The 57,671-nt window shown below is 71.2% G+C and carries 50 protein-coding genes, 1 tRNA gene and 2 pseudogenes (1 of these 53 only partly in view); 26 read left to right on the top strand and 27 right to left on the bottom strand.

All coding sequences use genetic code 11. The features are described 5' to 3' along the window. The 4 genes and pseudogenes from V1634_RS11495 to V1634_RS11480 form a co-directional block, all read right to left on the bottom strand. A pseudogene (locus V1634_RS11495) lies at positions 1-732 on the bottom strand (adenylate/guanylate cyclase domain-containing protein) (its annotated part extends 840 nt beyond the left edge of the window); the annotation flags it as partial. Next, positions 729-1,529: an MBL fold metallo-hydrolase gene (locus tag V1634_RS11490; RefSeq protein ID WP_331207744.1), complete on the bottom strand. Its 801-nt coding sequence runs from the start codon at positions 1,527-1,529 to the stop codon at positions 729-731. The pseudogene V1634_RS11495 and the gene V1634_RS11490, both read right to left, overlap by 4 nt. Positions 1,530-1,813: 284 nt before the next feature. Continuing rightward, positions 1,814-2,275: a RidA family protein gene (locus V1634_RS11485; protein WP_331207743.1), complete on the bottom strand. Its 462-nt coding sequence runs from the start codon at positions 2,273-2,275 to the stop codon at positions 1,814-1,816. Then, entirely contained in the window at positions 2,272-2,427 is a 156-nt protein-coding gene (locus tag V1634_RS11480) for a DUF4177 domain-containing protein (protein ID WP_107257345.1), read from the bottom strand. Before V1634_RS11480 ends, V1634_RS11485 begins: the two co-directional genes overlap by 4 nt. Positions 2,428-3,279: 852 nt before the next feature. On the opposite strand from V1634_RS11480, the gene V1634_RS11475 reads away from it, so the two are divergent. The 3 genes from V1634_RS11475 (at position 3,280) to V1634_RS11465 (ending at position 6,242) form a co-directional block, all read left to right on the top strand. Then, positions 3,280-3,930, top strand: coding sequence for an Rv0361 family membrane protein (locus tag V1634_RS11475; protein ID WP_331207742.1), 651 nt, complete (start codon positions 3,280-3,282; stop codon positions 3,928-3,930). Positions 3,931-4,002: 72 nt separating this feature from the next. Then, the gene (locus V1634_RS11470) at positions 4,003-4,962 is read left to right on the top strand and encodes an ArsA-related P-loop ATPase (RefSeq protein WP_331207876.1); all 960 of its coding nucleotides are present in this window, start codon (positions 4,003-4,005) and stop codon (positions 4,960-4,962) included. A gap of 131 nt (positions 4,963-5,093) precedes the next feature. Beyond that, positions 5,094-6,242, top strand: coding sequence for an ArsA family ATPase (locus V1634_RS11465; protein WP_407951756.1), 1,149 nt, complete (start codon positions 5,094-5,096; stop codon positions 6,240-6,242). Here V1634_RS11465 and V1634_RS11460 read toward each other — a convergent pair. Beyond that, entirely contained in the window at positions 6,229-6,525 is a 297-nt protein-coding gene (locus V1634_RS11460) for a WhiB family transcriptional regulator (RefSeq protein ID WP_101369108.1), read from the bottom strand. The two genes, V1634_RS11465 and V1634_RS11460, sit on opposite strands and share 14 nt — an antisense overlap. A 408-nt stretch (positions 6,526-6,933) precedes the next feature. Here V1634_RS11460 and V1634_RS11455 point away from each other — a divergent pair, with 408 nt between their 5' ends. Further along, the gene (locus tag V1634_RS11455; protein WP_331207875.1) at positions 6,934-9,348 is read left to right on the top strand and encodes a transglycosylase domain-containing protein; all 2,415 of its coding nucleotides are present in this window, start codon (positions 6,934-6,936) and stop codon (positions 9,346-9,348) included. A 67-nt stretch (positions 9,349-9,415) separates the two neighbouring features. Here V1634_RS11455 and V1634_RS11450 read toward each other — a convergent pair whose 3' ends face one another. Further along, complete coding sequence (locus tag V1634_RS11450; RefSeq protein ID WP_331207740.1) at positions 9,416-9,874, bottom strand: GatB/YqeY domain-containing protein; 459 nt, start codon at positions 9,872-9,874, stop codon at positions 9,416-9,418. Positions 9,875-9,899: 25 nt separating this feature from the next. Between V1634_RS11450 and V1634_RS11445 the strand changes: the two genes are divergently transcribed. Both V1634_RS11445 and V1634_RS11440 read left to right on the top strand, forming a co-directional pair. Further along, complete coding sequence (locus V1634_RS11445) at positions 9,900-10,793, top strand: metallophosphoesterase (protein WP_331207739.1); 894 nt, start codon at positions 9,900-9,902, stop codon at positions 10,791-10,793. 99 nt (positions 10,794-10,892) lie between these two features. Next, positions 10,893-10,969, top strand: a tRNA-Pro gene (locus V1634_RS11440). A gap of 601 nt (positions 10,970-11,570) precedes the next feature. Here the strand turns inward: V1634_RS11440 and V1634_RS11435 are convergent. The 6 genes from V1634_RS11435 to V1634_RS11410 are packed head-to-tail and all read right to left on the bottom strand — an operon-like array spanning position 11,571 to position 17,360. Continuing rightward, on the bottom strand, positions 11,571-12,293 hold the full coding sequence (locus V1634_RS11435; RefSeq protein WP_331207738.1) for an HD domain-containing protein: 723 nt from the start codon (positions 12,291-12,293) through the stop codon (positions 11,571-11,573). Further along, entirely contained in the window at positions 12,290-13,219 is a 930-nt protein-coding gene (locus V1634_RS11430) for a radical SAM protein (protein ID WP_331207737.1), read from the bottom strand. Before V1634_RS11430 ends, V1634_RS11435 begins: the two co-directional genes overlap by 4 nt. A gap of 7 nt (positions 13,220-13,226) precedes the next feature. Then, on the bottom strand, positions 13,227-14,714 hold the full coding sequence (locus V1634_RS11425; RefSeq protein ID WP_331207736.1) for a toll/interleukin-1 receptor domain-containing protein: 1,488 nt from the start codon (positions 14,712-14,714) through the stop codon (positions 13,227-13,229). A 12-nt stretch (positions 14,715-14,726) separates the two neighbouring features. Beyond that, the gene (locus V1634_RS11420; protein ID WP_331207735.1) at positions 14,727-15,296 is read right to left on the bottom strand and encodes a class IV adenylate cyclase; all 570 of its coding nucleotides are present in this window, start codon (positions 15,294-15,296) and stop codon (positions 14,727-14,729) included. A gap of 32 nt (positions 15,297-15,328) precedes the next feature. Further along, on the bottom strand, positions 15,329-15,913 hold the full coding sequence (locus V1634_RS11415) for an ATP-binding protein (protein ID WP_331207734.1): 585 nt from the start codon (positions 15,911-15,913) through the stop codon (positions 15,329-15,331). A 4-nt stretch (positions 15,914-15,917) separates the two neighbouring features. Next, positions 15,918-17,360: a B12-binding domain-containing radical SAM protein gene (locus V1634_RS11410; RefSeq protein ID WP_331207733.1), complete on the bottom strand. Its 1,443-nt coding sequence runs from the start codon at positions 17,358-17,360 to the stop codon at positions 15,918-15,920. A gap of 709 nt (positions 17,361-18,069) precedes the next feature. On the opposite strand from V1634_RS11410, the gene V1634_RS11405 reads away from it, so the two are divergent. Together V1634_RS11405 and V1634_RS11400 are read left to right on the top strand one after the other, a co-directional pair. Beyond that, complete coding sequence (locus tag V1634_RS11405; RefSeq protein ID WP_331207732.1) at positions 18,070-18,558, top strand: winged helix-turn-helix domain-containing protein; 489 nt, start codon at positions 18,070-18,072, stop codon at positions 18,556-18,558. After that, positions 18,537-19,142: a transposase gene (locus V1634_RS11400; RefSeq protein ID WP_331207731.1), complete on the top strand. Its 606-nt coding sequence runs from the start codon at positions 18,537-18,539 to the stop codon at positions 19,140-19,142. The genes V1634_RS11405 and V1634_RS11400 overlap by 22 nt, the downstream gene beginning before the upstream one ends. A gap of 196 nt (positions 19,143-19,338) precedes the next feature. On the opposite strand, the gene V1634_RS11395 is transcribed toward V1634_RS11400, so the two are convergent. From V1634_RS11395 to V1634_RS11380, 4 genes are all read right to left on the bottom strand, one after another. Beyond that, the gene (locus V1634_RS11395; protein WP_331207730.1) at positions 19,339-20,733 is read right to left on the bottom strand and encodes a hypothetical protein; all 1,395 of its coding nucleotides are present in this window, start codon (positions 20,731-20,733) and stop codon (positions 19,339-19,341) included. 409 nt (positions 20,734-21,142) lie between these two features. After that, on the bottom strand, positions 21,143-21,598 hold the full coding sequence (locus tag V1634_RS11390; RefSeq protein WP_331207729.1) for an SRPBCC family protein: 456 nt from the start codon (positions 21,596-21,598) through the stop codon (positions 21,143-21,145). Positions 21,599-21,653: 55 nt separating this feature from the next. Further along, complete coding sequence (locus tag V1634_RS11385) at positions 21,654-22,235, bottom strand: hypothetical protein (RefSeq protein WP_331207728.1); 582 nt, start codon at positions 22,233-22,235, stop codon at positions 21,654-21,656. 99 nt (positions 22,236-22,334) lie between these two features. Further along, positions 22,335-22,817: a GNAT family N-acetyltransferase gene (locus tag V1634_RS11380; RefSeq protein WP_331207727.1), complete on the bottom strand. Its 483-nt coding sequence runs from the start codon at positions 22,815-22,817 to the stop codon at positions 22,335-22,337. Between the two features lie 150 nt (positions 22,818-22,967). On the opposite strand from V1634_RS11380, the gene V1634_RS11375 reads away from it, so the two are divergent. After that, positions 22,968-23,537: a hypothetical protein gene (locus V1634_RS11375; RefSeq protein WP_331207726.1), complete on the top strand. Its 570-nt coding sequence runs from the start codon at positions 22,968-22,970 to the stop codon at positions 23,535-23,537. Positions 23,538-23,555: 18 nt separating this feature from the next. Here the strand turns inward: V1634_RS11375 and V1634_RS11370 are convergent, their stop codons facing one another. Further along, entirely contained in the window at positions 23,556-24,005 is a 450-nt protein-coding gene (locus V1634_RS11370) for a hypothetical protein (protein WP_101369099.1), read from the bottom strand. Positions 24,006-24,209: 204 nt separating this feature from the next. Here V1634_RS11370 and V1634_RS35445 point away from each other — a divergent pair. From V1634_RS35445 to V1634_RS11350, 4 genes and pseudogenes are all read left to right on the top strand, one after another. Further along, a pseudogene (locus V1634_RS35445) lies at positions 24,210-24,673 on the top strand (DJ-1/PfpI family protein); the annotation flags it as partial. Between the two features lie 153 nt (positions 24,674-24,826). Then, positions 24,827-25,177 (top strand): helix-turn-helix domain-containing protein, encoded by a 351-nt coding sequence (locus V1634_RS35440; RefSeq protein ID WP_407951767.1) that lies wholly within the window; start codon positions 24,827-24,829, stop codon positions 25,175-25,177. A gap of 183 nt (positions 25,178-25,360) precedes the next feature. Next, positions 25,361-25,984, top strand: a complete 624-nt coding sequence (locus V1634_RS11355) for a DJ-1/PfpI family protein (protein WP_331207725.1) — start codon at positions 25,361-25,363, stop codon at positions 25,982-25,984. 128 nt (positions 25,985-26,112) lie between these two features. Continuing rightward, on the top strand, positions 26,113-27,543 hold the full coding sequence (locus V1634_RS11350) for a sensor domain-containing diguanylate cyclase (RefSeq protein ID WP_331207724.1): 1,431 nt from the start codon (positions 26,113-26,115) through the stop codon (positions 27,541-27,543). Between the two features lie 42 nt (positions 27,544-27,585). Here the strand turns inward: V1634_RS11350 and V1634_RS11345 are convergent, their stop codons facing one another. After that, a complete protein-coding gene (locus V1634_RS11345; protein ID WP_331207723.1) occupies positions 27,586-28,650 on the bottom strand; it encodes an aspartate-semialdehyde dehydrogenase in 1,065 nt (354 codons plus the stop codon). 6 nt (positions 28,651-28,656) lie between these two features. Next, positions 28,657-29,922, bottom strand: coding sequence for an aspartate kinase (locus V1634_RS11340; protein WP_331207722.1), 1,266 nt, complete (start codon positions 29,920-29,922; stop codon positions 28,657-28,659). Between the two features lie 213 nt (positions 29,923-30,135). On the opposite strand from V1634_RS11340, the gene V1634_RS11335 reads away from it, so the two are divergent. The 3 genes from V1634_RS11335 (at position 30,136) to leuA (ending at position 33,687) form a co-directional block, all read left to right on the top strand. Then, positions 30,136-30,963 (top strand): hypothetical protein, encoded by an 828-nt coding sequence (locus tag V1634_RS11335; protein WP_331207721.1) that lies wholly within the window; start codon positions 30,136-30,138, stop codon positions 30,961-30,963. Between the two features lie 110 nt (positions 30,964-31,073). Beyond that, positions 31,074-31,619 carry a nitroreductase family protein gene (locus tag V1634_RS11330; protein WP_331207720.1) on the top strand — a complete coding sequence of 182 codons (546 nt, stop codon included), beginning with the start codon at positions 31,074-31,076 and terminating at the stop codon, positions 31,617-31,619. 313 nt (positions 31,620-31,932) lie between these two features. After that, positions 31,933-33,687, top strand: coding sequence for a 2-isopropylmalate synthase (leuA, locus tag V1634_RS11325; RefSeq protein WP_331207719.1), 1,755 nt, complete (start codon positions 31,933-31,935; stop codon positions 33,685-33,687). A gap of 279 nt (positions 33,688-33,966) precedes the next feature. Here the strand turns inward: leuA and V1634_RS11320 are convergent, their stop codons facing one another. Both V1634_RS11320 and V1634_RS11315 read right to left on the bottom strand, forming a co-directional pair. Further along, positions 33,967-34,839 (bottom strand): hypothetical protein, encoded by an 873-nt coding sequence (locus V1634_RS11320; protein ID WP_331207718.1) that lies wholly within the window; start codon positions 34,837-34,839, stop codon positions 33,967-33,969. Between the two features lie 2 nt (positions 34,840-34,841). Then, entirely contained in the window at positions 34,842-35,621 is a 780-nt protein-coding gene (locus tag V1634_RS11315; protein WP_331207717.1) for a hypothetical protein, read from the bottom strand. A gap of 279 nt (positions 35,622-35,900) precedes the next feature. Here V1634_RS11315 and V1634_RS11310 point away from each other — a divergent pair, with 279 nt between their 5' ends. The 6 genes from V1634_RS11310 to V1634_RS11285 all read left to right on the top strand — a co-directional run bounded on the left by V1634_RS11310 (position 35,901) and on the right by V1634_RS11285 (position 40,454). Further along, a complete protein-coding gene (locus V1634_RS11310) occupies positions 35,901-36,482 on the top strand; it encodes a hypothetical protein (protein ID WP_331207716.1) in 582 nt (193 codons plus the stop codon). 119 nt (positions 36,483-36,601) lie between these two features. Further along, positions 36,602-37,621: a GlxA family transcriptional regulator gene (locus tag V1634_RS11305; protein WP_331207715.1), complete on the top strand. Its 1,020-nt coding sequence runs from the start codon at positions 36,602-36,604 to the stop codon at positions 37,619-37,621. Between the two features lie 67 nt (positions 37,622-37,688). Continuing rightward, complete coding sequence (locus V1634_RS11300) at positions 37,689-38,489, top strand: DJ-1/PfpI family protein (protein ID WP_331207714.1); 801 nt, start codon at positions 37,689-37,691, stop codon at positions 38,487-38,489. A gap of 399 nt (positions 38,490-38,888) precedes the next feature. Beyond that, positions 38,889-39,410: an alpha/beta hydrolase gene (locus V1634_RS11295; RefSeq protein WP_331207713.1), complete on the top strand. Its 522-nt coding sequence runs from the start codon at positions 38,889-38,891 to the stop codon at positions 39,408-39,410. Beyond that, positions 39,407-39,907, top strand: coding sequence for a hypothetical protein (locus V1634_RS11290; RefSeq protein WP_331207712.1), 501 nt, complete (start codon positions 39,407-39,409; stop codon positions 39,905-39,907). Before V1634_RS11295 ends, V1634_RS11290 begins: the two co-directional genes overlap by 4 nt. Positions 39,908-39,983: 76 nt before the next feature. Further along, entirely contained in the window at positions 39,984-40,454 is a 471-nt protein-coding gene (locus tag V1634_RS11285; RefSeq protein WP_331207711.1) for a hypothetical protein, read from the top strand. A gap of 185 nt (positions 40,455-40,639) precedes the next feature. Here V1634_RS11285 and V1634_RS11280 read toward each other — a convergent pair whose 3' ends face one another. From V1634_RS11280 to V1634_RS11265, 4 genes are all read right to left on the bottom strand, one after another. Beyond that, positions 40,640-41,641: a hypothetical protein gene (locus V1634_RS11280; RefSeq protein ID WP_331207710.1), complete on the bottom strand. Its 1,002-nt coding sequence runs from the start codon at positions 41,639-41,641 to the stop codon at positions 40,640-40,642. A gap of 1 nt (position 41,642) precedes the next feature. Next, positions 41,643-44,162: an FtsK/SpoIIIE domain-containing protein gene (locus V1634_RS11275; RefSeq protein WP_407951755.1), complete on the bottom strand. Its 2,520-nt coding sequence runs from the start codon at positions 44,160-44,162 to the stop codon at positions 41,643-41,645. 152 nt (positions 44,163-44,314) lie between these two features. Next, complete coding sequence (locus tag V1634_RS11270) at positions 44,315-45,472, bottom strand: glycosyltransferase (RefSeq protein ID WP_331207708.1); 1,158 nt, start codon at positions 45,470-45,472, stop codon at positions 44,315-44,317. Continuing rightward, complete coding sequence (locus tag V1634_RS11265; protein ID WP_407951754.1) at positions 45,469-46,524, bottom strand: glucosyl-3-phosphoglycerate synthase; 1,056 nt, start codon at positions 46,522-46,524, stop codon at positions 45,469-45,471. Before V1634_RS11265 ends, V1634_RS11270 begins: the two co-directional genes overlap by 4 nt. Before the next feature lie 218 nt (positions 46,525-46,742). On the opposite strand from V1634_RS11265, the gene V1634_RS11260 reads away from it, so the two are divergent. From V1634_RS11260 to V1634_RS11250, 3 genes are all read left to right on the top strand, one after another. After that, complete coding sequence (locus tag V1634_RS11260; RefSeq protein WP_331207707.1) at positions 46,743-47,726, top strand: Gfo/Idh/MocA family protein; 984 nt, start codon at positions 46,743-46,745, stop codon at positions 47,724-47,726. After that, positions 47,719-48,813, top strand: a complete 1,095-nt coding sequence (locus V1634_RS11255; protein WP_331207706.1) for a zinc-dependent alcohol dehydrogenase — start codon at positions 47,719-47,721, stop codon at positions 48,811-48,813. Before V1634_RS11260 ends, V1634_RS11255 begins: the two co-directional genes overlap by 8 nt. Positions 48,814-49,348: 535 nt before the next feature. Beyond that, positions 49,349-50,158, top strand: coding sequence for a class I SAM-dependent methyltransferase (locus V1634_RS11250; RefSeq protein WP_331207705.1), 810 nt, complete (start codon positions 49,349-49,351; stop codon positions 50,156-50,158). A 118-nt stretch (positions 50,159-50,276) separates the two neighbouring features. Here the strand turns inward: V1634_RS11250 and V1634_RS11245 are convergent, their stop codons facing one another. Then, the gene (locus tag V1634_RS11245; protein WP_331207704.1) at positions 50,277-51,761 is read right to left on the bottom strand and encodes a glutamate synthase subunit beta; all 1,485 of its coding nucleotides are present in this window, start codon (positions 51,759-51,761) and stop codon (positions 50,277-50,279) included. Further along, complete coding sequence (gltB, locus tag V1634_RS11240) at positions 51,754-56,568, bottom strand: glutamate synthase large subunit (RefSeq protein ID WP_331207703.1); 4,815 nt, start codon at positions 56,566-56,568, stop codon at positions 51,754-51,756. Before gltB ends, V1634_RS11245 begins: the two co-directional genes overlap by 8 nt. 134 nt (positions 56,569-56,702) lie before the next feature. On the opposite strand from gltB, the gene V1634_RS11235 reads away from it, so the two are divergent. Beyond that, a complete protein-coding gene (locus V1634_RS11235; protein WP_331207702.1) occupies positions 56,703-57,578 on the top strand; it encodes a GNAT family N-acetyltransferase in 876 nt (291 codons plus the stop codon). Positions 57,579-57,671: the final 93 nt, after the last annotated feature.

Below are 57,671 nucleotides of genomic sequence, written 5' to 3'. Positions count from 1 at the left end.
GAGCCGGCCGGCGACCCGGCCGATCTCGGTCTCCCGGCCGACGAAGGGTGCCTCGTCACCGAGCCCGGACCGGGTACCGGGAGCGTCGAGCAGGCCCAGCAGCTCGTACGCCTCGACCGGCTCCCGCTTGCCCTTGAGCCGCAGCGGACGGAGCTGTCGCCAGGAGGCGACCCGGCGGGTCGCCGCCGCCGTCCGGGCACCGGCATAGACGGCACCGATCGCCGCGGCGTCGGCCAGCCGGGCAGCGGTGTTCACGGTGTCGCCGATGACGGTGTACTCGATCGACGCCTGGATGCCGGCGACCACGTCACCGGTGTTGAGTCCGACCCGGAGCCCGAGCGGCGCTCCGCCGCCCTGCTCGTCGTCGAGCACCCGGCGCACGGCACGCTGCATGGACAGGGCCGCCCGGACCGCGCGCTCGGCGTCGTCCTCGTGTGCGACGGGAGCGCCGAAGACGGCCATGATCCCGTCGCCGGTGAGCTTGTCGACGTGCCCACCGAAGGTCTTGACCGCACCGGCGAGCGCGGCGAGAACCCGGTCGGTGACCGTGCTGACCCGCTCTGGATCAAGGTCCTCCGACCAGGAGGTAAAATCGGACAGATCGCCGAAGAGCACCGTTACCACCCGGCGCTCCGCCTCCGGAAGGGTCGCGGCAGCCGGCAGCGCGACTCCGCAGTTGTGGCAGAACCGCGCACCGGGTACGGCAACGGTTCCACACACCGGGCAGGTCACGGACTTTCCAACCCACCGGGCCCCGGGCCGGATTCCCGGTTCTCGTGATCGAGATAGGCGAGCTGGGCCCGGACGGACCACTCGGCCGCCGGCCAGAGCGACCGGTCCACGTCCGCGTAGACCGTTGCGACCACCTCGGCGGCGGTGCGTGCCCCCTGGCTGCGCGCCGTGCGGACCTGGTCGAGCCGGGCCTGCCGGTGGGCCAGGTAGAACCGGGCCGCGGCGGCACAGTCGGCCAGCGGCGGGCCGTGCCCGGGCAGCGCCGGCACCCCGGAGAACTCGGTGAGGGTCTCCAGGCTGGCGAGGTAGTCGCCGAGGTCCCCGTCGGGGTGTGCGACGACCGTGGTGCCCCGGCCGAGGATGGTGTCGCCGGTGAGGACGGCCCGCTCGTCGCCCCCTTCGACGAGGAAGCAGACCGAGTCGGCGGTGTGCCCCGGGGTGACCAGTAGCCGGATCCGCAGCCCGGCCCGCTCGACCGTCGACAACCCGTCGCGGGCAGTCAGCGGTTCGGCGCCGGTCAGCTCCAGGAACCGGTCCAGCCCCTCGGTGTGGTCGGGGTGGCCGTGCGTGACCAGCACCCCGGCGACCGGCCCGCGCCCGGCGACGGCGGTCAGGTGACCCTCGTCGAGCGGGCCCGGGTCGACCACGACCACCTCACCGGCGCCCGGGGCACCCAGGACCCAGGTGTTGGTGCCGTCCAGGGTCATCGGCCCGGGGTTGGGGGCACGGACCAGCGTCGCCCAGCTCGGTAGCTGGTCGGCCAGCGCCGCCGCCGGCGCGGTCACATGCCCGGTCATGGCTGAGATGGTACGACCCGCAGGCGACAGCGGCGTGACCTGCCGGTGTCGCACCGGTCGGACGGACCACCCAGGGCATCACCGGGTACGCGCACCGACGCACCGGCGTCCGGTCCGACCCCGCCGTCCCTGAACTCCCCACCCGTCCCGTTTCCACCGCTGCCGCAGCGGTCCACCGGACGGCGGACGGCGGACGGCGGACGGCGGACGCTCCACCGGACGACCGAAAGCTCAGGGCATCCGGAGGCTCGCCGGACGGCCGGGCGCTCCGGGCATCCGGAGGCTCAGGCCACCTCGACGATGACCTCTACCTCGACCGGCGCACCGAGCGGCAGCTCGGCGACGCCGACCGCGCTGCGGGCGTGCCGGCCGGCCTCGCCGAAGACGGTGCCGAAGAGTTCCGAGGCGCCGTTGACCACGCCGGGCTGCCCGGTGAACCCGTCGGCGGAGGCCACGAACCCGGTCACCTTGACGATCTTGACGACGCTCTCCAGCCCCACCAGCGCGTCGATCGCGGCGAGGGCGTTGAGCGCGCACTGCGCGGCCAGGTCCTTCGCCTGCTCGGCCGAGACACCCCCGCCGACCCTGCCGGTGGCCAGCAGCTTGCCGTCGCGCAACGGCAACTGGCCGGAGACGTACACCTGGCGGCCGGACTGGACGGCCGGCACGTACGAGGCCAGCGGCGGCACCACGTCGGGCAGTGCGAGGCCCAGCTCGGCGAGCTTGGCGTGCGGACCAGTCGTCACGGTTTGGCCCGCTTGAGGTACGCGACGAGCTGCTCCGGGTTCGGGCCGGGTATCACCGCCACCAGTTCCCAGCCGTCCTCGCCCCAGTTGTCGAGAATCTGCTTGGTGGCGTGCGTGAGCAGCGGCACCGTGGCGTACTCCCACTTCTGCATCGCTAGAGGTCTCCTCGTCTCGGGCTTGTCGGCGACAGCCTACGGGCTGCGGCCACGCCGGTACGCGTACGCCTCCCGATCCGTGCGGTGAAGCGGTCCCGGTCCCGCCCGTACCGTGCTGCCCCGGTTGGGCGGGGCGGGATACCCTCGCCGGGGCGGGTCGCCACAGCTCTGCCGCCACACCCACCGACCATGCCAGCCCTCCCGACCCGCCGGCCGGCGCCTTGACCACCGCATCGGGGCCCTGCGGGGATTGGGGAGACCATGAGGCAACCGTCCGACGGCGACGAATCCGGCCGTCCGCCGGCCGAGCCCTCGGCACAGGCCGGATCCACCGGATCGACCCCGACGACCGACCGCACCGGACCAACCCCACAGCCCCGGTCGACCGGTGACCCCTCGACGGACTCGCCGGAACCGCCGGCTGGCGGAGCAGCCGGCGCGACATCCCCGACCGAGGTACCGGTGGGGGCCGCACCTCCGTTTGAGGCGACGCCGTCGGGCGACGCCGACGACGGCGAGCTGGTCGAGGCGACCCCTCCGACCAAAGCCGCGCCCCAGCCGCCAGCGGCCGCCGCCGATCCCGACGCCCCGGAGGACGTCCCGGAGCCGCCAACCCAACGGCTCTCCCCCGCGTCCGCGGCCGCTCCGGACCTGCCGGAGACCCCCACCCGACGACTCACCCCGCAGGTCCCGGTCCTCCCGGATCCCCCGGAGACACCGCCGCAGCCGACCGCCGCCCCGACAGCACCAACAGCACCGGCGGGACCACTGCCATACGGGCCACCGCCGACCCCGGCGCCACCCACGTCCGGCCCACCCACGTCCGGCCCACCCATGTCCGGCCCACCCATGTCCGGGCCACCCATGTCCGGGCCGCCGATGTCCGGGCCGCCCGGGTCGGCGGTGCCCGGACACGGTCCGTTCGGACACGGGCAGCCCATTCCGGGGCAGCCCGGTCCGGGCAGCCAGCACCCCGAGCAGGTCGGCCCCGGTTCCGCCGTACCCGGTCATCCGGCACCTCCCGGCTATCCGGTGCCCGGCCCCGCCGCACCGACGAGAAAGCGGCGCGGCCTGGTCATCGCGTCGATCGCGCTGGCCGTGACGCTGCTGCTCTGCCTACTCGGCGGGGTCACCGCCTTCCTCGTGCTCCGGGGCGCGGAGCGGGGCGAGGGAGCCACCGATCCGGTCGTCGCCGTGGACGAGTTCCTGACGGCGGTCTACAGCGAACGGGACGCCGACCGGGCGAGCAGCCTGGTCTGCTCGGCCGCCCGGGACGGCGAGAAGATCGCCGCGAAGATCGAAGAGGTGGCGGAGGCCGCCGGGCGGTACGACACCGCGCGGTTCCGCTGGGCCACCCCCAAGGTCGACGAGCAGACCGGGGGACGGGCCCTGGTGTCGACCAAACTCACCATGACCACCGGCGACGAGCGGTCGGTGGACCAGCAGTTGACCTTCGTGGTGGTACGGGAGACCGGCTGGTGGGTCTGTGACGTGATCTGACCGGCCGGGCTGCCCGGGCTCCGGCCTGGTTAGGCTCGGAGGGTGCGAGCGGGTGAGGAGTCGGGCGACCGGGTGGACGCCGACCGGGCGAGTGCCCGGTGGCCGGCCCGGTTACACGTGATCACCGGTAAGGGCGGGACCGGCAAGACCACGGTCGCCGCCGCGCTGGCCCTGGCGCTGGCCAGCGGCGGTCGCCGTACCCTGCTGGTCGAGGTGGAGAGCCGGCAGGGCATCGCCCAGCTCTTCGGCACCGATCCCCTGCCGTACGAGGAGCGGCCGATCGCCACCCCGCGCGGCGGCGGCGAGGTACGCGCCCTGGCCGTCGACTCCGAGGAGGCGCTCCTCGAGTACCTCGACATGTTCTACAAGCTCGGTGCGGCCGGCCGGGCCCTGCGCAAGCTCGGCGCGATCGACTTCGCCACCACGATCGCACCGGGGCTGCGGGACGTACTCCTCACCGGCAAGGTCAAGGAGGCGACCACCCGGACGGCCGACAAGCGCCGGGTGTACGACGCGGTGGTGCTGGACGCCCCGCCGACCGGTCGGATCGGTCGGTTCCTGAACGTTACCGCCGAAACCGCCCGGCTGGCCAAGGTCGGCCCGATCAAGACCCAGAGCGAGGGGGTGGCGGCGCTGCTCCGCTCCCCGATGACCGCCGTGCACGTGGTCACGCTGCTGGAGGAGATGCCGGTCCAGGAGACGATCGACGCGATCGCGGACCTGAACAGCCTGCGGATCCCGGTCGGGCGGCTGATCCTGAACGCGACCCGTCCGCCGCTGCTGGCCGGCAAGGTCACCCAGGCCGAGCTGCGCCGAGGGCTGGCCGCCGCCGGCCTGCCGACCGACCGGGCGACCGTCGCCGGCCTGCACGCCGAGGCTCGCGACCAGCTCATCCGGCGGGAACTGGAGGAGTCGCTCCGGGCCGACCTGGTCGAGTTGGGGCTACCGCTGGTGGAGCTGCCGCTGCTGACCGAAGGCGTCGACCGTACCGGCCTGGACCTGATCGCCGACACCCTGCTCACCGCCGACTGAGGTGTAAGGAAGGGCCCCTTCTACAACAGAATGCGATAACAGGGGGCCCTTCCTTACACCTCAGCGCCGATTGACTCACACCTGGGCGGCACCACGCCGCCCGCGCGGCACTGTGCCGATACGCTCGGTTGGTGCGTCCCGATCACCCAGCACCGGAGCTGGACATCGACCAGATCCTCGCCGATCCCGGCGTGCGGATCGTGGTCTGCTGCGGCTCGGGCGGGGTGGGCAAGACCACCACTGCCGCCGCCCTCGCGCTCCGGGCCGCCGAGCGGCACGGCCGGCGTACGGTGGTGTTGACCATCGACCCGGCCCGCCGGCTGGCCCAGTCGCTCGGGCTCAGTGAGCTGGACAACACCCCACGGCAGGTCAAGGGGATCGACGTCGAGAGCAGCGGCGGCGAGCTGCACGCCATGATGCTGGACATGAAGCGGACCTTCGACGACGTGGTGCTCGCGCACACCGACCCGGCGAAGGCGGCGGAGATCTTCGCCAACCCGTTCTACCAGGCGATGAGTTCCACCTTCGCCGGTACGCAGGAATACATGGCGATGGAGAAGCTGGGCCAGTTGCACGCCCGGGACGAGTGGGACCTGATCGTGGTCGACACCCCGCCGTCCCGCTCTGCCCTGGACTTCCTCGACGCACCGGCCCGGCTCTCCCGGTTTCTGGACGGGCGGATGCTGCGACTGCTGCTGGCTCCGGCCCGCAGTGGTGGTCGGAGCATGTTCAGCCTGGTCACCGCCTCGTTCGGGATGTTCTCCCGGGTGGTGCAGAAGGTGCTCGGCGCCCAGTTGCTCACTGACCTGTCCGGTTTCGTGGCGGCGCTCGACTCGATGTTCGGCGGCTTCCGGCAGCGCGCCGAGCAGACGTACCGGGTGCTCCAGGCACGGGAGACGGCGTTCCTGCTGGTCGCGGTCCCGGAACCGGACGCGGTCCGGGAGGCGGCGTACTTCGCCGGCCGGCTCAGCCAGGAGCGGATGCCGCTGGCCGGCCTGGTGCTCAACCGGGTGCACCGGCCCGTGGTGGAGCGGCCGACCGCCGCCGAGAGCCTGGCCGCGGCGGAGCGGCTGGTGGAGCTGGGCGGGCACGAGGCGACCGTGGAGACCCTGTTGGCGCATGCCGCGCTCAGTCAGCAGGCGGCGCGGGAGCGGCGGGTCGCCCGGGTCTTCACCGACGCCTTTCCGGCGGTACCGACGGTGGCGGTGACGGCGCAGCCCGCCGACGTACACGACGTCGACGGGCTGCGCACGATCGGTGCCGCGATCAGCCGGCGTTGACCAGGACCTTGTCCTTGTTCTTCAAGGCCGCCTCGAACATCTTGCGCCAGCTCGCCACCTGCGGGTGACGACGCAGCAGCGCCCGGCGTTCCCGCTCGGTCATGCCACCCCACACGCCGAACTCGATGCGGTTGTCGAGCGCGTCGGCCAGGCACTCGTACCGCACCGGGCAGCTGCGGCAGATCCGCTTCGCCACGTTCTGTTCGGCGCCCTGCACGAACAGCGCGTCAGGATCCCCGTTCTGACACGCCGCCAACGTGGGCCAATCTGTGATCATGCCCATCTGCTCCTGTCCCCCCTTGCAGTCCCGCTACCGACCAGAGCCGGTCAGCCGGCGATAACCCCCCGGCCACCCGTGGCGCCCTCCCCCGGGCACCACGGACGACATGCGTTTCTCTCGCTCGACCATCATGCTCTGTAGTCAACTGATTACGCAACGTTGTCAGCCAAATCCGTCAACCCGGACATTTCCTGGCCCTTCGTCCGGCAATCCGGCCCTGACTACCCGGCGGCGATCAGCGAAAACGCTGCGGAGACTTCCCGGAGGGAGGAGACTCGGCAGCAAGGAGCCCGCAACCGCGCACCAGGGGTCGTGCGTTTAACACAACGAGGCCAGCGCCCGCAGGAAATGGGGAAAGTACGCAGGGCGCGACCTCTGTGTCGATTCACGTACCCTGTCGAGGTGACCTGGATGCGGAAGCGTGACCACAATGTCTTCACCAACGCCGCGTCGCTGCTGATCTGTGGGCTGCTGGCCGGCGTGGTGGTTGCCGCGGCCGCGTTCCCCGCAGTGGCGATGTCCGGGCTGGCCGCCAAGGCCGGCGCGGAGACGTTCGACAAGCTGCCCACCGAACTGACCGTCAAGAAGGCGCCGCAGATCAGCTACCTCTACGCCTCTGACGGCAAGACCCCGCTCGCCACCATGTACGACGAGAACCGTCGCGACGTACCGCTCAAGGACGTCGCACCCGTCGTCGGGCAGGCGCTGGTCGCCGCCGAGGACAAGCGCTTCTACGAGCACAACGGCGTCGACGTCAACGGCGTCGCCCGGGCGTTCGTGGCGAACAACCAGGCCGGGGTCACCACCCAGGGTGCCTCCACGCTCACCATGCAGTACGTCCGGCTCACCATCGCCTACTCGGCGACGCACCCGCAGGACGTCGTGGCGGCCACTGAGGACACCAGCGCTCGGAAGCTGCGCGAGATGCGGTACGCCCTGCAACTCGACGCGGACCTGAGCAAGGACGAGATCCTGGAGGGCTACCTCAACATCGCCCCGTTCGGCAACGGCGCGTACGGCATCTTCGCCGCCAGCCAGGTGTACTTCGGCAAGCACCCGAAGAACCTGAAGCTCGAAGAGGCGGCGATGCTGGCCGGGATGGTCAAGGCACCGTCGGACAACGACCCGACCACCAAGGCCGGCTACCCGGCCGCGGTCGAGCGGCGCAACTGGGTCCTCGACCAGATGGTCGAGACCAAGGCGATCACGGCGGAGGAGGCCGAGAAGGCCAAGGCCGTCAAGCTGGTGGTCAAGGACAAGCGCACCCCGAACGGCTGCGTCGACGTCGGCAAGAACGACTGGGGCTTCTTCTGCGACTTCTTCTACCGCTGGTGGATGGATCAGGAGACCTTCGGCCGCACCAAGTACGACCGGGAGCGGCGGCTCAAGAGCGGCGGCTACACCGTGGTCACCACCCTCGACGCCAAGACGCAGGACGCGGCCAAGAAGGCCGTCGAGCGCAACGTCAAGACGGGCAAGAAGGAAGCCATGATGGTGGCGGCGGTCGAGCCCGGCACCGGGCGGGTCCGTGCGCTGGCGGTGAACCGCAACTACAAGCTCGACGACCCGAACAAGCCGCAGAACAAGATCAGCACGAACCCGGCGAAGAAGAGAAAGAAGATCCGGGGTACCTACCCGAACACCACCAACCCGCTGCTGACCGGCGGTGGTGACATCACGGGTTACCAGGCCGGCTCGACCTTCAAGATCTTCACCGTGGTGGCGGCGCTGGAGAACGGCTACCCGCTGGAGACCACCATCAACGCCAAGGATGTCGCGCAGACGAAGTACATCGTCGAGGCGGGCTCCCCGGCCGCCTGTGCGGGCACCAACAAGTACTGCCCGAAGAACGCCAGCAAGAGCATGGCCGGCGTGCACAACATGTGGAGCGCCTTCGGGTCGTCGGTGAACACCTACTTCGTGCCGCTCCAGGAGCGGGTCGGCGCCGCCAAGGTGGTCGACGCGGCGAAGCGGATGGGCATCACGTTCCGGGCCAGCAACGACGCGAACTTCGCCGCCACCAAGCAGGCGGCGAACGGCTGGGGTGCCTTCACCCTCGGTGTCTCCCAGACGACCCCGCTGGAGCTGGCCAACGCGTACGCCACGCTGGCCGCCGACGGAAAGTACTGCAAGCCGATCCCGGTGCAGTTGATCCGGGACCAGGAGGGCAACAAGCTCGACATCGCCAACCCGCAGTGCTCGCAGACGATCAAGACCGAGGTGGCCCGGGCGGCCGTGGACGCGGCGCGCTGCCCGGTCGGCGACAACTCGTCCACCTCGCGCTGCAAGGGACGTACCGCCGGGAACGTCCGGGGCATCGTCGGCAAGCCGGTGGCCGGCAAGAGCGGCACCACCGACGGCGAGAAGACCGCCTCGCTGGTCGTGATGACCAAGCAGCTCGCGGTCGCCGGCATCCTCGCCGACCCGGACTGGGCCGAGACCACCCAGGACATGGGCCACAACGAGCCCGGCGGCGTCAACCACGCCGTCTACCAGACGCTCCGGGACGCGATGAAGGGGAAACCCGCGGTCCAGTTCACCCCGCCAGGCGGCAAGATCGTCAATGGTGACCAGCGGAGCATCCCGAACGTCAAGTGCCAGCCGGTCCAGTCCGCCCTCTCCCGGGTCAGGGGTGCGGGCTTCGAGGCCGAGCTGGGCGGCCAGGTCGACTCGACCTGCCCCGCCGGCACCGCGGCCGGCACCAGCCCCGAGGGTCGGACGATCAAGGGCGGGGCGGTGACCATCGAGGTCAGCAACGGCAAGGCCCCGGCCGGCGCGAACGCTCCGGCCGGACCCGGCGGCCCCCGGCCACCCGGCCGCCGCTGAGCCGACAGCGTCACGACGACGGGCGGGCATCCCCCACCAGGGATGCCCGCCCGTCACGCGTTAGCCGTCAGCCGGCGCCGAGCTGCCGGCGTACCTCGGCGGCCACCCGACCGCCCTCGGCCCGGCCCGCCACCGCGGCCTGGGCCGCCTTCATCGCCGGGCCCATCTGACCGCGCTCGGAGAACCCACCGGCGGCCAGCGCCCCCGCGACCAGCTCCGCCAGCTCCTCGTCGGCGAGCTGCTTCGGCAGGTACCGGTCGAGCACCTCGCCCTCGGCACGCTCCCGCTCCGCCTGCTCGGTCCGGCCGGCGTCACCGAAGGCGGCAGCCGCCTCCCGGCGCTTCTTGGCCTCCTTGGTCAGCACCGCCAGCACCTCGGGATCGGAGAGTTCCCGCTTCTCCTTGCCGGCGACCTCGGCGGTGCCGATCGCCGCCAACGCCATCCGCAGCGTCGAGGTGGTCAGCTCGTCCCGAGCCTTCAGCGCGGTACGCATGTCCGTGGTCAGGAGGTCCTTCAAGGTGCCCATGGACGGTCAAACTACCCTGAGCGGCATGCAGAAGCGCACAGTATTCCGGTTGGCCGCCGGTACGGTCGTCGCGGGCGGTGGCGCCCTGGCGTACGCCTCGCTCGTCGAGCGCAACATGTTCACACTGCGCCGGTACGACGTACCGGTGCTCGCCACCGACGCCGAGCCGCTGCGCATCCTGCACCTGTCGGACCTGCACATGATGCCCGACCAGCGCCGCAAGCAGGCCTGGGTGGCCTCGCTGGCCGCGACCGACCCGGATCTGGTGGTGGTGACCGGGGACAACCTGGCACACCCCGACGCGGTACCCGGAGCACTGCGGGCGCTGCAACCGATGCTCGACTACCCCGGTGCCTTCGTCTTCGGCTCCAACGACTACCGGGGACCGGTCTGGAAAAACCCGTTCAGTTATCTGCTGCCGGACCGGGAGTACGTGCAGGGCGTCGAGCTGCCCGCCGAGGATCTCCGGGAGGTACTGGCCGGCGCCGGCTGGCACGACCTGAACAACGCCCGTACGTCGATCAAGGCCGGCGGCCGGCAGATCGAGCTGGTCGGCGTCGACGACCCGCACATCGAACGGGACGACTACGCCTCGGTCGCCGGCCAGGTACCGGCGGAGGCCGACCTCGCCATCGGAGTCACCCACTCGCCCGAGCCCCGGGTACTCGACGAGATGGCCGCCGACGGCTTCACCCTGCTGCTCGCCGGTCACACCCACGGCGGTCAGGTCCGGGTCCCGCTGGTCGGCGCGCTGACCACCAACTGCGGCCTGCCCCGGTCGATGGCCCGGGGTCTGCACCGCTGGCCCGAAACGGACGCCTGGCTGCACGTCTCCGCCGGTCTCGGCACCCACCCCACCGCCCCGGTACGGTTCGCCTGCCGGCCGGAGGCGTCGCTGTTGACCCTGATCCCGCGCTGACCTGCGGCCGGTTCGCCAGGCCGGTGCGACCGGGACGCACCGGGCGGGATACCGAATTTGCCCGGCGGGGCGGGTGGGCTACTATTGCTCGGCACGCCTCGGGGTGTGGCGCAGCTTGGTAGCGCGCTTCGTTCGGGACGAAGAGGTCGTCGGTTCGAATCCGGCCACCCCGACCAGAGTAAGTGCAGGTCAGGCCCGGTATCACGACAAGTGATACCGGGCCTGACTCGTCTCTTGGGTAACTCTGGGAGAGATCCGAGAGGGAATCTTGAAGATTTCCTTGCCAGCGGCCTACCCCCGGGCACTCAAGAGGTGGGCCAATCCGACACGGCAGAGCCGGTAGCCTGCTCTCGGCATCGAGTTTCCTCAGGTACCAGGGAGGGCGGCGGGTCAAATAGCCACGTGGCCTGGCCGGTACGGCGCCGGTGCGCGACAAGGCTTCCCGGTCGTACCGCCACGGACGTCACCAAGATCCACGACAGCGGCCATGACCTTGGCGCGGGTCGGCTCAGCTGTGGCGTCGGCGCGGTCCAGGGCAGTCGACACGGGCCCGGGCGACACTCCGGCACGGCAGGCACCCCCCAACCAACTAGCTCACCTGGCTGGACACCTCGTAGTCGAAACCTCCGGCGCAGGTGCACGACGGGACAGTGGCAGCACCATTGTTGGTATGGGCGTGAGAACCTCACACGTTCGCCGGAGGTCTCTGGCTTGTGCAAGTCGACACACCGTCAACGACGCTCATGGGTCAGTGCAGCTAGCCGCGCCGGCTGTTGGTCAAGTGATTCGGTCGGCATGGGGTCCAGGCAGCTCCGCGTCGCGGCCGTCCCACTCCATTTCGAACTCGCACAGGAAATCCAACATCACCTGATGTCGACGCCGGCCGAGCGCGCGCCCGGTCGGCGTGATCAGCCTGTCCCGCAGCAATAAAAGCTTTTCGTGGAAGTGGTTGGTCGTGGTGCCCAAGGTGCGGCGGTACGACTCGACGGAATCGTGCAGCACCGGCGGCTGCTCCGGATCGTGGATCGGCCGGCGGACGTATCCGCCATAGGCGAACGTCCGGGCGATTCCGACCGCACCCATTGCGTCGAGGCGGTCGGCGTCCCGGACGCAGGCGCCCTCCGGCGAGAGTGGTTCGTCCGGAAGCAGCGCTCCCTTGAAGGAGATGTGCGCGACTATGTCAGACACGGCGCCCACCACCGCCTCGTCGACGTTGACAGACCGCAGCCATTCGGCGGCGACGCGCGGTCCGTCATCGTCGCTACCGGTGAACTTAGCATCGGCGATGTCATGCAGCAGTGCCGCGAGTTCGACCACTTCCGCGTCCGCGCCCTCCGCCTGGGCGATGTGACACGCGAGCTTACGTACCCGGAGCGCATGCCACCAGTCGTGCCCGGTCGGTTCACCACCGAGCCGCGAACGCACGAACTCAGACGTCAGGCGGGCGACCTCGGAATGGGAACCGGGAATCATGACCACATCGGGCATTTGGCCGATCACATCGGCACCCTACCCCCGCTCGCCGGCCCGGGCGGCTCCTGCCCGTCAGTGGCGCCGGGCGCGGCGCGGTACGCCCTGCCCCGAACATGAGCCCGCAGGATTCGCCCAGGCGCGACCACGTAGTCGTCGGCCTCCGCCCGCTCCTGTTCCCGGCCCCAACGGGTACAGCGGCTGGCAAGCACCCGCCGGCCACCCCAGTCGAACTCGTGCGACCGGTAGGGCCGGTCGGTCCGCTCGACGAGGCCCCGCTCCCACCCGAGCCATCGCCGGATCCAGCCCTGCACCTCGGTCGGGTTCGGCGACCAGTCGTCGGCGACTAGGGCGATGGTGTCCCAAGTGGCCGAGTGGGCGTCGGCCGCAGCGAGTTCCGCCGTGAGGAAGGCCTTGACGGCGGACTCGTCGTCGAGGCGAGGCACGACCAAGTTGAATTGGACGGAGATTCCGGCCGACCGCAATAGGGCGGCATTTTCGAGTACCAGGTTGAGCGGTTGCCGGCTCTGAGCGGTGCGGCTGGCGAAGATCCCGCTCCGGAATGACGGCAGGTTGGCGGCGACGTGGTCGAGACCGGCGTCCCGCAATGTGTCGATCCTGGATTCGGACAGGAGCGTGAGATTGCTGAACAACGTCAGATCCCGGGCGTCGACCTCTCGGCTGAGACGAAGCAGTTGGAGGAGCGTCGACCAGCGCAGCGTCGGTTCTCCCCCGGAGATCTTCACCCGCGGACGGTTAGGAACGGCCGCGTCCGCCAGCAGGGCTCGTACCCGGTCCCAGTTCCAGGTTTCTCTGGGACGGCTACCCATGTCACCCTGGAACTCGTTGTGGCAGAAGACGCATCTCAGGTTGCAGGTGTCGGTCAGCAAGAAACGCAGAGCCCGCCGCCCGACCAGTCGCTTCGGCTCGGGCACCGCCTGCTCGTATCGGCCCATGGCGGAGTCACTCGTCATGGCGGCGGCTTGTCCGTAGTTTGCGAACCACGAGATCGGCGAACTGCTCCGGTCTGAATTGAGCGCCGCCGACATATCCCAGGGTCGGATTGAGCCCAAGGAGTTCGACGTTCTCGACGATGTACGGCAACAGGTACGCCCCCTTCTGCGCCTGCATCCGGGAGAGGACTGCCTTCCATTCCCAGTTCCCGGCCCACTTGGATGCGACAAAGGCCTTGGAGATGACCGCTACGACGAATCGGCTCCGTCGGAAGTAGGTGTCCTGGAGGTACTGCGCTAGGTCCTCGCCGAGCAGTACGTGTTGGTAATCGCGGTCATAGAAGACCCGGTAGCCGGCAGACTTGATCCTTTCACTGATCTCGACCGCGATCTCCCGGTCCGCGCCAGAGAACGAGATAGCCACGTCAAAGTCGTAGGTCTGTGACTCGAGGTCCCGGCACCGCTGTAGCCAGTCGGGAACGTCGATGCCCGCGCTGACCAGGTCTTGGGCGAGACGGTAGGTCGCGAGCAGGGCGAGCGCGGATGCCCAGGAGACGCCGGTCCCCACCTGGCCGGTAGGCCCGTGCCAGGCCTTGACTGCGGGGTCGAAGGTCGTCACGAGTTCGTATCCCAGCCGTACGGGCAACGGCGCGAGTGGCGAGGTGCCCCGGACGGCGAGATAGAGCAGAGGCCTCCAGATCATCGCGTGCCACGTCGGTTGGGGGTAGACGACGACCGACCGGTTCTGCACCCGCATCGCGGCCCCTGCTGGCCAAAGACGGTCCAACACGGTCACCCGCAACTCGGCCAGCTTGTCCGCGTCGTGGTACCGCGCCGGATGGAGCCGTGAGATCACCTCCAGCGCGCGGAGCGCGAGCAGTTGCTCCTCCGGGGAGTCCCGGTCCTCCTCGATGGTCTCGGCCAGGTATCCACGCGCCCGCAGCAGCGCGGACCGTATGGGCTTGTCCTCGACCACGGTCAGCGTCGAGAGCCGGGCGAGAGAGAGAGCTGGATAGAAGGCGAACAGGGCTCTCGGTTCGTCGCCCGGCCGCAGCGGCCAGGCGCCCGTGTCCGAGTCCTGCGCACCGACCAGCCGGTTGACCAGCGCCGTGATCTTCACTTCGAGCAGGTCGGTGAGGCGGGGCCGGATCAGCAGCCCGAGCAGGATCTGGGCCTGCCCCCACGACGTCGGTGGCGCGTCGGAATGCGCATCGTGCCCGCGAATCATCCCGTCGTCGTCGACCAACTCCTCGACCTCCCGAACCAGTGGGTGCAGCACCCGGTCCGGGACCGCCGGCATGCCAGCCAGCCCCATCAGTAGGGCGCCGGCGGAGGCCGACGAGTGCTGGTTGCGACCGAACTCGTGCGCCTCGAAGCGCCCATCGGTCAGCCGTGACCGCGCCAACAGATACTCAACGAGGTCGAGCGGCTCATGTCCCAGCAACTGCTGGAAGTACCGGTCCGGATCGCGGTTCGCCGGCATTCTCGGATCGCTCATCGACGCCGCCGATCACTGCACCGTTTTGATCATCTGCTCGTGCTCCAGCCTGAAGTCCGGCTCGGATTCCAGTCTGTTGAGCAGGATCTCGCCGTACGGCCGAGCTGTGTCGCGCCCCAGCAGGCCAAGATCTGCCCGCACTCGTTCCAGTTCCCGATGGGCGTCGCGGTCGTCGGGGCCGTCTGCCTCCACTTCAATCTCGACGAACTGGCCCAGACCCTTGACATCGTCGAGCGAGAGGGTCACCGGCCCGTCCGTCGCGACACGCCGGACCCGGTCGAGCAGGAGTCCTACCTGTAGCCCTGCCAGTCGGAGTATCTCGGCGGTGACACCGAAGTCCGCGACGTCCGTGCCGATTTCTTTCCAAGCCGACCAGTCAGGGTTCGTGGGCGCCTTGTACTCCATCCGCGTCCGTCCCGGCGTCTGCCGCAGCCGGATCACCCAGCCGTGCGTCTGCATGGACGTGGCCCCCGACGGACCGAGCGTCAGGTCACAGACTCGCATTGGCGGCGACCAGTCGAACTTTTCCACGCACCGGGCAAACTCGTCACCGGATAGACGGAACCGAAACTCCAACTCCACTATGAATCCTCCTTGAGTGTCCCATTACTCCGCTAGCTAATCTCTGGCGGCACGTCAGTACCCTGCTGGCCTAGGGCCTTGAGGACGATTTCGACGCGCCCAGGAAGTTCCGCCTCGGTCACCTCGACGTGGGCGATGCCCCATTGGTCGAGCAGGCGACGGATGCGAGCGTCGATCCTGGCATGGAACTCACCGTCGGACGACCTGCGCCCATCCTCCTCGAAGGGGATCATCCCCATGGGCAGCACGAAGTGCAGGTCGTAGTTGTGGGCCAGTCGTCGGCAGGGCTCCACGAGCAACGACTCGATGTACGCACCGCGGCCGGCCGCGTCACGTTCGAGCCAGTAGGCTGCGACGTCAACGAACGAGCGGTCGGTGAGAAAGGAGTCGACGTCGACCTCGCGACCGACCTTTCGAGCAAAGTAGGCAAGTTCATAAAACGCGGTCTGGTCCTGCGTCATTGAGTCCAAGCCGGTGAAACCGAACTCGCTGAGGATCTCCTTTCCCTCGCTCGGCAGATAGCGCGGCGCCAAACACCGAAACGATTCAACTTTCATCAGAGCCGCAGCGAGGGTCGACTTTCCCGTCGAACTCGATCCGGTGAAGGCCACGCGCATTTCGTCATCCCCTCCCCTGAAATTCCCGTCCGGTTCCTCCGGCACGTGCCGACCCCTGCGGCGCCGCGTATGCAGTGGCCGGCGTCTCCAGTTGCGGAAGACCACTGGCGTCGATCGCCCACGGAAACTTCTCACCTAACCGTCGAAGCCGGTCGATCACCTGCCGCCGGAACTGCGCGCGCCCAGGCCAGATGCTGCTACCCCAGTACGTGCCGGTCTCGGCCCATTGCCGCTGAGTCCTCGTCCCGAGGGCGTGGTCCTCCGCCGCGAGCTGGTCGAATAGCGGCGTCGCCGGGTACGGGGTGAAGAAGTGGTGACGCTGCCGGTTCTGTCGGAGTGCGCCGATGATATCGAGCAGCTCGAACGTCTGTTCGCTGTCCTCGGCTGTCTCCCCTGGAATGTCGTGCATGAAGCTTGCCAGCGTCGTGATGCCTGCTTGGTCGAGAAGCACGCACGCGTCGATCGCGTCCTGCGCGGTCGATCCCTTCCGCAGCAACGTGAGCATGCGGTCGGAACCGGACTCCAGCCCTAGAAAGACGCTGTCGAAACCCGCTTCCCGCAGGCGCCGCAGATCCGTCAGTTCGGCGAGTCTCAGCACGTCCCGCGCCCGCATGTCACACAAGATGGAGCACCGTAGACCACGCCGCAGTATCTCGGAAGCGATATCGGCGACTCGCTGTGGACTGGAGGAGAAGTTGGGATCGTGCAGGCTCAACACCCGGGGCCGGTACGTACGAACGAGTTGCTCGAACTGGTCGACTACCCGACGAGGGTCTCTCCCCCGCCATCTCCGCAGGCTCTGGGTCGGCTCCACGCAAAACGAGCACCCGTGCGGGCAGCCATAACTTGTTATCGTGTGCAGGACCCGCCCGTTCTCGGCAAGATACGCCTCCACGTCAAGGAGTGTGTAGTCCAACGGCGGGATGTCGCGCATGCTGCCGAGCTTGCGCTGCGGATTGACCCACAATTCACCGTTGCGCCGGCGGACGAGACTTGGAATGCTGTCGAGCAACTTTTCGCGACACCCTGACGCGGTTGTCCGTAATGCTTCGGCCAACCGGACAGCCGCCTCCTCGCCCACACCTCTGACGATGTAGTCCGCCAACCCTTCGCCGAAAATTGCCCGGTAGTTGTGGGTGGCGTGGTAGCCACCCCAGACGATGGGTAGTTCCGGCGCGACGTCGCGCGCCAGCGTCACCGCGTCCAACGCCGCGCTCAACGATGGTCCAGTCAGCGCGGAGATGCCGAAAAAGAGGCACCGCGACAACTCTCCCCGGAGAGTAGCGGGCCAGTCCTCGTCGACCTGAGCGTCAACGATCGTGACGGTCAGGCCGTGGGCCCGCAGGACCGTGGCGACGGCCAGCGTGGAGAGCGGGAAAAAAGTCTTTGCGTATCCCTCTCGGCCGCGAATGTCGGAGAAGAGCACGACCCGTTCGCCGGACATCATGAAGCCCCGCCACCCTACTACCCGAGAATAGATCTTCGAACGCCCCGGCCACATCCGCCGTGCCGTCGCAGCCCTGACCCCTAGTCGTACACTCCGCTGCGGCAGTCCCCCCGGTCCGCAGTAGCAGGATGCCACACTGCGGGATAGGTGTCGATCCGCGTTGCGGTCAAGAGCACCATCCGAAATGCCCTGACGCGGAGCGGAGAATACGAACTACTTCCCTGCACCGTCGGCGACGGCTGGTTGATCGTCCCCATCCACCGCCTGATCAGACCCACCTGCCTGCGCCGCCGGGAGTGGAAGTCAACCGATTCGCTACTGGTGATGATATTGAACATCGGCAAGTCCCGCCTGCGACAGGGGTACTTCTGCCCGATCACTGATCGCCGCCGGTCAATGTAGATGCGTTCCGGGCAGGGTGAGGAGCCATCTGTGACGGAGGTGGGGGTGGTCACCCGCGTCCCCCGGTCGCCGCAATCCGAGTGAACGCCGCGGTGAGCCGCGTGGCCCAGGCCCACCTGGTCGGGATGTGTAGCCAGCGAAGACGAGGCAACGATCTTGAAGAGGACCGGTTCGTCGCTCCTCGCCAGACCAACGCCGTGCCTGTACAAACACACAGCTCTCAGGTCGACAACTACAGAGGTTGAAAGGCTGAGGTCCGTCGGCGTGTCTACATGATCGATGCCGATGGGTTCGGTAGGCCAGAGGTATGAGGTATCCGGCTGGTGGTGGCATGAACGCGGCAGCCCGGGTCCGGCGGGAGAAGGTCCGGATTCAGGCCGCGACCATGTTCACCGAGTCCAAAACGACCAGGCAGATAGCGTCTGAGCTGCGAGTTTCCGAGAAATCTGTCCGCCAGTGGCGGCGGCGGTGGGCGGCCGGCGGGATGGCGGCTCTGGCCTCGGCCGGCCCGGGTGGCCCGGACTGCAAACTCTCGGCCGACCAGCAGAAACGGTTGGCTGAGATGCTCGATGACGGACCGGTCGCGCACGGCTGGGACGACGCCCGCTGGACCCTGGCCCGGGTCGCGGAGCTGATCGAACGCCGCTTCGAGGTCACCTACACGCTGCGCGGAGTGTCGTATCTGCTGCACCGCATCGGCTACAGCCAGCAGGTCCCCACCCGCCGAGCGATCGAACGCGACCCGGAAGCGATCGCGACCTGGCATCGGCGGCGGTGGCCGTCGGTAAGAGGTTAGCGGCAGCCAAGGGCGCCTGGATCTGCTTCCAGGACGAAGCGGGTCAGGTCCTGCGGCCGCCGGTGGCCAAGACCTGGGCCCGACGCGGGCACACGCCCGTGGTCGGGGTCTCCGGCAAGGGATCCGGCCGGGTCTCGATCGCCGGGTTGGTCTGCCTCAAGCCCGGACGACCGGGCCGGCTGATGTGGCGCACGAGGCTGCACCGCAACCGCAAAGGCGAACGGGGCAGCTTCAGCGAGGACGACTACATCGCCTTCCTCGACCAGGCCCACCAACGCTTGCGCGCACCGATCGTGCTGATCTGGGACAGCCTGAACACCCACATCAGTGTGCGGATGCGTGAACTGATCGCAGCCCGGACATGGCTGACCGTGATCCGGTTACCTGCCTACGCCCCGGACCTCAACCCAGCCGAAGGCGTCTGGCGCTGGATGAAACGCGGCCTGACCAACATCACCGCCCGCGGCGTCGACCACCTCGCCGACATCGTCAAACGCCGACTACGCGCCTGCCAGCAACGCACCGACCTCCTCGCCGGCTTCTTCGCCAACACCGGCATGACCCTCGACCCCGAACCACCGTGACGACCGAACCTCAGCCTTTCAACCTCTGTAGCCCGTACCGAATTCGGGTAGGCCGTGGCCGACTGGCACGTCGGATCTGCGGCAACGCATTCGTGAGGTGATGGCAGCCAGTACGGCGGCGTAGTCCGTCATGGGAAGCGACCCTGCCCATCCGTAGCCGACAGATGGATGTCCACAGGTGCCTTCAGCACGGCAGCTAGCCTCGGCTGATCAGTGATCGGAAGGCGGCCCGGACGTTGGCGTCGGAGGCGGTGACGTACACCTCCGACGGCGGGCCGATGTCGAGAAGGTTGCTGTATCGGGTGTAGGTCAGCACCCTCGGGCAGCTCGATCCGCTGATCTCCACCTTGGCGTTGACCACGAGCTTCCCGGTCCGGAGTTCGTATGCCTGCACCGGGATCGCGATCTTGCGGAAGGCCACGTACGTCGGGAACCGCGAAGAGATCTTGTTTTCGTAGGGGCAGGTCCGGACGGTCGTTCCGTACTCCTTCGGGCTCACGCAGACCACCAGCACCGCGGCGGTCACGTCGGCAGCCCGCCACGCGGCGGGGAGCTTCCTCGTGTACTCCTCGTCGCCGTAGAAGAGGGCGCGGTTCGTCCTCCCCTTTGTGTACGGGGCGGCAGCGCTGTAGGGCGCCGGCTTGGTGCAGTACTCGGGTCGGGTGCTGGTCGGCCCTTCGAGCAGCCGGCGCACGTTCGCCAGCTCGATGGCCAGGCCGGCCCGCTTGACCCCCTCGGTGGCCCGGGCGTTCAGCTCCTGGCCCGGGTACTGGTCGAGAAGCTGTTGATAGCGCGTCCGGGCCGCCTCCCAGTTGCTGCCGGCCATCAGGCTGTCGGCGCAGCCGACGAGCGCGGCCGGCGCGGTCCGCGCGACGACCTCGGCGGACCTGTCCAGTGCGTTGTTGGTCGGCTGACGCTGGCGGAGCCAGTCGGTGACCGCGACCGTCTGGCAGGGGTCTCTGGTCGGCAACCCGCCGAGGAACCTGTCCAGAGCGGTCTCCACCATCTTGTCGTGACCGGGCAGCTCGGCGAGGACCGAGTCGAGCCCGTCGAAGCCAGCCTTCAACCCGTCGGTGTCGCCGGTCAGCCCGGTGCCGAGCTTCTCCTCGGCGGTCCGCAGCCGTTGGCAGGCTTCGGCGCTCCGCTCGCCACGGACGGTCAGCGGGGCGTCGGCCACCCGGTGGCCGAACGACACCCGGTCCAGGGCGGTCAACGCCCGCGCGCAGTCGCCGCCCTGCCGGGCCTCGGTGACGGTCCGCTCGATCCTCGCCGCGTCGAACCGCAGGATCCCCACGGCCAGCAGCACCGGCACCGTCACGGCGAGCGCGACGAGCCGTTGGTCACGCTGTACGGCGCCCTGACCGCGCCCGCCGGCCAGGAACCAGGCGTGCGCGACGAGAGCCAACCACCAGAGGAGTACGACGACCTCGACCCACACCGACCGGGCGCCCCAGACGAGGAAGCCGACGAGCACGGCGCTGACCAGCGTCGCGGCCAGGGCCAGCTTGAGCCGCCCGAGCATCAGGTAGCCGACGCCGACCAGGGAGGCGTTGCCGAGAGCGGCAGCCAGTGGGTCATGGGACGACACCACCGGCTCAGGCTCAGGCTCGGACACGGTCTCCGGCTCGGGCACGGGCTCCGGCTCCGGCTCCGGCACGGGATTCGTCTGATCGTCGCTCATCGAGCCCCCATCGCTTGTCGCCATCGTTCCCACGATCGACGGACAGCACGCGCCGACCGTTCGCTGCCGGAATTCCGTACCGTCCATGATGTACGACCTGCCGCCCGGCCGTCACGCGCTGACGCCACCCGGCCGGCATCTTCGCGACGACCCGGTTACGTCCTTCTCCGTCGTCATGGGCGCACGCGGTCAACCCTGCGCACCGGCCCGGCAGGAAGTGCTGGCTGCGCCGGTCGTCTCCAGCACCCTGCCGGTGATCGGGTCGCCACGGTGCTCTCCACCTACGAGCCGTGGCGCCGGATCGGCCGGGACCGCAGGGTCAGCAAGGGCCGGCGCCGGCCAGCACCGCCGGCAGCCGGCTCGCCAACTCCAGGTGGGCGGCCCGGGCCTGCCGGAACGCGTACCCGAACAGCGGTGCGGGTGCCGACAGCGTGATCTCGACGTCGACGCGTACCAGCCCGTCGATCTCCCGACTCACCCGGGTGTGGTTCCGCAGCGTGGTACGCGGCCACTGCCGGGCCACCAGCTCCAGTTCGTCCGCCTCGAACCGGAGCAGGTCGGCCCGGTAGTTGATCCGGAACCGGAACGGCCCCCAGCGCAGTCGGTCGGTGACCAGATCGGTGCGGAGCGCTCCCGGCCCGGTCGGTCGGGGACGTACCCGAACGATCAACGGATGCAGTTCGCCCTGCCGTCGTACGTCTCCGAGCAGCCGCATCGCGTCGCTCGGCTCGCAGCGCGCGTGTACCCGGTAACGGAAGGAACCGGTACGCGGCACCCTCCGAGTGTAGGGAATTCCGCCGGCCGGCTACACCGGCGCTTCCTCCGGCTGGCTACGCCGCGGAGCCGGCTCGTCGGGCCAGCGGGGCGAGGCCGGCGAGGATGAGCAGGGCGCCGAGCGGCAGCAGGTCGAGGTTGACGGCGATCGGTACGAAGCCGAGGAACACCAGTACCGGACTCCAGACCGGAAGCCGGCGTGGCCGGAGGGTGGCGAGTTGCACCAGCAGCGTGAGGACGCCCAACTGGAACAGCAGCGGACCCGCCGCGTAGAGCGGGTCGGGCAGTGGCGCCTGCTCCCTGATCGGCTCGGAGAGGTCGCCGAGGATCACCCAGAGGAAGGCGGCGACGCCGACCAGACCCGCCACGGTCGCCGTACCGGTCACGATCCGCCGTACCGGTGACGTCGCCGGAACCATCCCGCGCAGGCTGACGGTCACGACACCGAGGAGCAGGAAGGCCACGAAGAACATCGTGTGCCCGATGTCCCAGGCCAGCCCTGGACCGTGGTCGCCGTCGAGGCCGTCGACCAGCCGGAGGAGTCCGTAGAGCAGCAGCAGGACCGGCGCGGCGACGGCGGAAACCCGCAGCCACAGCGTCGACACCACCCGGTTCGGCGACGTGTGCAGCGTAGTCATGCCAGCATCCTCGCCGCCGGACGCCCCGGTGCCATCCGGGCATCTCCCAGAGCCGTCCCGGGTATCAACTCCCTACTGGTACACGGTCGGCGAGGCGGCTCAGCCGGGTAGCACCAGGTGGCTCATGGTGGCCTCGCCGCCCTCCCGGATCGGTTCGGTCCGGCCGTCGGGGCGGAAGCCGTGGCGCTCGTAGAGGCGCCGGGCGTCGGGATTGGCGTCGGCGATCCAGAGTTCGACCAGGGGCCCCCGCTCACCGGCCCAGCCGACGACGTGGTCGAGGACCTGCCGTCCGATGCCCTGTCCGCGCCGGTCCGGCTCCGTCCACATCGCGACCACCATCAACCGGCCAGGTTCGTGGAGCCAGCCGGCACCGATCCCGACGACCTCTTCCCCGGCGTACGCGAGCACGCTCGGTCCGCCCGTGCCGTCGAGCCGGGACCGCCAGGTCTGCTCGGTGAACGCCGCCTCCCGTTCGTACGTCGAGCCGAACGCGTCCGGGTCCTGCCGGAGCGAGCGCAGCCGGATGTCCCGCCACGACACCCAGTCGTCGGGACCGACCGTCACGGTCCGAACGTCAGTCACCCGGGATTCCTCCTCGACATGTCGATGCTGCTGAAACCGCTCCACCAGGTCATCATCGCCATCGGGTCAAACACATTCCGTCCACCGGCCGTCCGCCGATCGTGGCCGTCCCGAGCCTGAACGGTGATCCTTCGCCGGCACGGTGGAGCCATGCGCCCCTTCCGTGCGGTTCTGCTGCTGCCCCTGGTCCTGACGGTCCTCGCCGGCTGCACTCCGGCGGACGAGCCGCTGGCGGCGTTGGCGCTCCGGGACGGTGAGCCGACGGTCCTGCTGGTCGTCTGCGGGTCGGGCGGCGCCTCGATCCACCTGTACGAGGACTCCCCGATGTCCTCCGCCAGCCCGGGCCGGACGCCGACCGGAGGCCCGACTCCGAGCGCCGGTCGGCACACCAGTCCCTCGTCCGGTGCCACCGCCGACCGTCCGAAGTGGTCGATCCGCACCGACCGGGCCGAACGGGTCAACGAGATCACGCTGCTCGACCCGACTCCGCCGGCCGACTGGACCGTCGACGAGTCCACGTTGGCCCGCATCGCGCCCGGCGTCTGGTACGGCATCTCCGCGTACGGGCACCGGGACGCCTTCACCGTCAGGTTCGACACCAGGGCCTTCGCCAAACTCGACGGCGAACACGTGCTGGCTCCGGTCAGCTACCGCGAGCAGGAGGTCATGACCCGGGCCAGGTTCGAACGGAACGCCAGGCGGGCGTGCGAGGACAGTTGACCCGGCGGCGGGCTCCGCTCAGGGCGCGGGGACCGGGTCGTTGTTGAGCTGGGCGGTCACGATCGCGACCAGCCGGTTGCGTGCTTCCAGAAGTTGCCGGGACAGCTCGTCGAGGGCGCGTGGGTCGACGAGTTGGCGTACGTGGGTCTTGTCGTCGAGCAGCTCCCAGCGCCGCACGGACTCGTCGGGTGCCTCGCTGACCCACATCGCGGAGACGACCGCATGCCGCTTGGCGAGCAGTTTCGCCGCGATCTCGACGACCGGCAGGTACGCCTGCCGGTACTCCGGGGTGGCGAACTCGACCGAGCCGCGGGCGGCGCGTACCGGCTCGCCGGGTCTGGCGAGCACCTCGAACGCGTTGCCGCCCGCCTGGTCCGCACCGATCCAGGCCAGGATGAGTTCCAGGTCGCCGGCGGCGATCGTGATGCGGCCGATCGCGGCCACCACCTCGTCGGGCAACCTCGCCATGTCGGGCTCTCCGTCCTCCGGTTTCCCGCCACCATGATCACAAAGACTGTGGCCGATCCTAGCCAAGCACGAAGCGGCGTACGGCGCTCCGGCCCGGCGTGTTGGCCGACCGCCGGGTCGGACCGGCGACGCCGGACGCTGCTGGCGTAATCTGCAATACCTGCGTCATTGACGCCACGACTCCGCCGCGAGCAGCATGAATGCATGCAGCGACGGGTGGTGGCAGTGATTTTCGAGGGCTTCCAGAACCTCGACCTCGCCGGCCCGGCCGACGTGTTCGCGCTGGCGAGTCTGATCGTCGGCGATCACCGGGGCTACCGGCTGGAGGTCGCGGCGGTGCACCCCGGGCCGGTGACGGCGGGCAACGGAGTCACCACCCTGGCACCACTGGCGCTGGATCGGGTCACCGGGCCGGTCGACACCCTGCTCGTGGTAGGCGGGCTCGCCGCACCGGCGCATCTCGCCAACCGGCAACTGGTCGCCGGGATCTCCCGGCTGGCCGGCATCGCCGACCGGGTCAGTTCGGTCTGCAACGGTGCGCTCTGCTCGGCGAGGCCGGACTGCTCGACGGCCGGCGCGCCACCACACACTGGCTGGCGGCTCAGGAGTTGGGCGACCGCTACCCGGCGGTCGAGGTGGACGCCGACCGCATCTACGTCCGGGACGGGCACGTCTGGACCTCGGCCGGAGTCACCGCCGGGATCGACCTCGCGCTCGCGCTGGTGGCCGAGGACCACGGCCACGAGATCGCCCGGCACGTCGCCCGGGGCCTGGTGGTCTATCTACACCGGCCGGGCGGACAGAGCCAGTTCAGCACGGCGATGCGGAGCCGGGTACCCCGCAGCGACCCGCTGCGCGAACTACAGACCTTCATCGACGCCAACCCGGCCGAGGATCTCAGCGTGCCGGCGCTGGCCCGGCGCGCCGGAATGAGCGAACGGCACTTCTCCCGGCTCTTCACCGAGCAGACCGGCGTCTCCCCCGGCCGGTACGTCGAACGCAGCCGGGCGGACGCCGCACGCCGGCTGCTGGAACGCACCGGCCACCCGCTGGACCGGGTGGCCCGGGAGTCCGGCCTCGGCGCCGCCGAGACCCTCTACCGCGTCTTCCGCCGGCACTGGCGGGTCGCGCCCGGCGACTACCGCCGCCGCTTCCGGACCAGACAGACCTGACCACACCCCCCACCCACCGATTCCCCACCCCCTCCGGCAGCCGCCGCCAACCACCGGCACCGGAGTCGATCCCGCACGCCCCGACACGCGCCGGGAGCAGGGCACCTGCCCGGCGAAGGGCGCCTGCCGGAGCAGGTCGAGCAACCGATCCAGTCCGTTCGTTCCGACGAGGAGGAACCGAGCATGCACGTCGCCATTCCGCTCTATCCCCGATACACCGCCCTCGACGTCGTGGGGCCGTACACGGTGCTGGCCTTCGCCCCCGGTGTCACGGTGACCATGGTGGCCGCCGAACCCGGCCCGGTCGTCGACGACCGGGGCACGATGGCGATCACCGCCACCGCGAGCTACGCCGAACTCTCCCGCCCGGACGTGGTCGTCGTACCGGGTGGGCCCGGCACCCGGGCCGCGCTCGCCGACGCCGCCCTGGTCGGCTGGATCGCCCTCGCGCACCAGTACACCCGGTGGACCACCTCGGTCTGCGCCGGCTCCTTCCTGCTCGGCGCGGCCGGGCTGCTGACCGGGCGGCGGGCGACCAGCCACTGGGGCTGGCTCGACCAGCTGCGGGCCTTCGACGCCGAGCCGGTCCGGGAGCGGGTGGTCCGGGACGACCGGATCGTCACCGCAGCGGGCGTCTCGGCCGGTATCGACATGGCCCTGACCCTGCTCGCCGAGGCGACCGACGTGCCGACCGCGCAGGCCGTCCAGCTCGCCATCGAGTACGACCCGGAGCCGCCGTTCGACGCCGGCTCCCCGACGAACGCGCCGGCCCCGCTCCGCGAGGCGGCCCTGGCGTTGATCAACTGATCGGAGGGCCCCATCAACTGACCGAGCGTCCGGGAGGAGAGGCGGGGATCACTCGCACCCAGCAGATTCTCAGCACCCTGAGTAATCTTGGTCGGGCCCTCGAACCCCTTCTCCCCGGATCGGAAACGGTGTCCCTCGACCACTCCCGCGTCGTCCGCGACGTGACCGCCCGGCTGCCCACGGCGTCCACCGCCGTCGAGGCGGGCCAGGTGACGGTCGCCACGTTGGGCCGGCACACACCGGGACGGGTCGCCGTGCTGCTCTGGGTCCGCGATCGACTCCGCTGTGTCGCCGCGACCGGATCGTGGCAGGTCTTCGCCTCGGTACCGGCCGGTGCCGGCACGCCCGGCCGGGTGTACGCCTCCGGCAAGACCGAGACCGTGCCGGACGTGACGAAGGAGCCCGACTACATACCGCTACGTCCCGACGTACGGGCCGAGATCTGTGCCCCGATCCTCGACCGGACGGGACAGCCGATCGGGGTACTGGACCTGGAGTGGCCGACCACCGAGGTCGACCTGGACGCCTGGCGGCACACCGTCGAGCGGGTCGCCGCCTCGCTCGGCACCAGGATCGGGCAGCTCGGCGGGCCACCGGCCGAGACCCGGAGCGAGAAGCTGCTCCGGCACGCCTCCGCGCTGACCGCCGCCGCCACCGAGTCCGACCTGATGACCGCCGCCGTCTCCGCGGCCCGGGACGTCTCCGGGCTCAGCTCGGCGGTCTTCGTCCTGGACGGTCCGGCCGGGCCCCGGGTGGCGACGCCGAACCTGGTACCCGACGATCTCGAGTCCCGGGTGCACGCCGCGCTGGCCGGCGCCGGCCGATCGGTCCTGGAACGGCTCCGGACGCACGCACACGTCTACGGCGCCTCCTACACCCTCGGCGAGGGGCACCACCCGACCACCCCGGACCAGGACGTGCTGATCGCCGCCGGGGTGCGCACCCTGATCTCGGTGCCGCTCGGCCCGACCGAGTTCTGCGGGGTACTGCTGGTCGGCGACACCCGTAGCCTGCGCCCTGATCCGACGACGGTGAACCTTATCGAGCTGCTCGCCGCCCAGTCGTGGATCTGCCTGGAACGGCTGAGCGGGCTGGCCCGGCTGCGCGAGCGGGCCAGCTCGGACCCGCTGACCGGGCTGCGCCACCAGGGTTCGTTCGACGAGCGGATCGCCGAGTCGCATCCGGGCCGGACGGCCCTGCTCGCGGTCGACGTCGACGACTTCAAGACCGTGAACGACACCTACGGTCACCAGGCCGGCGACCGGGTACTGGTCGATCTCGCCCGGGCCCTCCAGGGAGCACTGCGGCACGGCGACGAGCTGTACCGGATCGGCGGTGACGAGTTCGTGGCCGTGGTCGAGGTGCTCCGTCCGGAGGAGGCGGTCGGGATCGCCGAGCGTCTGGTGGAGGCGGCCCGGCGTACCGGCCGGACGGTCAGCATCGGGGTGGCGGTGCAGCAGGACGGCGAGCCGCCCGACCTCACCCTGCGCCGCGCCGACGAGGCGCTCTACGGCGTCAAGCGCGACGGCCGCGACGGCGTCCGCCTAGCCCCCGTCTAACGCCCCGCGCCCCGCCCTCTTCTCGGGACGTGGGCCCCGCGCTCACCGGGCGGCGGCGAACTCGGCGGCGAGGAGTTCTGCGATCTGGGCGGTGTTGAGGGCGGCGCCCTTGCGGAGGTTGTCGCCCGTCACGAAGAGGTCGAGGGCGCGGGGGTCGTCCACCGAGCGGCGGATCCGACCCACCCAGGACGGGTCGGTGCCGACCGCGTCGATCGGCATCGGGAACTCGCCCGCCGCCGGGTCGTCTACCAGGATCACCCCGGGGGCGTTGCGCAGCGCCTCCCGGGCGCTCTCCGCGTCCACCTCGGTCCCGAAGACCGCGTGTACGGCCACCGAGTGCCCGGTGACCACCGGCACCCGTACGCAGGTGGCCGAGACCTTCAGGTCGGGCAGTCCGAGGATCTTGCGCGACTCGTTGCGGAGTTTCAACTCCTCCGACGACCAGCCGCCGTCCCGCAGTGATCCGGCCCAGGGCACCACGTTGAGGGCCATCGGGGCCGGGAACGGGCCGAGGTCGTCGCCGACCGCCTGCCGCACGTTGCCCGGTCGGGAGCCGAGCGCCCGATCACCGGCGATCTTGGAGAGCTGGTCGTGCAGGACGTCCACCCCGACCTGCCCCGCTCCGGAGACCGCCTGGTACGACGAGAGCACCAGCTCGCGCAGCCCGTACTCGCGGTGCAGCGGCGCGACCGCGATGATCATCGTCAGGGTGGTGCAGTTCGCGTTCGCGATGATGCCCTTGGGGCGGTTGCGTACCTGCTCCGGGTTGATCTCCGGTACGACCAGCGGCACGTCCTTGTCGCCCCGGAACGCGGCGGAGTTGTCCACCGCCACCGCACCTCGGGAGACCGCGACCGGTGCCCACTGCGCGGAGACCTCGTCCGGTACGTCGAACATGGCCACGTCCACGCCGTCGAACGCCTCGGCGGTCAGCTCCCGTACGGTCAGCTCCTCGCCTCGGCACATCCGCGTCTGCCCGGCCGAGCGCGCCGAGGCGATCAGCCTGATCTCACCCCAGACGTTCTTCCGGGAGGAGAGCAGGTCGCACATGACAGTGCCGACCGCACCGGTCGCCCCTACCACCGCGAGCGTGGGGAGCGTCGTCATCGTGGGCTACCTCCCGGTCCCGGCGTAGACCACCGCTTCCTCGCTGCCGCCCAGGTCGAACGCCTCGTGTACGGCCCGCACCGCGGCGTCGAGGTCGGTGTCCCGGCAGACGACCGAGACCCGGATCTCGGACGTGGAGATCATCTCGATGTTCACCCCGGCCTCGGCCAGGGCGGCGAAGAAGTTGGCCGCCACGCCCGGGTGCGAGCGCATGCCGGCGCCGATCAGCGACACCTTGCCGACGTGGTCGTCGTAGAGCAGGCCCTTGAACTTGACCTGCTCCTGCACCTTGCTCAGTGCCGCCATCGCGGTCGGGCCGTCGGTCTTGGGCAGGGTGAAGGAGATGTCGGTCCGGCCGGTGCCCTCGGTCGAGACGTTCTGCACGATCATGTCCAGGTTGATCTCGGCCGCCGCGACGGTCTCGAAGATCCGGGCCGCCGCGCCCGGCTCGTCCGGTACGCCGACCGCCGTGATCTTCGCCTCGCTCCGGTCGTGGGCGACCCCGGTGATAAGTGCTTGCTCCACGGGCAGGTCCTCCGTCGATCCGGTCACCATCGTGCCGGTGTTGGTCGAGTATGACGAACGTACCCGGATCGGCAACCCGGCCCTTCGGGCGTACTCCACGCTCCGCAGGTGCAGCACCTTCGCGCCGCAGGCGGCCAGTTCGAGCATCTCCTCGTAGGTGATGGTCCTGATGTGCCGGGCGTTCGACACGATCCGCGGGTCGGCGGTGAAGACCCCGTCGACGTCCGTGTAGATCTCGCAGACGTCCGCGCCGAGCGCCGCCGCCAGGGCCACCGCCGTGGTGTCCGAGCCACCTCGGCCCAGCGTGGTGATGTCCTTGGTGTCCTGGGAGACGCCCTGGAAGCCGGCGACGATCACCACCGCGCCCTCGTTGAGTGCCGCGCGCAGCCGGCCGGGCGTGACGTCGATGATCCGGGCCCGGCCGTGCACCGAGGTGGTCAGCACCCCCGCCTGGGAGCCGGTGTAGGAGCGCGCCTCGTAGCCGAGGTTGTGGATCGCCATCGCCACCAGTGCCATCGAGATGCGTTCACCGGCGGTGAGCAGCATGTCGAGTTCGCGGCCGGGCGGCAACGGGCTCACCTGGTTGGCCAGGTCGAGCAGCTCGTCGGTGGTGTCACCCATCGCGCTGACCACGACCACCACGTCGTCGCCGGCCTTGCGGGCGGCGACTATCCGCTCGGCCACCCGCTTGATCCGCTCGGCGTCGGCGACCGACGATCCGCCGTACTTCTGCACGACCAGTGCCACGACGGTGCTCTCCTTCCCCTGGGCCGGGCGAGGCGCACGGCCCTGAGCGTGCCGACGCCGCCGGGTCGAGACCGGCGGCGCCGTGTGAGACCAACTCAGGGTACCGGCCCGCGTCGCTGCTCCGACCAGGCGTTCCCACCATCCGACCGCCGCGACACGCGAGGGTAGCTGGACTGACCGCCCGTTTCCGGGGTATACCCCGAGAATGGCGAGGTGCATTCCGGCGTAGCCCCCCTGTTCGGCACGCTCCTGCTGGCCGGGTCGGTGTTGCTCGCCGGCTGCGGCACGGCGGATCCGGCACCGGCCGCGACCACCCCCGCCCCGTCGGCGCCCCAGCCGACCGAGGCGCGGGACGAGCTCGCGGCGCTCGCCGCCGCCGCCCAGGACCGCCACCTGACCGCCGTCTACACACTCACCGCGCCCGGCCAGCCGGACCGGTCGATCTCGGTGGTGCGGGCGGCGGACGGCTCCTGGCGGGTGGACGTCCCGGGTGGTGCGCTCGGCGGCAGCGTCGATGTCTCGCTGGCCCAGAACGGCTCCGGGCTCTTCCAGTGCGCGCTCCCCTCGGCCGGGCAGCCGGACTCGGGCTGCGTCCGGGTGGCCGGGCCGGACCAGCCGCTTGATCCCGCCATTGATCCCCGGCTACGGCACCCGTTCACCGACTGGCCGGAGGTGCTCACCGACCGGCAGGCCCCGCTCTCGGTCTCCGTCGCCGCGCTGCCGGGCGCCCAGGGCAGGTGTTTCGCAATCGAGTCGACCTCGGCGTCGGTCAGCCCGCCGCTGGATCCCGGCATCTACTGCTACGCCCCCGACGGCACCCTCACGGCGGCCCGGCTTCCCGCCGGCACCCTGACCCTGGCCGGTACGCCGACCGCCGCGCCGGCCACCGTCGCGTTGCCCGGACCGCTGGTCGACCGGGAGCCGCTCCCGGTCGCCGGACCCCCGCCCGGCGACTCGACCGACAGCGACGGGACGGCAGAGAACGGTGGCGGGACGGGGGAAGAGAACGGTGGCGGCACCGGAGACAACGGCGGGACCTGAGACCTCGCCGGGCGACGGTGGATGATCTTAATTCACGTTATGGGTGCGCTCGGTCACGTCAGGTGACCCCGGTGTAGGGACAGAGTGCCCGATACGGCACACTCGGCACCATGGCCCAGCTCTCGCCGATACTGGCGACCCGGTGGAGTCCGCACGCCTTCGACCCGGTCGCCGACCTCACCGACGCCGAGGTCACGTCCCTGCTGGAGGCGGCCCGCTGGGCCCCGTCCGCCGACAACACCCAACCCTGGCGCTTCCTGCTGGGGCGCCGCGACGACGAGGCGTTCAAGCGGATCCTGACCAACCTCTCCACCGGCAACCAGCGCTGGGCCGGACGGGCCTCGGCGCTGCTGCTCGGCGCGCACGCCACCACCGGGCCGAGCGGCGGGCCACTCCCGCACGCCGCGTACGACCTCGGCCAGGCGGTGGCGCATCTCACGGTCCAGGCCACCGCGCTGCGCCTCTACGTACGGCAGATCTCCGGCTTCGACGCCGCCGGGCTCCGGGCCGACCTGGAACTCTCCGCCGAGGTACGCCCGCACGTGGTGGTCGCGGTCGGCCGGCTCGGTGACCCGTACTCCCTCCCCGAGGACCTGCGGGCCCGGGAGATCGGCCTGCGCCAGCGCCGCCCGCTGGCCGAGCTGATGCTGCGCTGATTCGCCCGGCCCACCCGTCACCACCTGGGCTCTTCTCAAATTGCGGACTACGCTTACCCGATCGCTCGTCGAGCGCTTAAGGTGACTTTGTCATGTGGCAGGCCCTGCTCCTTCGCTGCCGCGACGAGGCTTCCCAGGCCGGCACCTCGTCGCGGAGTTGAAGCGCGCCGTCCTGCATTCCGGCCGGACCCCGTCGCGGCCAGCCTCTTTCCAAGATCCGACGCGAAGATCCGACACCGGATCCAGCTCGAAGATCTGACATCTCGATCTGACACTCGGCGCTCACGCCACATGACCACGGGAGCTTTCCGCCATGGCACAACCTGCCGGCACCACCACCGACGCTGATCCGATAGCCCGGCAGCGGCCCAGCCGCATGCCGTTCCAGCGTTACCAGCCCTACCAGCAGCAGTTCGCGATCGACCTGCCCGACCGGCAGTGGCCGACCCGGCGCATCGAGGCGGCCCCCCGGTGGTGCGCGGTCGATCTGCGCGACGGCAACCAGGCCCTGATCGACCCGATGTCGCCGGAGCGCAAGCGACGGATGTTCCAGCTCCTGGTGCAGATGGGCTACAAGGAGATCGAGGTCGGCTTCCCGTCGGCCAGCCAGACGGACTTCGACTTCGTCCGGCAGCTGATCGAGCAGGACCTGATCCCGGAGGACGTCACGATCCAGGTGCTGACCCAGTGCCGGGAGCACCTGATCGACCGCACCTTCGAGGCGATCCGGGGTGCGAGGCGCGCGATCGTGCACTTCTACAACTCCACCTCGACCCTCCAGCGCCGGGTCGTCTTCGGGCTGGACAGGGCCGGGATCACCGACATCGCCACCTCCGGCGCCCGGCTGTGCCAGAAATACCACGAGATCCACGCCCCGGACACCGACGTCTTCTACGAGTACTCGCCGGAGTCCTACACCGGGACGGAGCTCGACTACGCCCTGGAGGTCTGCGCCGCGGTGATCGAGGTTATCGACCCGACCCCGGACCGGCCGCTGATCATCAACCTGCCGGCGACCGTCGAGATGGCCACCCCGAACGTCTACGCCGACTCGATCGAGTGGATGCACCGCAACCTGCCCCGGCGGGAGAGCGTGATCCTCTCGCTGCACCCGCACAACGACCGGGGTACCGGGGTCGCCGCCGCCGAGCTGGGGCTGCTGGCCGGGGCCGACCGGGTCGAGGGCTGCCTCTTCGGCAACGGCGAGCGCACCGGCAACGTCGACCTGGTCACGCTGGGGCTGAACCTCTTCTCGCAGGGCGTCGACCCGGAGATCGACTTCTCCAACATCGACGAGATCAAGCGGGCCGTCGAGTACTGCAACCAGCTGCCGGTGCACGAGCGGCACCCGTACGCGGGTGACCTGGTCTACACCGCCTTCTCCGGTTCGCACCAGGACGCGATCAACAAGGGCTTCGACGCGCTGGCCGCCGACGCGGAGTCGGCCGGGGTGCCGATCGACCGGTTCGGCTGGGCGGTGCCCTACCTGCCGATCGACCCGAAGGACCTGGGCCGCACCTACGAGGCGGTGATCCGGGTCAACTCGCAGTCCGGCAAGGGCGGCGTGGCGTACATCATGAAGACGGAGCACCAGCTGGACCTGCCCCGGCGGCTCCAGATCGAGTTCTCCGGGGTGGTGCAGCGGGTCACCGACGACGGCGGCGGCGAGGTGGAGCCGGGCCGGATGTGGCGGCTCTTCGCCGAGGAATACCTCGTCGACCAGCAGCGGGAGCCGGCCGTCCAGGTCGAGGGCTACACCATCGGCACCGCCGACGGCAAGGTCGAGATCGACGTCGACGCCCGGTTCGGCGGCGAGAGCCGGTCGCTCTCGGCGACCGGTAACGGCCCGATCGACGCGTACGTCAACGCGTTGCAGGCGTTCGACGTGCAGGTACGCGTCCTCGACTACCACGAGCACGCGATGTCCTCGGGCGGCGACGCCCAGGCCGCCGCGTACGTGGAGTGCGAGGTCGACGGCCGTACGGTCTGGGGCGTCGGACTCGACGCCAACATCGTGACCGCCTCGGTCCGCGCGGTGACCAGCGCCGTCAACCGCGCCCTGCGCTGAGTCGCCCGGCCGCCTGAACCAGGGTCACACCCTGCCCTGAACAGCCGCGTCGTGGGGGGGGCGCCGGGGGGGCCCGCCCCCCCCCCCCCCCCCCCCCCCCCCCCCCCCCCCGCCCCGCCCCCCCCCCCCCCCCGCGCCCGGGGGGCCCCCCCCCCCCCCCGCGGCCCCCCCCCCCCCCCCCGCGCCCCCCCGTCGTCGGGTCGGGACCACGGCTCGGTCAGGACCCCGGCTATCCGGTCAGGACCGTAGTTGCTCGGCTCAGCACCGCGGTTGCTCGGATCAGGACCGTAGCTCGGTGACGGCCGCGGCGAGCATTCCGGAGAGCGACCTACGGGCGAGTTCCTCGCGCAGCGCCGGGTAGTGCGGATAGTGGCTCAGCATCCGGCCGGGGTTGGCCGGATCGGGGTACCCGGCGAAGGCACCCCAGCGCCACAACGCGTACTCGTGCCGGCCCGCCATCGGTCCGCCCCCGTGCTCGACGCACTGGAAGTAGCCGGGGATGAAGAGTTCCGGGTAGACCTGCCACACCTCCTCCTCGTTCGGGATGGGCAGGAAGAACCGGTCGAAGTACTCGTGGCAGAACACCTGGAACGTGGCCTGCATCTTGGTGAAGGCGGCGATCAGGTACTGCTCCAGTTGCGCGGTCTGTAGGTTGCCCTGCGCCCGTGCCGCCAACGCGACCGGTCCGAGCGAGACGAGCAGCACCCCGAGGTCGCGCATCGCCTCGAAGTTGAAGTTCTGTCCGACCACGTCGTAACGGACGTTGATCGCGGTGACGCAGGCGGTGGCGTCCTGCGCGAACCGCTGCTTGAGGCTCATCGGGAAGTCCTGGCTCTCGACGAACTCCAGCATGGCGTGCTCGGTACAGCCCCGGACCTCGGCGACGGTCAACGCGTCCATGTGGTTCTTGATCGCCTGCTCGGAACGGCGGACCTCGCTGATCATCAGCGTCACCGCCTGGTCCAGGGTCAGCCCGCCGCTCTTCGAGTCGTTGTAGAACGAGTACGCCGCGTAGGCGAACTGTGCCACCTGGATGATCGTGCCCGGGTCCACCGCCTGCGCGGGGCGCGGGGCGACCGGCACCGCCAGCCCGGTGACCGCCACCGTGGCGACCAGCCCCCGGGTCGCCGCCCTCCTCAACCTGGCCCTCATCGTCAGACTCCTCCGTCGTTCATCCGTTGCAGGGTCTCCCTGGCCAGTTCCCAGCTCGTACCGGCGCCGGCCGCGGCCTCGACCGTCGCCGTGGTCCACGGCCCCTCCCGCCACTCGCCGTTGACCTGGTAGTCCTGGAAGGTGCGCGTGCCGTGCGGGGTGGAGCACTCGTACACCACGTGGTAGATCGACGGATGCCAGTCCATGTCGCCCTCCCGGGAGACGCACCTCGGCTTGAGCCGGTCGACGATCGCCTGCATCGCCGCCCGGTAGTTCGGCATGTAGGTGGCCGTACCGAGCCCGGCCGCGATCCGCGCCTCCAGTCCGACGGAATAGAGCGAATAGATGGCGAAGCCGAGGTGGTCGGCCTCGGCCGGGGATTCGACGGCATCGAAGACGCTCTTGGCCTGGCGCGCGTGCAGGGCGACCTCCAGCGCGTAGTCCAGCAAGGCGTCCTCGGTGAGCAGGGGCAGGGACGGGACCTCCAGGATCGCGTGCTCGGCCGCGCCGACCCACGGGGCCGCGGCGACCGCGTCCAGATGCGTGAGGATGGCGTCCTCGGCCTCGCCGACCGCCCCGACGAACTCCTGTAGCGCCTGGAAGAGCTGCTGTTCGGTCAGTTCGCCCGCACGGGCGTCCAGGAACAGGCTGAAGGCGATCCGACCCACCTTCCTGATCGCATCGACGCCGACGGTCGCCTGTGCCGACGTGGCCGTACCGGGCAGGGCCACCACCACCGCCAGCGCCGCCACGGCAATGCCGCGTAACAATCTGGCTCTCACCTAGGTCCTCCCTCCGCTGTGGCCGCGACCAGGGCCAGGCCCGTCGATGCGGCACTGATTCCGGAGTCACCCTGCCAAGCACGACTGGACAACGACTGGACGCGACGCCGAAGAGACCGGGGCTCGCCGGTCGCTTTCCGGAGAACCACCTCGGACGTTCGGCCGGACGCCGATGACCGGACGATTCCGGGGCGGGGGTGCCGCACCCTGAGCCGTCGACCAGGACGGCAGATTCTTTCCGCGTTCGGACTGGCCAGCATCGAATCCCGGTCCGTCGTCGTGCACGACCGGTGGGACTACGGGCGGATCCACAAGGCACTGGAAAAGGCACCGGAGGATGCCGTCATCCGGATACAGCAGACCTGGTTTCCCGAGGAGAACTTCGTCGCCGCGCTCTGCGGTCTCTACCTCCAGCAGCACAAGCGGTTCGCCCTGCGCGTACTGCTGATGGACCCGGGCGAGAAACTGGATCCACCGCCTGACCTGCTCGCCGCGCGAGTACGGTTGCGTGGCATCTCGGCCACGGCGAGCGCAGAGAAGATCAGATCCACGATGGCCGATCTGGTGCGGTTGAAGCAGATGGTGCACGACGACCAGAGCGGGACACCGGGATCGGGTCGACGCGTCGGTGAGGTCGATCTGGAGATCCGCCTCTATGACTTCCTGCCCTTCGGGCCCATTTACCAGATCGGTGACGAGGTCATGTTCGTCGGCTTCTACGTGAACCACGGGACATCGTCGGCGGGGCCGATGCTCGAGATCAGGAACAACGGCCGTTCCACCCTGTGGCGCCAGTTCACGCAGAATTTCGACTACGGCTGGCGGGCCTCGCAGGTGCGGCGCCACCATCCGGCACCGTGAACGGGCCGCATTTTCCGCCAGCGTCGTCCGGTGGGCGGTCCGGGTTCCCGGCGATCGTGGCCGGATCTGTGGGACGGCGGTCGTTGTCCGGGGCCGAGACGCCCCCCAATACTCGCCGCATGAGCATTTCATCCGCCCGCCACGACGGCCGTCGGGACGTGGTCGTCGCGGCCGGAGACGGTGCGGTGCTGTTGGACATCGCCGGGCCGTTACAGGTCTTCGCCCTGGCCGCCAAGCTCGGTGCCGGCTACCGGGTCCGGCTGGCGTCACCCGGCGGGCTGCCGGTGCAGACCCGGGAGGGTGTCCAGCTCAGCGCGCACGCGGCCGTGGACACGCTCCCCGGTCCGGTGCACATCCTGATGGTGGCCGGCTGCGATCCCTCGCCGGCCGGCGGTGCGCAGGAACCGCTGGCCCGCGCGGTGCGACGCCTGCACGAGCACTGCGCGGTCGTGGCGTCGGTCTGCGTCGGCGCCTTCGTACTGGCCGAGGCGGGCCTGCTCGACGGCAGGCGGGCCACGACCCACTGGGCCCACTGCCGCGAACTGGCCGAGCGGTACCCGACGGTCACCGTCGAGTCCGACGGCATCTTCGTACGCGACGGCCGGATCTTCACCGCCGCGGGCGTCACCGCCGGCATCGATCTCGCATTGGCGCTGGTCGAGCAGGACCACGGTCCCGCGCTCGCCCGCCAGGTCGCGCACTGGCTGGTGGTCTTCCTGCAACGGCCGGCCGGCCAGTCGCAGCTCTCCGTGCGCGGCCGGACCAGGCATTCGCGGCAGTCTGCGCTGCGGGTGGTGCTCGACGCGGTCGCCGAGCAGCCGGACGCGGACCACTCGCTGGACGCGATGGCCGCCCGCGCCGCGGTCAGCCCGCGCCACCTGTCGCGACTGTTCACCCAGGTGCTCGGCACCAGCCCCGGCCGGTACGTCCAGCAGATCCGGGTCGAGGCCGCCCAGCAACTCCTCGAAGCCGGCGACGATCCCGTCGAGGTGGTGGCCAAGCAGTGCGGCTTCCGTAGCGTCGAGACGATGCGGCGGGCCTTCCACAGTCTCCTGGGCACGTCCCCGAGCGAATACCGCCAGCAGTTCCACCCGGACCTCGGCCGACGGCCGCCCGGCGGAGTACCGCCGGTCAGCTGACCACCCGTCCCGAAGACCCACCCGAGACCCTCCCGAAAACCACCCGAGACAGGAGCGAGGTAGAACCATGCCTGAAAACCCGAACCGGCGACAGATGCTGGCGCTCGGCGCCGTGCTCGCGGCGACCGGCCTCACCCTGGGCGGCGGACGACCAGCCGCCGCCCGACAGGCGGGACCGGCCGGCGGCGCCGAGGAGCCCCTCGACATCGCCTTCATGGTCTTCCCGGGGGTGGTGCCGCTCGACCTGATCGGCCCGCTGGGCGTGCTCGGCGCCACCATCCGCACGGGCGCGCGACCGGCCCGGCTGCACTTCGTCGGCCCCGACCTGGCGCCGATCCCCGGCGGTGACGGGCTGGCGTTCCTGCCCACCGCCACCTTCGACACGCTCCGCCGTCCGGATGTGCTGGTGGTGCCCGGCCCCGGGCAGCCGAGCAGGCTGATGCAGGACCCCGGCATCCTGGACTACATCCGCGCGGTGCATCCGTTCACCCGGATCACGTTCGGGATCTGTACCGGGGTGCTGTTGATGGGCGCCGCCGGCATCCTGCGCGGGCGCGCGGCGACGACGTACTGGGCGTTCGCCGAAGAGCTGCCCCTGTGCGGCGCGCGGTTCAAGCGGCAACGCTGGGTCGTCGACGGCAGGATCGTCACCAGCGCCGGAATCTCCGCCGGGATGGATGCCGCGCTGGTGGTGGCGGCACGCCTGTGGGGTGAGCGGGCCGCCGGAATGGGGCAGGCATTCCTGGAGTACGACCCCGAACCGCCGTTCGACTACGGCGATGTCGACAACCTGCCGGCCGAGGACGAGGAGCTGCTCCGGCGTTCGTTCCTGCCGGAACGGGAGCGTGTCCGCGAGGTGCTCAGCTAGTCGCCGCCGACTCAACAAAAGTAACGTATTGTGCCTGCCCTACTACCCTCCGGCCCGGGGAGGGGTGTCGATGGCTACGGAAGTACGAGTCGACCCGGCACTGCTTGAGGCGAAGGCCGGCGTTACGGCCGACCTGCGGGCGGGCCTGGACCGGGAGTTGACGGATGTGGAGCCGGAGACCACCCAGGTGGTCCGGGAGTTGCCGCGGCTGGCAGACCGGAACTCCGCTGGAGAATCTGCTGCACTGGTGGGAGGACGACCTGGGCGGGCTGCGACAGCGGCTGGACGCGCTGACCGAGGGCCTGCGCCTGTGCGCCCGTGACTACCGGCAGATCGACCGGGCTACCGAGGTAAAACGAGCGGCACAGCAGATCGGCGGCGACGGCGGGCGGGGTCTCGGTGATCGCCTGGCTCGGCTACGACGCCCCGGGATTCGACACCAGCGCGATGGGTGCGGGGCACGCCGAGGTCGGCGCCCCGGCCTTGGACAGAGTCGTCGACGGCCTGAACACCGCACACGATCCTGGACCGAGCCACACCACCGTGATCGGGCACAGCTACGGCAGCGTGGTGGTGGGCGAGGCGGCCAGCCGAGGCGACGGCCTGGCCGTGCACGACACCGTGACGGCCGGCAGCCCCGGCATGTCGGTGGGCACCGCCGAAGAACTCCAACTCGATCTCCGACACGTCTGGGCGGGTGGCGCGGCGAACGATCCGATGACCGGCAGGACGGGCAGCATTCCGGGGGTCCACGACAACGAACCGACCGACCAGGATTTCGGCGCCAACCGCTATCAGGTGGACACGTCTGGGCACAGCGGCTACTGGACGCCGGGCAGTGAGAACCTGAAGAACCAGGGCCGGATCGTGCTCGGCCTCTACGACCAGGTGACTCTCGATCATGGGCAGTCGCCGCGATGAGGGTACGCGCCGCAGTTGTGGCGGTCTCCGCCGTGCTGGCGGTCCTCGCCGGCTGCTCGGGTCCCGACGACAGGAAGGATCCGACGGTGCAGAGCCAGTCGAGAGCGGACGCTGAGGCGGCGACCCGCGCGCACCTCGGTGCTGCCACGGAGGCGATCGGCGAGGGCACCTCGGATCCGGCGCCGTCGGTCGGACCGGCACCCTGCGACGGGTACCGCGACGACGCCGTCTTCCACGTCTCCGGGTTCAGTCACGTGACGCTCCCCGTCGAGCGCCATACCGTGGTGCTGGAACGGCTCCGCGACGAGTGGACCGCGAAGGGGTACGAACTCAAGAATTTCCGGGTCCTGCCCGGGGGCGCCGGTGCCGAGTTGGATCTCGTCAACCCCGCCGACGGCTTCCAGTTCTCCTGGACGACCTCCGGTGACCGGGTCTGGATCGCCCTCATCGTGCTGTCCCCCTGCGTCCGCTCACCGGACGGGAAGTACCCGGGCTAGTCGACGCGGACCCGTTCGATCGACATGCCGTGGCCGGGACGTTCCTCGGCGCGGACAACTGGTCGGGAGGTCGCCGATGGGTTCACCTGGACCACCGAGGCAGGCCGTCGGATGGTTCCGCCGGACGATGTGCCTGCTCACCCTGCACACCGAACCGGAGATGCCACACCTGACGCCGGTCGACCCAACCAACCCGTGCCGTCGACAGCCGCGCTGCGACTGCGGCCGGCGGCGGCTGCCCGCCCGGACGCTGCACGAGTACGGCGAGGCCGGCGACGGGGACCGACTCTGTGAGCAGGTCAAGGTCTGCGGTCGGTGCGGGCACGAGCAGCGCTGGCTCACGCACACAACGGACGCGCGCAGCGTCCATCTGGGAGACGTCCCGGAGCATCGGCGCAAGGGCTACGACGTCTACGACTGCCGCTACGTCGCCCTCTGCCTCGTCTGCGGCGACATCGCGCACCTCGACGAGAGGCACGACTGGCACGAGGACTGGTGGGGCCGGGAGTGCCGGTCCTGCGGCCTGAAGTTCTACGACGACGACTGACCGCCGGGGAGACACCACACCGGCACCGCAGCCGACGAAGCAGCGGACGACTTGGCGCGCAAGGCCGTCGCCGCCGGTACCGGCTATTCGGCGGCGCTCGCCATCACCGTACTGGTGATGCTCACCGCGCTGCCGCGTCGGCGCCGGGCCGCGCCCCGGCACTGACCCCGGCAGGCGGGACAGCCTCACACCAGGTAGTAGGTGAGGAAGGCGAACGGGGCGGCCAGGAAGCAGATCAGGAAACCGAGCCGGGCGTACCGGGCGGGACGGCCGACGATCATCCGGGGCTTGCCCCAGACGCTGAGCGCGAGATAGCCGAGGAAGAAGACCATCGTCGGCAGCCCGGCGCAGCTCCACGAGAAGACCCCGACGGTGCCGGCGTCCAGGCCCTTCGTGCCCTTCACCTCGGCGACGGTGAGCACGATCCAGATGAGCCCGGTGAGCAGCCCGGCGCAGATCAGGTAGACCGTCGTCGCCCGCGCCAGCGGTGACATCGACGGGAAGAGCGGCGCCTGCTGGGCCATCGTCTCGGTCTGCACGATCAGCACGTCGGCGCCGTCCGCCGACTGCCGGGCCAGTTCCAACTCGCGCAGCGGATTGACCGGCTGGGCCGGCGGCATCCCCGGGCCCGCGCCGGAGACCGGGCCGACGCCGGACGGCGACACGTCCGGGGGCAGTCGCGGGCCGGGCACCGGGCCGGCCGCCGGGGTCGCCGGCAGCGCGCGCCGCGCCGGACCGGCCGGCAGCTCCGGGTACGCCGCACCGGCCGCCGGATCCCCCGGACCCGGCTCGCCGCCCGGGGCGGAACTGCCGGAACCGCTCGGCCGATAGGTGTGGGCCGGCGGGGACGCCTGCTCGGGCGGGTCGAGGTGGTCCGGTCCGGCATACTGGGCCGGCACGGTGGGCTGGCCGGGTGAGCCGGGTGGCGGATAGTAGCCGGCTCCCGGGGGCGGCGGGCCGGGCATCGGCGGGGCGGGCATCGGCGGGGCGGTCGGGACGGACCTGCCGATCATCTGGCCGAGCGCGGTCAACCGCTGCTGCTGCACCGCCAGCCGCTGGTCGAGCCGGTCGGCGGCGGCACCGGTCGTCCCGCGCGCCTCGGCGAGCTGGGCGGCGGTCCGCTCGCCGCTGCGGCGCAGTTCGTGCAGGTGCCGGGCCAGGGCCGCGTACTCGGCGAAGCTCGCCACCTCAGCTCCCCTCCTCGTCGTCGTGCTCGTGACCGGCCCGCACGAACGGCACGATCAGGCGTACCCGCTGGTCGTGCCGGTCGACCAGCAGCGCCCGGTTCGCCCTCGGGGTGTAGGCCAGGTCGTGCAGCCCGAGATACATGCCCAGCTCCGGGCCGGGCACGTTCAGCGCGACCAGGCAGGCGACGTCGTCCCGGTTGCTCGACCCGCCGATGTCGTCGGAGAGCCGGCGCAGCCCGCGCCACCAGCCGAGCAGGTGCACCCCGTACGCCGGGCCCTGCCGGAGCACCGCCTGGAGGTCGTCCAGCCCGGACCGGTAGTTCTCGTCCCGGACGCCGAGGATGCCGCTGGCACCGTCCATGCCGTACCCGACCAGGAAGGTCCGGGCGGCCGGCGGCCCGTCGGCCGGCTGGGCGGCGAGCTTGCGCAGCTCCTCGCGGAGTCCGGCGGCGTCGAGCCGGTCGACGGGGTGCCCGGCGCCGGTCAGCGCGGCGATCGTCTCCTCGGCGACCTCGTCGGCGACCGCGACCAGCGGCGCGACCAGGAACCGGGCGCCGCCCGGAGCGTGCTGCCGGGCCAGGCTGACCGTGGCGGCGTGCAGCACGCTCGCCCCGACCGGCGAGGTGCCGACCACCGCCAGGTGCCGGCCCGGGGTGGCGTCCAGCGGGAAGAGCGCCGAGGTGAGGTCCACGTCGACGGTACGGCCGACCAGCGCCAACGGCCGCCGTCCGCCCGGGACCAGTCCCCGGTACGTCGGATCGTCCTCGACGTGCGCCGACTCGTATCCCCGGAAGACCGCCGGTGGCCGCGAGCCCGGCTTGCGGGCCTGCCACAGCTCGTGCCGCAACCGGGCCACCTCGGCGGCGCTGGCGTGCGCGTCCGGGAACTGGACGACGGTGTTGGCGGCGGTCAACCCGGCGGACGGGTTGACGATCGCCGAACCGATCGGCAGCGCCCCGGCGGCGTCGTTGAGCGCCTCCAGCACTCCCCCGCCGCCGGGCAGGGCCACCCGGAGCGGGAACTGCCCGAAGATCGAGTCCGTCTTTCCGTAGAGCGCCTCGATCCCGCTCATGCTCTGGCTGGCCAGCACCAGGTGGATGCCGTACGAGCGACCCTTGCGGGCCAACTCCTCCAGCAGCGAGACCGCCTCCCTCGCCACCGCGTCGTTGCCGGCGAAGAGCACGTGGAACTCGTCGATCACCGCCACGATCCTCGGTACCGGCCGGCCGTCCCGGGGCAGGTCGGCCAGTTTGGTCACGCCGTGCCGCTTCAGCGCCGAGGCCCGCCGGTTCAACTCGCGGCGCAGCTCGCGGAGCACGGCGACGCCGTACTCCCGGTCGGACTCGATGCCGACCGCCCGGGCGTGCGGGATCCACGACGGGTCACGGCCGGTCGGCACGAACTCGGTGAAGCTGACGCCCTCCTTGAAGTCGAGCAGATAGAGCGACAGCTCGTCCGGGGAATAGCGGGCGGCGAGTCCATAGAGGACGTCGAGCAGGAAGACGGTCTTGCCGGCGCCGGTCCGGCCGCCGACGAGCCAGTGCGGGGTCTGGTCGTCGAAGGCGCAGATCACCGGCTCCCGGCCGGAGCGGCCGACCACCGCGCGCAGCCCGTTGCCGGACGACTCGGCCCAGGGGCGGGCCGGCAGCAGGTCGGTGAACTCGAAACTCGACTCGCGCCGGTAGACCTCGCCGAGCCGGTCGGCCAGCACCGCGACCGCGCCGGCCGGCGGTTCGCCGTCGAGGCGTACCGGGGCGGCGAGTCCGGTGCCGTCCGAACTGAACGGGTGGCCGGGCGGATCGCCGATCCAGGCGTACCCCTGCGGGTCGAGGCGGACGTGCGTGGTGCCGCCCAGCGGCGGCGGGGCGGCCCCGATCGTCCGGGACGGATATCCGGCCGCGATCACGCAGATCCCGGCGGTCGGTCCGGCGTGGGTGAGCGCGGCGAGCCGACCGATTTCCCGGCCTTCCGGCAGCGAGGCGGCGACCAGGAGCAGCAGTTCCGGCGTGCCGGTGGTGGCCTGCTGGGCGGCCCGGGCGTGCCGTTCGGCCGCGTCGAGCACGGCGGTGATCTCCGCCTCGGTGGTGGCCGGCGGCGGCATCGCCCCGGCCTCGACCAGCACCCGCAGCGGCAGGAAGGTGGCGCCGAGCGCGGCGCTGTCCAGGGCGGACACCCGGACCGAGCCCGCCGGCGCGGCGGCGAGCAGCCGGACCACCAGGGTACGCAACAGCGCCGCGACCCGGCCGTCCCGGGCGTCGGCGTCGATCGCCAGGTGGGTGCCGCCACTCAACGGCACGACGGCCGGAAAACTACCGTCCACGGTGTCCGCCACGCCGAGCCGCACCGGCAGCGGGCCGGCGAAGAACCGGGCCGGCTCGGGTTCGCCGCTGACCGCCTCGCCGACCCGGCGCAGCCGGGCCACGATGTCGGCGGTCTCGCCGGAGTCGCGCGGCGGCTGGAGCTGGGCCAACCCGTGCCGGGCCGCGTCCAGGTGCGCCCGGGCCTGCCGGTGGGCGGCCACCGCCCGCCCGAATGTGGCTGCGAGTCCCACACTGCCCCCAACCGTCGGGTACGCGTAGTCACCGGAACACTAACCGAAGCCGGCACGGGAACGAACCATGCTGGCCCCGAGCCGCGTCCCGTCCCTCGACGACCTGCGGATCCGACCCCGGCTCAGGTCAGCGCGGGGGTGGCGGTCAGAGCACGGACGCGCTCGTAGAGGGCCAGATAGGACCGGGCCATCACCTCGGGGGTGAACCGCCGGGCAGCCTCGGCCCGGCAGCGGCGCGGGTCGATCCGGTCCGCGCCCAGGACGAGCGCCGCCAACTCGTCCTCGTCCCCGGTCAGCAGGCCCGTCTCACCGTGCTGGATCAACTCCGGCAGGCAGCCCTCGGCCAGCCCGACGACCGGAGTGCCGAGGGCGAGGGACTCGACCACGGCCGTACCACCGGGTTCGGCCCAGCGCAGCGGGAAGAGCGTGGCCCGGGCGGTGGCGACCAGCTCGTCGCGCTGCCGGCCGGCCACCGTGCCGACCCAGCGCACCCGTACCCCGTCGACGTGCGGGGCGACCCGTTCCCGCCAGAACCGGACGTCGGGGTTGGCCGCCGCGACCGGATCGTCCGCGGCGGCGGCGAGGTCGGCCGGCTGCCGGTACGGCCCGACCGGACCGGCGAGAACCAGGTCGAACCCGGCCCGGTGGGCCAGCCGGGCGGCCAGGTCCTGGCCCTTGCCCGGATTGATCCGGCCGAGCACCACGACGTGCCCGCCCTTGTCGGCGGGGCTGCGCCGGTCCGCACCGGTCGCCAGCGGGGTGGCCAGGTGGACGTACCCGACCGAGTGGTCGCGCAGCGCCTGCGGAGCCCGGGCGAGCTGCGAGGCGGAGACGCCGTTGACGCGCACCCGGTCAGCGCCGTCGAAGTTGCCGTACAGCTCGGGGTGCTTGGCCAGGTCCCAGTGCAGGGTGTGCAGCACCGGTGGGGCGTCCCGGCCGAGCGCGGCCAGGGTGGCCAGGCCGGCCGCCTCCACGTGGTCGTGCACCAGGTCGATGTCGTCGCGTTCCCGCAGGGTGCGTACCACCGCGTGCAGGTGACTCTGCACCACCCCGCACGCCTGGTTGTACGGCCGTTGCAGGCTGCCGAACTGGCCGTCGGCGAAGACCGCGAGCCGCTCGTCCACCGGCAGTTCACTGCTGCCGACCGTGGCCAGCACCACCCGTACGCCGAGCCGGCGCAGTTCGGGTACGAGGGTGGCGATCACGTTCTCGATCCCGCCGTACCCGTTCGGCGGCACCGGCAGCCAGGGGCCGGCGTTGACCAGTACGGTGAGGCTCACGCGCCGTTCACCGCCCCGGCCACGGCCGGCGCCAGCCGGCGGGCCCGACCACGGGCGATCCGCGTCCGCCGGGACAGGCTCGCCAGTGGTGGCCGTTCGGCGACCGTCACGTCGGTGACGACGATCTCCCGGTCCAGGTTGGGAAGTGCGTGGTCACCGCCGCGCCGGAACTGGGTGAGCGCGGCGGCCGGTGGCACCGGCTCGGCGACCAGTCCGCGCCGGTGCAGCCGGGACCAGACGGTGTAGAGGATCTGTGCCGACATCCGGCCCAGCGCCTCGGTGTCCTGGTGCCGGTGGTGGCGCTCGCCGAGGTCGACCTGTGCCAGTGCGTCCAGGCCGACCAGGTCCAGCAGGTCGATCAGCATGGCGATCTCGACGCCGTACCCGGAGACGAACGGGAGCTGTTCGAGAATCTCCCGGCGGCCGGCGTACTCCCCGGCGAGCGGCTGGACGAAGCCGGCCAGTTCTGGCCAGAACATGCTGATCAGGGGGCGGGCCATCAGTTCGGTCACCCGGCCACCACCGTCGGGTTCGACGGTGCCGACGCCGACCAGCGGACGGTGGTAGAAGCCCTTGACGAACGCGACGCTCGGGTCGGCGAGCAGCGGCCCGACCAGCCCGGTGACGAACCGGGGCGAGAAGCGGCGCAGGTCGGCGTCGACGAAGACGACGACGTCACCGCTGGCGGCGGCCAGCCCGGCCCAGAGAGCGTCGCCCTTGCCGTCGAGCCGGGGCAGTCCCCGGGTCATCTCGTCCTGGCTCACCACCCGGGCCCCGGCGGCGGAGGCCACCGCCGCCGTCGCGTCGGTGGAGCGGGAGTCCACCACGATCAGTTCGTCGATGACCGGGGCCTTCTCGACCAGGTGCCGCCGCAGCGTGCCCACGATCGTGCCGACGGTGGCCTCCTCGTTGCGGGCCGGAAGCACCACGCTGATCCGCTGCGCACCCTTGATCTTCAGCAGCCGGCGTGCCGTCCACTTCGCCGAGTTCCCGGTACGGTACGTGGTCCACGCCTCCACGACGGGTGGAACGGTCCCTGCTGAGTGCCGCACGGGCACACCCCCCAATGTCACGATCCGGAGCACCGGGCCGAACAGTTTCCCGGGGCCGCTCGGGCAAACCCGAGATCGGCTAACAGCTTGATCTCCAAATGGCGGCGTCCCGAGGCGGGTCGGTGAACGCTTCGTTTCGGCTGCCGCTTCGAGGTTTCCCGCTGGCCGGGGCCGGAGAAGGCGAAGATCTGGTGTGACCGGGGAGTGGGAGGTCGAGGATGCGGGTCTGCCGGGTGGGGCTGATCGGTGCGGGCGGTGTGGCGCAGCGGCACGCGCGGGTGCTCTCGGGTTTCGACGACGTACGGATCGTCGGGGTCACCGACGTGCTGCCGGAGGTGGCCGCGCGGCTGGCCGAGTCGACCGGGGCGCGGCTCTTTCCGGACGTGAACACACTGCTCGCGGCGGAACTGGACGCGGCCTACGTCTGCGTGCCGCCCTTCGCGCACGGTGCGGCCGAGGAGGCGGTGCTGGCCGCCGGGCTGGCCCTCTTCGTGGAGAAGCCGCTCGCCCTGGACCGGGAGACCGCGCTGCGGATCAACCGGCTCGTCGACGAGCGGGGCGCCGTGACGGCGGTCGGCCACCACTGGCGCTACCTGAGCGTGGTCGACGAGGCCCGGCGGATCCTCGCCGACCGGCCCGTCCGGCTGGTCGCCGGCAGCTGGCTGGACAAGGTACCCCCGGTCGCCTGGTGGCCCCGGCGGGACCGGTCCGGCGGGCCGGTGGTGGAGCAGGCCACCCACGTGCTCGACCTGGCCCGGCATCTCGTCGGCGAGGTGACGGAGGTCTGGGCCGCCGGCAACGGCACGCCCCCGGAGGTGGCCGACGCGGACGTCGACGGCGCGACCGTCGCCGCACTGCGGTTCGCGACCGGCGCGGTGGGCACGCTCGGCACCACCTGCGCGCTGGGCTGGAAGCACCGGGCCGGCCTGGAGGTGTACGCCGACGGCCTGGCACTCTCGGTCGGTGAGGACGGCCTGCTGGTGCGGGACGGCGACGGCGAGAGCCGGATCGCCGGCGACCCGGAGCAGGGTCGGCGGGACGTCGACCGGGCCTTCGTCGACGCGGTCCGCGGAATCGGCGCGGACATCCGGGTTCCCTACCCGGAAGCGCTCCGGACCCATCTGCTCGCGCTGGCGGTCGCCGAGTCGGCCGCGACCGGAGCGCCGGTCCGGGTACCGCCGCTGGAGCCGGCGAATGTCTGAGCGGGACCGGAACCTGGTGGTCACCGGTCCGCACGAGGTGGCGTTCCGCCACGAGGAGCCGGAGCCGCTGACCGACGGCACGTTCCGGGTCGAGACCCTGTTCAGCGGGGTCTCCGCCGGCACCGAGCTGAGTTACGTCAAGGGCACCAACCCCTACCTGTCGGCCGCCTGGGACGGCACCCTCGGGCTCTTCGTCGAGGGGGCGCCGGCGACGCCGTACCCGGTGACCCGGCTCGGTTACATGGAGGTCGGCCGGGTGACCCGCAGCCGTACCCCGGCGGTCGCCGAGGGCGCGGTGGTGGCGATGACGTACGGGCACCGGACGGCGTACCGGGGCGACCCGCGCCTCGACCGGGTGGTGCCGATGCCGGCCGATCTGGATCCGCTGCTCGGGATCTACGTGGCGCACATGGGGCCGATCTGCGCCAACGGGCTGCTGCATGCCGCCGCCGACCTGTACGGCAGCGGGGTGCGGGACCTCGGCGACGGGGTACGGGGGCGCCGGGTGGCGGTGACCGGGGCGGGGGTGGTGGCGCTGTTGACGGCGCTCTTCGCCCGGCGGGCCGGTGCCGCCTCGGTGGTGGTACTCGATCCCACCCCGCAGCGACGGGCGGTGGCCGAGGCGCTCGGCCTGGAGACGTTGGACCCGACCGCCGACGATCCGGCCGTGGTACTGAAGACGCGCTGGCGACACGCGGTCGACGACCGGGGCGCCGACGTGGTCTTCCAGTGCCGGGGTCAGGCGTCGGCGCTGCATCTGGCGCTGCGGCTGCTCCGCCCGCAGGGCACCGTCGTCGACCTCGCCTTCTATCAGGGTGGTGCCGAGCTGGTGCGGCTCGGCGAGGAGTTCCACCACAACGGGCTGTCGCTGCGTTGCGCGCAGATCGGCCGGGTACCGCGCGGGCTGGCCCCCACCTGGGACCGCGACCGCCTGTCGGCGGAGACGATCGCCCTGCTCCGCGACTACGGCGATCTGGTACGCGAACACCTGGTCTCGGCGGTCGTGCCGTTCGACGGGGCGCCCACGTTGCTGACGGAACTGGCCGCCGGTCGCCGGCACGAGACGCAGGCGGTCCTCGCCGCCTGAGCGGGGCAGCCGAGGCGGCCGGTGAGCGCGCGGTCAGGTCGGGCACGGGGTCAGGTCGGAGTCGAGGGTCAAGGTCGGGTCAGGGGTCCGGCCGGTGTCGGCCGGCAGGGTCTGCTGGGCGTCCTGTCGGGCTGGGCGCACGAACGGGGCACCGGCGCTGGCCGGCGCGAGCTGGCCGACGGGGCCCGGTGGGCGCACCGGCGGGGGCAGCTCGACAGGCTCCGAACCAGACACTCGACCGGGGACCGGCCGCCCTATCCCGCGATTCGAAAGACCACTCGGTCGTCGGGACCGGCGTCCGGCCGGTCACCACAGCAGCGCCACGAGCATCAGCGCGGGTACAGGTGCTCCAGCACCGGCAGCCAGGCAGCACGAGCACGGTGCGCGCCCGGGGGATCTGTCGTCATGCGCAGGGTCACCACGTCGGGATCATGACTCCGCGTCTCATGATTCGGACGGTATTTTCCAGATACTGGGCGGCGACCTAGGCTCGGACCGTCGGCCGGACGGCCGGTCGGTCAGGGGGTGGAGCGAGATGACGCGGGCCCGGAACGTCTACACCCACGGGCACCACGAGTCCGTGCTGCGGTCACACCGCTGGCGTACCGCCGACAACTCGGCCGGCCATCTGCTTGCGCACCTCACCCCGGGGATGGCCCTACTCGACGTCGGCTGCGGACCGGGCACGATCACCGTCGACCTGGCCGCCCTGGTGGCGCCCGGCCGGGTCACCGCCGTGGAGATCACCGACGACGCACTGCAACTCGCCCGGACCGAGGCACAGACACGCGGGCGGAGCAACATCGACTTCACCGTCGCCGACGTGCACGCGCTCGACCTCCCGGACGACGCCTTCGACGTCGTGCACGCCCACCAGGTGCTCCAGCACGTCGCCGACCCGGTGCAGGCGCTGCGCGAGATGGGCCGGGTCTGCCGGCCCGGCGGCATCGTCGCCGCCCGGGACAGCGACTACGCGGGGTTCACCTGGTATCCCCGACTGCCCGAACTGGACGAGTGGCTCGCCCTGTACCAGCGGGCCGCCCGGGCCAACGGCGGCGAGCCGGACGCCGGCCGGCGCCTCCTGTCCTGGGCCCACGCCGCCGGGTTCACCGAGGTGACGGCGACGGCGGGCACCTGGTGCTTCGGCAGCCCGAAGGACCGGCAGTGGTGGGGCGGGATGTGGGCGGAGCGGATCCGACGGTCGGACCTGGCCCGGCAACTGGTGACGGCGGGGATGGCCACGGAGGACGACCTGGACCGGATCTCGCGGGGCTGGCTACGGTGGGCCGCCGACGCGGACGGGTGGTTCGTCGTGCTGCACGGTGAAATCGTGTGTCGACGCTGACCGGCGGCAGGTCGGCGGTGAGAGCAGCAGTCCGGCACACACCAGCCTCGGCATGGTCTGCGGGGCCGCGGTGCGGCCTGGACGGGGCGGTGCCCCGCCCAGGCAGGGGTCGGCCGGCTCAGCGGGCCGGGACCGCCAACGGCTGCGCGGAGGACGCCACCGGAGCCGGGAGCTGGCTGTCTCCGCCCAGGTAGCGGTGGATCGCGGCGGCGGCGGCCCGGCCCTCGGCGATCGCCCAGACGATCAGCGAGGCACCCCGGTGCATGTCACCGGCGACGAAGACGCCCGGCGTACCGGCCTGCCACTCGGGATCGGCGTCGATCGCGCCGCGCCGGTTGCGTACCACGCCGAGCTGGTCGAGCAGCGGCTGCTCCTCGGTGCCCTCGAAACCGATCGCCAACAGCACCAGGTCGGCCGGCAACTCCCGCTCGGTGCCGGGCAGCACGGTCAGGAACCGCTGGCCGTCCCGCTTCGTGACGGTCACCTCGGCGATCCGGACCGCGCGTACCTGGCCGGTGCCGTCGTCGACGAACTCCTGCACCGCGACCGCGAAGACCCGCTCGCCGCCCTCCTCGTGCGCCGGGTACTCGCGCAGCACCCACGGCCAGGTCGGCCACGGGTCGCGGGCCTCGTCGCGCTCGTGCGGCGGGCGCGGATAGAGGTCGAGCTGGTGTACGCCGGCCGCGCCCTGCCGGTGCGCCACGCCCAGGCAGTCGGCGGCGGTGTCCCCACCACCGATGATCACCACGTGCCTGCCGGCGGCGTCGATCGGGGTCGACGACTCCCGCCCGTTCACCACCCGGTTGGCGGCGACGAGATGCTCCATCGCCTGGTGCACGCCGCGCAGCGCCCGGCCCGGGGTCGCCGGGGTGTCCCGACCGGCGAGCGCCCCGCAGGCCAGCAGCACGGCGTCGTGCTCGGCCCGGAGCTGCTCGGCGGTGACGTCGACGCCGACGTTCACCCCGGTGCGGAACTGGACGCCCTCGGCGCTGAGCTGGGCCAGCCGTCGGTCGATGTGCTCCTTCTCCAGCTTGAAGTCCGGGATGCCGTACCGGAGCAGCCCGCCGATCGCGTCGTCCCGCTCGTACACCGTCACCGCGTGCCCGGCCCGGACGAGCTGCTGGGCGGCGGCGAGTCCGGCCGGGCCGGAGCCGACCACCGCGACGGAGCGGCCGGTCGGCGCCGGCACCTCCTGCGGGGCCACCAGGTCAAGGTCGAAGGCCCGGTTGACGATCTCGACCTCGACCTGCTTGATGGTGACCGGCGCCCCACCGTTGATCCCGAGTACGCAGGCCGCCTCGCACGGCGCCGGGCAGAGCCGCCCGGTGAACTCCGGGAAGTTGTTGGTGGCGTGCAGCGACTCGATCGCGGTCGCCCAGTTGCCGGTCCGGACCAGGTCGTTCCAGTCCGGGATGCGGTTGCCCAGCGGGCAGCCGTCGTGGCAGAACGGGATGCCGCAGTCCATGCACCGGGTGGCCTGGTCGCGGATCAGACCCTCGTCGGCGCTCGGGTACACCTCGCGCCAGTCGGAGATCCGCACCGGTACCGGGCGGCGGGCCGGGAGCTTCCGGTCGTGCTTGAGGAATCCACTCGGGTCAGGCACGAGCCACCTCCTGGGACGGGCGCGAACCGGGGGCGACCGGCCGGGCCGGGGACGCGGGCGGAGTCGGTGCCGGCGGCGACGGTGTGGCGGTAGCGGGCTGTGCCGGTACGCCCGGCGTCGCGAGCCCGCCCATCACCGCCTCGTCCACGTCCCGGCCCTCGGCCCGGGCCACCCGCATGATCTCCATGACCCGCTTGTAGTCCCGGGGCACCACCGCGGTGAACTCCCGCACCGCCTCCGGCCAGCGCTTGAGCAGCCCCTCCGCCACCGACGAGTCGGTCTCGGCGAAGTGCCGCTGCACCAGGTCGTAGAGGGTGACCCGCTCGTCGTCGGTGAGCGGGGCCAGGTCGACCAGCTCGGGATTGACCCGGCGCCGGTCCATCTGCCAGACGAAGGCCGTACCGCCGGACATGCCGGCGGCGAAGTTCCGCCCGGTCTGGCCCAGCACCACCACGACGCCGCCGGTCATGTACTCGCAGCCGTGGTCACCGACCCCCTCGACCACGGCCACCGCGCCGGAGTTGCGCACCGCGAACCGCTCGCCGACCCGGCCGCGCAGGAACAGCTCCCCGCCGGTGGCGCCGTACAGGATGGTGTTGCCGGCGATGATCTGGTCCTCGGCCCGGCCGTTCGGCCCGGGTGGCGCGTCGAGGCCGCTCGCGAACGGTGCCGCCGGATCGGGGCGGATCACGATCCGCCCGCCGGAGAGTCCCTTGCCGACGTAGTCGTTGGCGTCGCCGGCCAGCCGCAGCGTCACGCCGCTGGGCAGGAAGGCGCCGAACGACTGGCCGGCGGTGCCGGTGAGGTCGAACTCGACGGTGTCGGCGGGCAGCCCGGCCCCGCCGAACCGCCGGGTGACCGCGCCGCCGAGCATGGCGCCGACGCTGCGGTGCTCGTTGCGTACCGCCACCTCGGCCCGGACCGGGGTGCCGTCGCGCAGCGCCGGCTCGGCCAGGGCGACCAGTTCGTTGTCCAGCGACCGGTCCAGCCCGTGGTCCTGGGCGCGTACGCCGCGCCGGGCCGCCCCGGCCGGCAGCTCGGGCACGTGCAGCACCGGCCGCAGGTCGAGCCCGTGCGCCTTCCAGTGGTCGAGCGCGGGGGCGAAGTCGAGCAGCTCGGTGGCGCCGATCGCCTCCTCCAGCGACCGGAAGCCCAGCTCGGCGAGGTAGCCCCGGACCTCCTCGGCGAGGAAGAGGAAGAAGTTCTCCACGAACTCGGGGCGGCCGGTGTAACGCTCCCGCAGCACCGGGTTCTGGGTGGCGATGCCGACCGGGCAGGTGTCCAGGTGGCAGACCCGCATCATGACGCAGCCGGCGACGATCAGCGGGGCGGTGGCGAAGCCGTACTCCTCGGCGCCGAGCAGCGCCGCGACGATGATGTCCCGGCCGGTCTTGAGCTGGCCGTCGACCTGCACGGTGACCCGGTCGCGGAGCCGGTTGAGCAGCAGCGTCTGCTGCGCCTCGGCCAGGCCCAGCTCCCACGGGGTGCCGGCGTGCTTGAGCGAGTTGAGCGGGGAGGCGCCGGTGCCGCCGTCGTGCCCGGAGATCAGGATGACGTCGGCCTTGAGCTTGGCCACCCCGGCCGCGACGGTGCCGACCCCGACCTCGCTGACCAGCTTGACGTGCACCCGGGCGGCCGGGTTCACGCTCTTCAGGTCGTGTACGAGCTGGGCCAGGTCCTCGATGGAGTAGATGTCGTGGTGCGGCGGCGGGGAGATCAGCCCGACGCCGGGGGTGGCGTGCCGGGTGCGGGCGATCCACGGCCAGACCTTGTTGCCGGGGAGCTGCCCGCCCTCGCCCGGCTTGGCGCCCTGGGCCATCTTGATCTGGATGTCGTCGGCGTTGACCAGATATTCACTGGTCACCCCGAACCGGCCGCTGGCGACCTGCTTGACGGCCGAGCGCCGGGCCGGGTCGTAGAGCCGTTCGACGTCCTCGCCGCCCTCGCCGGTGTTGGACTTGCCGCCGAGGGAGTTCATCGCGACCGCGAGGGTCTCGTGCGCCTCGGCCGAGATCGACCCGTACGACATGGCGCCGGTGGCGAAGCGCTTGACGATCTCGCTGGCCGGCTCGACCTCGTCGATCGGCACCGGCTCGCGTACCCCGGTGCGGAGCCGGAACAGCCCGCGCAGCGAACCGGCCTGTTCGGCCAGCCCGTCGACCTTCGCGGTGTACTCCCGGAAGACGTCGTACTGCCGGCTGCGGGTGGCGTGCTGGAGCAGGAAGACCGTCTCGGGGTTGAACAGGTGCAGCTCGCCCTCGCGGCGCCACTGGTATTCGCCGCCGACCTCCAGCGGCCGGTGGGCGCGCTGGCCGGCGTTCTCGGCGTACGCCCGGGCGTGCCGGGCGGCGACCTCGGCGTGGATCTCCGGCAGCCCGATGCCGCCGATCTTGCCCGGCGTGCCGGCGAAGTAGCGCTGCACGAGTCGGTTGTCCAGGCCGACCGCCTCGAAGACCTGGGCACCGCAGTACGACGAGACCGTCGAGATGCCCATCTTCGACATGATCTTGAGTACGCCCTTGCCGAGCGCCTTGACGTAGTTGCGGATCGCCTTCGCCGGCTCGACACCGGTCAGCGCACCCGTGTTGATCAGGTCCTCGACCGACTCGAAGGCCAGATAGGGGTTGACCGCCGCCGCGCCGTACCCGATCAGCAGCGCCGTGTGGTGCACCTCCCGGCAGTCGCCGGACTCCACGATCAGTGCGGCCTGGGTGCGGGTCTGCTCCCGCACCAGGTGCTGGTGCACGGCGGCGGTGAGCAGCAGCGACGGGATCGGCGCCAGGTCGGCGGTGGAGTCCCGGTCGGAGAGGACCAGGATGCGTACCCCGTCCTCGATCGCCTCCGAGACGTGCCGGCAGATCTCGGTCAGCCGGGCCTTCAACCCGGCCGCGCCGTCCCGGATTCGGTAGAGCCCGGAGACCCGGACCGCCTTGAAGCCGGGCAGGTCGCCGTCCTCGTCGATGGAGAGGATCTTGGCCAGCTCGTCGTTGTCGATCACCGGGTAGGGAAGCACCACCTGGCGACAGCTCGCCGGGTTCGGGTCCAGCAGGTTCCCCTCCGGCCCGATGGTCGCCTGGAGGCTGGTCACCAGCTCCTCCCGGATGGCGTCCAGCGGCGGGTTGGTCACCTGGGCGAAGAGCTGGTGGAAGTAGTCGTAGAGCAGCCTGGGCCGGGTCGACAGCGGCGAGATCGGGGTGTCGGTGCCCATCGAGCCGACCGGCTCGGCACCGGCCCGGGCCATCGGGCCGAGCAGGATCTTCAGCTCCTCCTCGGTGTAGCCGAAGGTCTGCTGCCGGCGGCGTACCGAGTGGTGGGTGTAGACGATGTGCTTGCGCGCCGGCAGGTCGGCCAGGTCGATCAGGCCGGCGTGCAGCCACTCGTCGTACGGGTGCTCGGCGGCCAGCTCGGACTTGATCTCGTCGTCCAGCACGATCCGGCCGGCGGCCGTGTCGACCAGGAACATCCGGCCCGGCTGGAGCCGCCCCTTGGCGACCACGGTCGCCGGGTCGAGGTCGAGCACCCCGGCCTCGCTGCCGAGCACCACCAGGCCGTCCGAGGTGAGCCACCACCGGCCCGGACGCAGTCCGTTGCGGTCGAGTACCGCGCCGACCAGCGCACCGTCGGTGAAGGCGACCGCCGCCGGACCGTCCCACGGCTCCATCAGGCTGGCGTGGAAGCGGTAGAAGGCCCGCTTCGCCGGGGTCATGTCGGGGTCGTTCTCCCAGGCCTCCGGGATCATCATCAGCACCGCGTGCGGCAGGCTCCGCCCGGTCAGGTGCAGCAGTTCCAGCACCTCGTCGAAGTTGGCCGAGTCGGAGGCGGCCGGGGTGCAGATCGGGAAGAGTCGCCGGATGTTCCCCGGGATGCTCGGGCTGCGCAGCAGCGCCTCCCGGGCCTGCATCCAGTTCTTGTTGCCCCGGATCGTGTTGATCTCGCCGTTGTGCGCGATGAACCGGTACGGGTGGGCCAGCGGCCAGGACGGGAAGGTGTTGGTGGAGAACCGGGAGTGCACCAGGGCGATCGCGCTGGCCACCCGGGGGTCGGTCAGGTCCGGGAAGAACTCCGGGAGCTGGTCCGGGGTGAGCATGCCCTTGTAGACCATGGTCCGGGCCGACAGCGACGGGAAGTAGGCGGGGATGCCGCGCTCGGCGGTCTCCCGCTCGGCCTGCTTGCGGACGCAGAACGCGACCCGGTCCAGGTCGATGCCGGTCAGCGGGGTGCCGGCCCGGCCGGCCGGCGAACCGGTCAGCCGCCGCGCGGCCAGGAAGACCTGCCGGATCACCGGCCGGGCCGCCAGCGCGGTCTCACCGAGGTCGTCCGGGCGGACCGGTACGTCCCGCCAGCCGAGGATCTCGGCCCCCTCGACCAGGGCGTACTTCTCCAGCACCGTGCGGGCGCGCGCCTCGTCGGCCGGGTCGGTGGGCAGGAAGACCAGGCCGGTGGCGTACTGCCCGGCCGGCGGGAGCGGGAAGTCGACGACCGCCCGGAGGAACTCGTCCGGCACCTGGAGCATGATCCCGGCGCCGTCGCCGGTGTTCTGCTCGGCGCCCCGGGCACCCCGGTGGTCGAGCCGGCACAGCGCGGCGAGGCCCTTGGCGACGACGTCGTGCGAGCGGCGCCCGTGCAGGTCGGCGACGAAGGCCACCCCGCAGGCGTCCCGCTCCGTGGCCGGGTCGTAGAGCCCCTGTGGCTCGGGTGCCCGGGCTGTCCGGCCGGGGTGCTCCGGGACGCGGGCGGGGCCGGTCGACGCGGAGTCGGCACCCGCCGACGAGGAGAGGTGCGGTTCCTGGGGGTACGGAAAGGCCACCGGGGCTCCTGTCGTCACTCACGTTCAATCATTAGGTCGGGACGACGTCGGCCCTGCTGGGTCTCTCGAGTCTACGTTAGGGTCCGGCGGGGTCCACCAGGGGCGAACCGATCACAGGCAGCGGAATTGATCACATGGCCCGGGCCCCGTACGTGTACGCTCCCCCGGTGGCATCTGTACGAGACGAGCCGTTTGACCGGTTGGAACGTTTTTACGATGCGGTGCCGCGTGACGGGGCACACACGGAGGATTTCGGCGGGCTGGTGCTCTTCGTCCGCGATGGTGCGGGATGGCCATTCTACGCCCGTCCCAGGCTGGATGCCACGGAGCCGCCGTCGGCCGCCGACGTGACCGCCGTCCGCCAGCGGCAGCGGGACCTCGGCCTGCCCGAGGCGTTCGAGTGGGTACACGAGAACCACCCGGACCTGCTCCCGGTGGCCCGGTCGGCGGGACTGGCGGTGCTCGAGGCACCGCTGATGGTGCTCGACCCGGCCGCCCTCCCCCCGCCCGAGGAGTTCACGGCGACGCCGGTGCGGATCCTCGACCCGGCGGCGCCGACGTTCGCCGCCGACGTGGCGGCCCGGCGGGCGGTCGCGGCGGTCGGCTTCGCCGCACCCGGCACCGAGGTCGGCGCGGCCGGCCCGGCGGCCCGGGACACCGCCCTGGTCGAACTGCCGGTGGACTCGCTGGACGAGGAGCGCACCCGGACGGCCGCCGGCCGCCGGATCTCCGCCCTGGTCGAGCTGCCCGGACAGGGCGCGGTGGCCAGCGGCATGGCGCTGCGGGTCGACGACGTCGCCGAGATCGCCGGCATCGCCACCCTGCCCACCGCCCGCCGCCGGGGCCTCGGCGCCGCGGTCACCGCCGCACTCGCCCGCCGGCTGCTCGACGACGGTACGAGCCTGGTCTTCCTCTCCGCCGGCAGCGAGGAGATCGCCCGGGTCTACCTGCGGGTCGGCTTCCGCCGGATCGGCACCGCCTGCATCGCCGAACCCGCCCGGCTGCGCTGAGCCCAGTTGCAAGGAAGGGCCCCTTCTTATCGCTTTTTGTATAAGAAGGGGCCCTTCCTTGCACCGCCGAGGGCGAGGACGCTCAAGACATCC

Source organism: Plantactinospora veratri, from assembly GCF_036421995.1.
Taxonomy (GTDB): Bacteria; Actinomycetota; Actinomycetes; order Mycobacteriales; family Micromonosporaceae; genus Plantactinospora; species Plantactinospora veratri.
Note: the sequence above shows the minus strand (reverse complement) of the source record. Positions and strands in the feature narration are given on the sequence as shown.

Bases quoted from the DNA above. Each gene is read 5' to 3' on its own strand.
- V1634_RS11320 (WP_331207718.1), bottom strand. From the start codon at position 34,839: ATGAGGGCCAGGTTGAGGAGGGCGGCGACCCGGGGGCTGGTCGCCACG.
- V1634_RS11300 (WP_331207714.1), top strand. From the start codon at position 37,689: ATGCCTGAAAACCCGAACCGGCGACAGATGCTGGCGCTCGGCGCCGTG.
- V1634_RS11375 (WP_331207726.1), top strand. From the start codon at position 22,968: ATGCGCCCCTTCCGTGCGGTTCTGCTGCTGCCCCTGGTCCTGACGGTC.
- V1634_RS35440 (WP_407951767.1), top strand. From the start codon at position 24,827: ATGCGGAGCCGGGTACCCCGCAGCGACCCGCTGCGCGAACTACAGACC.
- V1634_RS11460 (WP_101369108.1), bottom strand. From the start codon at position 6,525: ATGGGCATGATCACAGATTGGCCCACGTTGGCGGCGTGTCAGAACGGG.
- leuA (WP_331207719.1), top strand. From the start codon at position 31,933: ATGGCACAACCTGCCGGCACCACCACCGACGCTGATCCGATAGCCCGG.
- V1634_RS11260 (WP_331207707.1), top strand. From the start codon at position 46,743: ATGCGGGTCTGCCGGGTGGGGCTGATCGGTGCGGGCGGTGTGGCGCAG.
- V1634_RS11285 (WP_331207711.1), top strand. From the start codon at position 39,984: ATGGGTTCACCTGGACCACCGAGGCAGGCCGTCGGATGGTTCCGCCGG.
- V1634_RS11450 (WP_331207740.1), bottom strand. From the start codon at position 9,874: ATGGGCACCTTGAAGGACCTCCTGACCACGGACATGCGTACCGCGCTG.
- V1634_RS11480 (WP_107257345.1), bottom strand. From the start codon at position 2,427: ATGCAGAAGTGGGAGTACGCCACGGTGCCGCTGCTCACGCACGCCACC.
- V1634_RS11430 (WP_331207737.1), bottom strand. From the start codon at position 13,219: ATGGGCCGATACGAGCAGGCGGTGCCCGAGCCGAAGCGACTGGTCGGG.
- V1634_RS11290 (WP_331207712.1), top strand. From the start codon at position 39,407: ATGAGGGTACGCGCCGCAGTTGTGGCGGTCTCCGCCGTGCTGGCGGTC.
- V1634_RS11330 (WP_331207720.1), top strand. From the start codon at position 31,074: ATGGCCCAGCTCTCGCCGATACTGGCGACCCGGTGGAGTCCGCACGCC.
- V1634_RS11235 (WP_331207702.1), top strand. From the start codon at position 56,703: ATGGCCCGGGCCCCGTACGTGTACGCTCCCCCGGTGGCATCTGTACGA.
- V1634_RS11250 (WP_331207705.1), top strand. From the start codon at position 49,349: ATGACGCGGGCCCGGAACGTCTACACCCACGGGCACCACGAGTCCGTG.
- V1634_RS11255 (WP_331207706.1), top strand. From the start codon at position 47,719: ATGTCTGAGCGGGACCGGAACCTGGTGGTCACCGGTCCGCACGAGGTG.
- V1634_RS11445 (WP_331207739.1), top strand. From the start codon at position 9,900: ATGCAGAAGCGCACAGTATTCCGGTTGGCCGCCGGTACGGTCGTCGCG.
- V1634_RS11490 (WP_331207744.1), bottom strand. From the start codon at position 1,529: ATGACCGGGCATGTGACCGCGCCGGCGGCGGCGCTGGCCGACCAGCTA.
- V1634_RS11410 (WP_331207733.1), bottom strand. From the start codon at position 17,360: ATGATGTCCGGCGAACGGGTCGTGCTCTTCTCCGACATTCGCGGCCGA.
- V1634_RS11345 (WP_331207723.1), bottom strand. From the start codon at position 28,650: ATGACGACGCTCCCCACGCTCGCGGTGGTAGGGGCGACCGGTGCGGTC.
- V1634_RS11405 (WP_331207732.1), top strand. From the start codon at position 18,070: ATGAGGTATCCGGCTGGTGGTGGCATGAACGCGGCAGCCCGGGTCCGG.
- V1634_RS11355 (WP_331207725.1), top strand. From the start codon at position 25,361: ATGCACGTCGCCATTCCGCTCTATCCCCGATACACCGCCCTCGACGTC.
- V1634_RS11415 (WP_331207734.1), bottom strand. From the start codon at position 15,913: ATGCGCGTGGCCTTCACCGGATCGAGTTCGACGGGAAAGTCGACCCTC.
- V1634_RS11370 (WP_101369099.1), bottom strand. From the start codon at position 24,005: ATGGCGAGGTTGCCCGACGAGGTGGTGGCCGCGATCGGCCGCATCACG.
- V1634_RS11455 (WP_331207875.1), top strand. From the start codon at position 6,934: ATGCGGAAGCGTGACCACAATGTCTTCACCAACGCCGCGTCGCTGCTG.
- V1634_RS11305 (WP_331207715.1), top strand. From the start codon at position 36,602: ATGAGCATTTCATCCGCCCGCCACGACGGCCGTCGGGACGTGGTCGTC.
- V1634_RS11475 (WP_331207742.1), top strand. From the start codon at position 3,280: ATGTCCGGGCCACCCATGTCCGGGCCGCCGATGTCCGGGCCGCCCGGG.
- V1634_RS11425 (WP_331207736.1), bottom strand. From the start codon at position 14,714: ATGAGCGATCCGAGAATGCCGGCGAACCGCGATCCGGACCGGTACTTC.
- V1634_RS11385 (WP_331207728.1), bottom strand. From the start codon at position 22,235: ATGACTACGCTGCACACGTCGCCGAACCGGGTGGTGTCGACGCTGTGG.